This window comes from Mediterraneibacter sp. HA8405 (genome assembly GCF_056148955.1).
The window spans coordinates 461,372-518,057 of record NZ_CM148758.1 but is presented as its reverse complement, the minus strand read 5'-3'; the positions used below and the strand labels follow the sequence as shown (position 1 = coordinate 518,057).

The 56,686-nt window shown below is 44.3% G+C and carries 60 protein-coding genes and 2 tRNA genes (2 of these 62 cut by a window edge); 42 read left to right on the top strand and 20 right to left on the bottom strand.

From position 1 onward, the window contains the following. The 15 genes from recF to AC0QUU_RS02365 form a co-directional block, all read left to right on the top strand. Positions 1–982, top strand: the 3' portion of a protein-coding gene (gene recF / locus AC0QUU_RS02435; RefSeq protein ID WP_474544438.1) for a DNA replication/repair protein RecF. It extends 107 nt beyond the left edge of the window; only the last 982 of its 1,089 coding nucleotides appear in the window; its start codon lies off the left edge, out of view; it ends in the stop codon at positions 980–982. A gap of 11 nt (positions 983–993) precedes the next feature. Further along, complete coding sequence (gyrB, locus tag AC0QUU_RS02430; protein WP_474544437.1) at positions 994–2,931, top strand: DNA topoisomerase (ATP-hydrolyzing) subunit B; 1,938 nt, start codon at positions 994–996, stop codon at positions 2,929–2,931. Positions 2,932–2,975: 44 nt separating this feature from the next. Beyond that, positions 2,976–5,459, top strand: coding sequence for a DNA gyrase subunit A (gene gyrA, locus AC0QUU_RS02425; protein ID WP_474544436.1), 2,484 nt, complete (start codon positions 2,976–2,978; stop codon positions 5,457–5,459). A 155-nt stretch (positions 5,460–5,614) separates the two neighbouring features. Continuing rightward, positions 5,615–5,824, top strand: coding sequence for a pro-sigmaK processing inhibitor BofA family protein (locus tag AC0QUU_RS02420; RefSeq protein ID WP_474544435.1), 210 nt, complete (start codon positions 5,615–5,617; stop codon positions 5,822–5,824). A gap of 293 nt (positions 5,825–6,117) precedes the next feature. Beyond that, the gene (locus tag AC0QUU_RS02415; protein WP_474544434.1) at positions 6,118–7,056 is read left to right on the top strand and encodes a P-loop NTPase family protein; all 939 of its coding nucleotides are present in this window, start codon (positions 6,118–6,120) and stop codon (positions 7,054–7,056) included. Beyond that, the gene (locus tag AC0QUU_RS02410; RefSeq protein WP_474544433.1) at positions 7,031–8,245 is read left to right on the top strand and encodes a CpaF family protein; all 1,215 of its coding nucleotides are present in this window, start codon (positions 7,031–7,033) and stop codon (positions 8,243–8,245) included. The genes AC0QUU_RS02415 and AC0QUU_RS02410 overlap by 26 nt, the downstream gene beginning before the upstream one ends. Positions 8,246–8,285: 40 nt before the next feature. After that, the gene (locus tag AC0QUU_RS02405; protein WP_474544432.1) at positions 8,286–8,948 is read left to right on the top strand and encodes a type II secretion system F family protein; all 663 of its coding nucleotides are present in this window, start codon (positions 8,286–8,288) and stop codon (positions 8,946–8,948) included. Positions 8,949–9,048: 100 nt separating this feature from the next. Continuing rightward, positions 9,049–10,299, top strand: a complete 1,251-nt coding sequence (locus tag AC0QUU_RS02400) for a type II secretion system F family protein (RefSeq protein WP_474544431.1) — start codon at positions 9,049–9,051, stop codon at positions 10,297–10,299. 17 nt (positions 10,300–10,316) lie between these two features. After that, on the top strand, positions 10,317–10,538 hold the full coding sequence (locus AC0QUU_RS02395) for a Flp1 family type IVb pilin (protein WP_474544430.1): 222 nt from the start codon (positions 10,317–10,319) through the stop codon (positions 10,536–10,538). 1 nt (position 10,539) lies between these two features. Continuing rightward, positions 10,540–11,940, top strand: a complete 1,401-nt coding sequence (locus AC0QUU_RS02390) for a DUF5702 domain-containing protein (RefSeq protein WP_474544429.1) — start codon at positions 10,540–10,542, stop codon at positions 11,938–11,940. A gap of 104 nt (positions 11,941–12,044) precedes the next feature. After that, the gene (locus AC0QUU_RS02385) at positions 12,045–12,860 is read left to right on the top strand and encodes a pilus assembly protein (protein WP_474544428.1); all 816 of its coding nucleotides are present in this window, start codon (positions 12,045–12,047) and stop codon (positions 12,858–12,860) included. Then, a complete protein-coding gene (locus AC0QUU_RS02380; RefSeq protein WP_474544427.1) occupies positions 12,848–13,321 on the top strand; it encodes a prepilin peptidase in 474 nt (157 codons plus the stop codon). Before AC0QUU_RS02385 ends, AC0QUU_RS02380 begins: the two co-directional genes overlap by 13 nt. Then, on the top strand, positions 13,308–13,745 hold the full coding sequence (locus AC0QUU_RS02375; protein ID WP_474544426.1) for a TadE family protein: 438 nt from the start codon (positions 13,308–13,310) through the stop codon (positions 13,743–13,745). The genes AC0QUU_RS02380 and AC0QUU_RS02375 overlap by 14 nt, the downstream gene beginning before the upstream one ends. Beyond that, positions 13,733–14,590, top strand: a complete 858-nt coding sequence (locus AC0QUU_RS02370) for a DUF6382 domain-containing protein (RefSeq protein ID WP_474544425.1) — start codon at positions 13,733–13,735, stop codon at positions 14,588–14,590. The genes AC0QUU_RS02375 and AC0QUU_RS02370 overlap by 13 nt, the downstream gene beginning before the upstream one ends. A gap of 74 nt (positions 14,591–14,664) precedes the next feature. Next, the gene (locus tag AC0QUU_RS02365; RefSeq protein ID WP_474544424.1) at positions 14,665–15,303 is read left to right on the top strand and encodes a rhomboid family intramembrane serine protease; all 639 of its coding nucleotides are present in this window, start codon (positions 14,665–14,667) and stop codon (positions 15,301–15,303) included. Here AC0QUU_RS02365 and AC0QUU_RS02360 read toward each other — a convergent pair. After that, positions 15,253–15,984, bottom strand: a complete 732-nt coding sequence (locus AC0QUU_RS02360) for a sensor histidine kinase (RefSeq protein WP_474544423.1) — start codon at positions 15,982–15,984, stop codon at positions 15,253–15,255. The two genes, AC0QUU_RS02365 and AC0QUU_RS02360, sit on opposite strands and share 51 nt — an antisense overlap. A gap of 237 nt (positions 15,985–16,221) precedes the next feature. Between AC0QUU_RS02360 and AC0QUU_RS02355 the strand changes: the two genes are divergently transcribed. Together AC0QUU_RS02355 and AC0QUU_RS02350 are read left to right on the top strand one after the other, a co-directional pair. Further along, entirely contained in the window at positions 16,222–16,629 is a 408-nt protein-coding gene (locus AC0QUU_RS02355) for an HIT family protein (RefSeq protein ID WP_474544422.1), read from the top strand. Positions 16,630–16,640: 11 nt separating this feature from the next. After that, positions 16,641–17,192, top strand: a complete 552-nt coding sequence (locus AC0QUU_RS02350) for an RNA polymerase sigma factor (RefSeq protein WP_474544421.1) — start codon at positions 16,641–16,643, stop codon at positions 17,190–17,192. Between the two features lie 43 nt (positions 17,193–17,235). Here AC0QUU_RS02350 and AC0QUU_RS02345 read toward each other — a convergent pair whose 3' ends face one another. After that, on the bottom strand, positions 17,236–18,306 hold the full coding sequence (locus AC0QUU_RS02345; protein WP_474544420.1) for an undecaprenyldiphospho-muramoylpentapeptide beta-N-acetylglucosaminyltransferase: 1,071 nt from the start codon (positions 18,304–18,306) through the stop codon (positions 17,236–17,238). Positions 18,307–18,494: 188 nt separating this feature from the next. On the opposite strand from AC0QUU_RS02345, the gene AC0QUU_RS02340 reads away from it, so the two are divergent. After that, positions 18,495–19,262: a DUF4367 domain-containing protein gene (locus AC0QUU_RS02340; protein WP_474544419.1), complete on the top strand. Its 768-nt coding sequence runs from the start codon at positions 18,495–18,497 to the stop codon at positions 19,260–19,262. 75 nt (positions 19,263–19,337) lie between these two features. After that, entirely contained in the window at positions 19,338–19,871 is a 534-nt protein-coding gene (locus tag AC0QUU_RS02335) for a DUF6147 family protein (protein WP_474544418.1), read from the top strand. A 246-nt stretch (positions 19,872–20,117) separates the two neighbouring features. On the opposite strand, the gene AC0QUU_RS02330 is transcribed toward AC0QUU_RS02335, so the two are convergent. The 4 genes from AC0QUU_RS02330 to AC0QUU_RS02315 form a co-directional block, all read right to left on the bottom strand. Next, the gene (locus AC0QUU_RS02330; protein ID WP_474544417.1) at positions 20,118–20,360 is read right to left on the bottom strand and encodes a TIGR03905 family TSCPD domain-containing protein; all 243 of its coding nucleotides are present in this window, start codon (positions 20,358–20,360) and stop codon (positions 20,118–20,120) included. Between the two features lie 299 nt (positions 20,361–20,659). After that, a complete protein-coding gene (locus AC0QUU_RS02325) occupies positions 20,660–21,301 on the bottom strand; it encodes a hypothetical protein (protein ID WP_474544416.1) in 642 nt (213 codons plus the stop codon). A gap of 240 nt (positions 21,302–21,541) precedes the next feature. Then, positions 21,542–22,435 carry an ATP-binding protein gene (locus AC0QUU_RS02320; protein ID WP_474544415.1) on the bottom strand — a complete coding sequence of 298 codons (894 nt, stop codon included), beginning with the start codon at positions 22,433–22,435 and terminating at the stop codon, positions 21,542–21,544. Between the two features lies 1 nt (position 22,436). Beyond that, positions 22,437–23,144, bottom strand: a complete 708-nt coding sequence (locus tag AC0QUU_RS02315; RefSeq protein WP_474544414.1) for a LytR/AlgR family response regulator transcription factor — start codon at positions 23,142–23,144, stop codon at positions 22,437–22,439. Between the two features lie 448 nt (positions 23,145–23,592). Between AC0QUU_RS02315 and AC0QUU_RS02310 the strand changes: the two genes are divergently transcribed. The 10 genes from AC0QUU_RS02310 to AC0QUU_RS02265 all read left to right on the top strand — a co-directional run bounded on the left by AC0QUU_RS02310 (position 23,593) and on the right by AC0QUU_RS02265 (position 34,074). Continuing rightward, a complete protein-coding gene (locus AC0QUU_RS02310) occupies positions 23,593–24,570 on the top strand; it encodes a hypothetical protein (protein ID WP_474544413.1) in 978 nt (325 codons plus the stop codon). A 261-nt stretch (positions 24,571–24,831) separates the two neighbouring features. After that, positions 24,832–26,178 carry a glucose-6-phosphate isomerase gene (locus tag AC0QUU_RS02305; protein WP_474544412.1) on the top strand — a complete coding sequence of 449 codons (1,347 nt, stop codon included), beginning with the start codon at positions 24,832–24,834 and terminating at the stop codon, positions 26,176–26,178. A gap of 186 nt (positions 26,179–26,364) precedes the next feature. Continuing rightward, positions 26,365–27,441 (top strand): 6-phosphofructokinase, encoded by a 1,077-nt coding sequence (locus AC0QUU_RS02300; RefSeq protein ID WP_474544411.1) that lies wholly within the window; start codon positions 26,365–26,367, stop codon positions 27,439–27,441. Between the two features lie 22 nt (positions 27,442–27,463). Further along, positions 27,464–29,071, top strand: a complete 1,608-nt coding sequence (gene dnaX / locus AC0QUU_RS02295) for a DNA polymerase III subunit gamma/tau (protein WP_474544410.1) — start codon at positions 27,464–27,466, stop codon at positions 29,069–29,071. Between the two features lie 2 nt (positions 29,072–29,073). Further along, on the top strand, positions 29,074–29,415 hold the full coding sequence (locus tag AC0QUU_RS02290; protein WP_474544409.1) for a YbaB/EbfC family nucleoid-associated protein: 342 nt from the start codon (positions 29,074–29,076) through the stop codon (positions 29,413–29,415). 158 nt (positions 29,416–29,573) lie between these two features. Continuing rightward, positions 29,574–30,170, top strand: a complete 597-nt coding sequence (recR, locus tag AC0QUU_RS02285) for a recombination mediator RecR (RefSeq protein ID WP_474544408.1) — start codon at positions 29,574–29,576, stop codon at positions 30,168–30,170. 59 nt (positions 30,171–30,229) lie between these two features. Beyond that, positions 30,230–31,345, top strand: a complete 1,116-nt coding sequence (locus tag AC0QUU_RS02280; protein WP_474544407.1) for a LacI family DNA-binding transcriptional regulator — start codon at positions 30,230–30,232, stop codon at positions 31,343–31,345. Between the two features lie 224 nt (positions 31,346–31,569). Further along, the gene (gene fsa, locus AC0QUU_RS02275; protein ID WP_474544406.1) at positions 31,570–32,223 is read left to right on the top strand and encodes a fructose-6-phosphate aldolase; all 654 of its coding nucleotides are present in this window, start codon (positions 31,570–31,572) and stop codon (positions 32,221–32,223) included. 88 nt (positions 32,224–32,311) lie between these two features. Continuing rightward, positions 32,312–33,148 (top strand): transketolase, encoded by an 837-nt coding sequence (locus tag AC0QUU_RS02270; RefSeq protein ID WP_474544405.1) that lies wholly within the window; start codon positions 32,312–32,314, stop codon positions 33,146–33,148. Continuing rightward, a complete protein-coding gene (locus AC0QUU_RS02265; RefSeq protein WP_474544404.1) occupies positions 33,136–34,074 on the top strand; it encodes a transketolase family protein in 939 nt (312 codons plus the stop codon). The genes AC0QUU_RS02270 and AC0QUU_RS02265 overlap by 13 nt, the downstream gene beginning before the upstream one ends. A gap of 138 nt (positions 34,075–34,212) precedes the next feature. Here AC0QUU_RS02265 and AC0QUU_RS02260 read toward each other — a convergent pair whose 3' ends face one another. Then, complete coding sequence (locus AC0QUU_RS02260) at positions 34,213–34,713, bottom strand: HD domain-containing protein (RefSeq protein WP_474544403.1); 501 nt, start codon at positions 34,711–34,713, stop codon at positions 34,213–34,215. Positions 34,714–34,991: 278 nt separating this feature from the next. Between AC0QUU_RS02260 and AC0QUU_RS02255 the strand changes: the two genes are divergently transcribed. The 10 genes from AC0QUU_RS02255 (at position 34,992) to AC0QUU_RS02210 (ending at position 41,701) form a co-directional block, all read left to right on the top strand. Continuing rightward, positions 34,992–35,762 (top strand): transposase, encoded by a 771-nt coding sequence (locus AC0QUU_RS02255; protein ID WP_474544402.1) that lies wholly within the window; start codon positions 34,992–34,994, stop codon positions 35,760–35,762. A 113-nt stretch (positions 35,763–35,875) separates the two neighbouring features. After that, complete coding sequence (locus tag AC0QUU_RS02250; protein ID WP_474544401.1) at positions 35,876–37,045, top strand: LysM peptidoglycan-binding domain-containing protein; 1,170 nt, start codon at positions 35,876–35,878, stop codon at positions 37,043–37,045. 51 nt (positions 37,046–37,096) lie between these two features. Further along, positions 37,097–38,293 (top strand): DUF5711 family protein, encoded by a 1,197-nt coding sequence (locus AC0QUU_RS02245; protein WP_474544400.1) that lies wholly within the window; start codon positions 37,097–37,099, stop codon positions 38,291–38,293. Between the two features lie 8 nt (positions 38,294–38,301). Next, a complete protein-coding gene (locus AC0QUU_RS02240; RefSeq protein ID WP_474544399.1) occupies positions 38,302–39,120 on the top strand; it encodes a CvpA family protein in 819 nt (272 codons plus the stop codon). A 186-nt stretch (positions 39,121–39,306) separates the two neighbouring features. Then, positions 39,307–39,379 (top strand) — tRNA-Ala (locus tag AC0QUU_RS02235). Between the two features lie 32 nt (positions 39,380–39,411). After that, a tRNA-Asn gene (locus tag AC0QUU_RS02230) sits at positions 39,412–39,484 on the top strand. A 72-nt stretch (positions 39,485–39,556) separates the two neighbouring features. After that, positions 39,557–39,817 (top strand): hypothetical protein, encoded by a 261-nt coding sequence (locus tag AC0QUU_RS02225; protein ID WP_474544398.1) that lies wholly within the window; start codon positions 39,557–39,559, stop codon positions 39,815–39,817. 204 nt (positions 39,818–40,021) lie between these two features. Further along, the gene (locus tag AC0QUU_RS02220; protein ID WP_474544397.1) at positions 40,022–40,588 is read left to right on the top strand and encodes a family 43 glycosylhydrolase; all 567 of its coding nucleotides are present in this window, start codon (positions 40,022–40,024) and stop codon (positions 40,586–40,588) included. Further along, positions 40,558–41,181 (top strand): bacterial Ig-like domain-containing protein, encoded by a 624-nt coding sequence (locus AC0QUU_RS02215; protein WP_474545505.1) that lies wholly within the window; start codon positions 40,558–40,560, stop codon positions 41,179–41,181. The genes AC0QUU_RS02220 and AC0QUU_RS02215 overlap by 31 nt, the downstream gene beginning before the upstream one ends. Before the next feature lie 289 nt (positions 41,182–41,470). After that, positions 41,471–41,701: a hypothetical protein gene (locus tag AC0QUU_RS02210; protein ID WP_474544396.1), complete on the top strand. Its 231-nt coding sequence runs from the start codon at positions 41,471–41,473 to the stop codon at positions 41,699–41,701. Between the two features lie 2 nt (positions 41,702–41,703). On the opposite strand, the gene AC0QUU_RS02205 is transcribed toward AC0QUU_RS02210, so the two are convergent. The 6 genes from AC0QUU_RS02205 to AC0QUU_RS02180 all read right to left on the bottom strand — a co-directional run bounded on the left by AC0QUU_RS02205 (position 41,704) and on the right by AC0QUU_RS02180 (position 46,406). Further along, entirely contained in the window at positions 41,704–43,377 is a 1,674-nt protein-coding gene (locus AC0QUU_RS02205) for a recombinase family protein (RefSeq protein ID WP_058118380.1), read from the bottom strand. Between the two features lie 77 nt (positions 43,378–43,454). Continuing rightward, positions 43,455–43,628 carry a transposon-encoded TnpW family protein gene (locus AC0QUU_RS02200; protein WP_002604472.1) on the bottom strand — a complete coding sequence of 58 codons (174 nt, stop codon included), beginning with the start codon at positions 43,626–43,628 and terminating at the stop codon, positions 43,455–43,457. A 455-nt stretch (positions 43,629–44,083) separates the two neighbouring features. Then, entirely contained in the window at positions 44,084–44,326 is a 243-nt protein-coding gene (locus AC0QUU_RS02195; RefSeq protein ID WP_002604473.1) for a helix-turn-helix domain-containing protein, read from the bottom strand. Continuing rightward, on the bottom strand, positions 44,310–44,747 hold the full coding sequence (locus AC0QUU_RS02190; protein WP_003502131.1) for a sigma-70 family RNA polymerase sigma factor: 438 nt from the start codon (positions 44,745–44,747) through the stop codon (positions 44,310–44,312). Before AC0QUU_RS02190 ends, AC0QUU_RS02195 begins: the two co-directional genes overlap by 17 nt. Before the next feature lie 473 nt (positions 44,748–45,220). Then, positions 45,221–46,204, bottom strand: a complete 984-nt coding sequence (gene rlmN / locus AC0QUU_RS02185; protein ID WP_002584956.1) for a 23S rRNA (adenine(2503)-C(2))-methyltransferase RlmN — start codon at positions 46,202–46,204, stop codon at positions 45,221–45,223. A 16-nt stretch (positions 46,205–46,220) separates the two neighbouring features. Further along, complete coding sequence (locus tag AC0QUU_RS02180; RefSeq protein WP_003431289.1) at positions 46,221–46,406, bottom strand: cysteine-rich KTR domain-containing protein; 186 nt, start codon at positions 46,404–46,406, stop codon at positions 46,221–46,223. Positions 46,407–46,804: 398 nt separating this feature from the next. Between AC0QUU_RS02180 and AC0QUU_RS02175 the strand changes: the two genes are divergently transcribed. From AC0QUU_RS02175 to AC0QUU_RS02165, 3 genes are all read left to right on the top strand, one after another. After that, the gene (locus tag AC0QUU_RS02175; RefSeq protein ID WP_044942672.1) at positions 46,805–47,161 is read left to right on the top strand and encodes a helix-turn-helix transcriptional regulator; all 357 of its coding nucleotides are present in this window, start codon (positions 46,805–46,807) and stop codon (positions 47,159–47,161) included. Positions 47,162–47,360: 199 nt separating this feature from the next. Next, complete coding sequence (locus tag AC0QUU_RS02170) at positions 47,361–47,690, top strand: plasmid mobilization protein (protein ID WP_002584958.1); 330 nt, start codon at positions 47,361–47,363, stop codon at positions 47,688–47,690. Then, on the top strand, positions 47,651–48,985 hold the full coding sequence (locus AC0QUU_RS02165) for a relaxase/mobilization nuclease domain-containing protein (RefSeq protein ID WP_044942473.1): 1,335 nt from the start codon (positions 47,651–47,653) through the stop codon (positions 48,983–48,985). The genes AC0QUU_RS02170 and AC0QUU_RS02165 overlap by 40 nt, the downstream gene beginning before the upstream one ends. Positions 48,986–49,186: 201 nt before the next feature. Here the strand turns inward: AC0QUU_RS02165 and AC0QUU_RS02160 are convergent, their stop codons facing one another. From AC0QUU_RS02160 to AC0QUU_RS02130, 7 genes are all read right to left on the bottom strand, one after another. After that, positions 49,187–49,396 carry a transposon-transfer assisting family protein gene (locus AC0QUU_RS02160; RefSeq protein WP_002584960.1) on the bottom strand — a complete coding sequence of 70 codons (210 nt, stop codon included), beginning with the start codon at positions 49,394–49,396 and terminating at the stop codon, positions 49,187–49,189. 4 nt (positions 49,397–49,400) lie between these two features. After that, complete coding sequence (locus AC0QUU_RS02155) at positions 49,401–52,748, bottom strand: YodL domain-containing protein (protein WP_058118381.1); 3,348 nt, start codon at positions 52,746–52,748, stop codon at positions 49,401–49,403. Positions 52,749–52,873: 125 nt separating this feature from the next. After that, the gene (locus AC0QUU_RS02150) at positions 52,874–53,242 is read right to left on the bottom strand and encodes a cysteine-rich VLP domain-containing protein (RefSeq protein ID WP_002584962.1); all 369 of its coding nucleotides are present in this window, start codon (positions 53,240–53,242) and stop codon (positions 52,874–52,876) included. Next, the gene (locus tag AC0QUU_RS02145) at positions 53,239–55,314 is read right to left on the bottom strand and encodes a type IA DNA topoisomerase (RefSeq protein WP_044942468.1); all 2,076 of its coding nucleotides are present in this window, start codon (positions 55,312–55,314) and stop codon (positions 53,239–53,241) included. The genes AC0QUU_RS02150 and AC0QUU_RS02145 overlap by 4 nt, the downstream gene beginning before the upstream one ends. Then, complete coding sequence (locus AC0QUU_RS02140) at positions 55,311–56,036, bottom strand: DUF4366 domain-containing protein (protein WP_044942466.1); 726 nt, start codon at positions 56,034–56,036, stop codon at positions 55,311–55,313. Before AC0QUU_RS02140 ends, AC0QUU_RS02145 begins: the two co-directional genes overlap by 4 nt. Next, complete coding sequence (locus AC0QUU_RS02135) at positions 56,026–56,292, bottom strand: DUF4315 family protein (protein ID WP_003508256.1); 267 nt, start codon at positions 56,290–56,292, stop codon at positions 56,026–56,028. The genes AC0QUU_RS02140 and AC0QUU_RS02135 overlap by 11 nt, the downstream gene beginning before the upstream one ends. Before the next feature lie 21 nt (positions 56,293–56,313). After that, a protein-coding gene (locus tag AC0QUU_RS02130; protein ID WP_044942463.1) for a C40 family peptidase crosses the window boundary here: on the bottom strand, positions 56,314–56,686 show its 3' end. It continues 1,595 nt past the right edge of the window; 373 of the gene's 1,968 nt are visible here — the last part of the coding sequence; its start codon lies beyond the right edge, outside the window; its stop codon occupies positions 56,314–56,316.

Here is a 56,686-nt window from a genome sequence, read left to right as displayed (position 1 = left end):
GACAAATATTCTTGAGGCACTTTATCTGTCCGGAACAACCAAATCTCACAGAGGAACAAAGGACAGAGATATCATCCGTTTCGGATGCGATGAATCACATCTGGAAACTGTCGTCGAAAAAAAAGGCAGCTGTTTTCAGATCGATATGCACCTGAAAAAAAACAGTCCGAAAGGAATAGCCATTGATAAAATACCGATACGCAAGGCGAGTGAGCTTTTCGGCATTGTCCATTTTGTGTTTTTTTCTCCCGAAGATCTCAATATCATAAAAGAAGGACCGGCGGGACGGCGAAGGTTTATTGATCTGGAGCTGTCCCAGCTTGACAGGATATATCTGAATAATCTTTCAAACTATAACCGGGTCATAAATCAGAGAAATTCCCTGTTAAAAGAAATATACGACAAGGACAATCTTATAGATACTCTGGAAATATGGGATATGCAGCTTGTGGAATATGGTACAAGAGTTCTGGAGAGAAGAAAACAATTTATAGAGCAAGTTAATGAAATAATTTCTGATATGCATTATAAGTTAACCGGAGGAAAAGAAAAAATCTCTCTTATCTATGAGGACAGCACAGGAAATATGTCTCTGGAAAATGTGCTGAAGAAAAACCGGGAAAGAGATATAAGGATGAAAAGTACTTCGGCAGGTCCTCACAGAGATGATGTGTGTTTTGTGACGGATAAAGGGCTGGATATCAGAAAATTCGGTTCTCAGGGACAGCAGAGGACAGCCGCTCTGTCACTGAAACTTTCAGAAATAGAGCTTGTAAAACAGGTGATTCACGATACGCCAATTCTGTTACTTGATGATGTTTTGTCTGAACTGGACAAACACAGGCAAAACTATTTATTGGACAGTATCCATAATATACAGACTATCATCACGTGTACCGGGCTGGATGAATTTGTAAATCACAGATTTTCAATTAATAAAATATTTCATATCAGAAATGGACAGGCAGTAAAAGCAAATTAGGAGGTTAATAAATGGGTGCATCAGGTACAGAATTTGACGCTGAATATGGAGCGGATCAGATCCAGATCCTGGAAGGTCTGGAAGCGGTAAGAAAAAGGCCGGGTATGTATATCGGCAGCACTTCTGTGAGAGGACTTCATCATCTGGTATATGAGATTGTTGATAATTCCGTTGATGAGGCTCTGGCAGGATATTGTGATGAGATACAGGTGGATATCAATAAAGATAATTCCGTTACTGTAAATGATAACGGACGTGGAATTCCTGTCGGAATTAACCATAAGGCAGGACTGCCGGCAGTGGAGGTTGTATTTACTGTTCTTCATGCAGGAGGAAAATTCGGAGGAGGAGGATACAAGGTATCCGGAGGACTCCATGGAGTAGGAGCCTCTGTTGTAAACGCTCTTTCTGAATGGCTTGAAGTGGAGATATACCATGAGGGAAAAATATACAAACAGAGATATGAGAGAGGAAATGTCTGCTATAGACTGAAAGTTGTGGGAGAATGTGAACCGGACAGAACGGGAACGAAAGTCACATTTCTTCCGGATAAAGAGATCTTTGAAGAGACTGTATTTGACTATGACACATTAAAACAGCGTTTCCGTGAGATGGCATTTCTGACGAAAGGTCTCAGAATCGCGTTAAGGGACTGGAGAGGAGAAGAACTCCACGAACATATTTTCCACTATGAGGGAGGAATCAAGGAATTTGTCACATATCTGAACAAGAGCAAGACTCCCCTCTACGATCAGATTATTTACTGTGAAGGATCAAAGGACGGCGTTCAGGTTGAAGTCGCCATGCAGCACAATGATTCCTACAGTGACAATACCTATGGATTTGTAAATAATATTACGACTCCTGAAGGAGGAACCCATATTGTGGGATTCCGGAATGCCCTGACAAAGACATTCAATGATTATGCAAGAAAAAACAAGCTGTTAAAAGACAGTGAGCCGAACCTTTCCGGCGAGGATATCAGGGAAGGGCTGACTGCGATTATCAGTGTAAAAATAGAGGATCCTCAGTTTGAGGGACAGACAAAACAGAAGCTTGGAAACAGTGAAGCAAGAGGAGCTGTGGACAATATAGTAAGTAATCAGCTTGAAATATTCCTGGAGCAGAACCCGAATGTAGCCAGGATTACAGTTGAAAAATCTGTGATGGCTCAGCGGGCAAGGGAAGCGGCGAGAAAGGCAAGAGATCTGACGAGAAGAAAATCAGCTCTTGAGGGATCTTCTCTTCCCGGAAAACTTGCGGACTGTTCTGATAAAGATCCCGCAAACTGCGAGATTTACATCGTAGAGGGAGATTCTGCCGGAGGTTCCGCAAAGACGGCCAGAGACAGGGCAACACAGGCTATCCTTCCTCTGAGAGGAAAGATTCTGAATGTGGAGAAAGCACGTCTTGACAAGATTTACGCAAATGCGGAAATAAAGGCAATGATCACCGCCTTCGGCACAGGTATCCACGATGATTTTGATATATCAAAACTCAGATATCACAAAATCATTATTATGACAGATGCCGATGTGGACGGTGCTCATATCAGTACTTTATTATTAACATTCCTTTATCGTTTTATGCCGGATCTGATAAAGGAAGGATATGTTTATCTGGCTCAGCCTCCGCTGTATAAGCTGGAAAAAAACAAAAAGGTATGGTACGCATACAGTGATGAAGAGCTCAACCAGATTCTTCTTGAGGTCGGACGCGACAGCAGTAATAAGATCCAGAGATATAAAGGTCTGGGAGAAATGGACGCGGAACAGCTCTGGGAGACAACCATGGATCCGGAACACAGAATTCTTCTCCGCGTGACAATGGACGAAGAAACATCTTCCGAACTCGATCTGACTTTCACTACTCTTATGGGAGACAAAGTTGAACCGAGACGAGAATTTATCGAAGAAAACGCAAAATACGTTAAAAACCTGGATATATAGTGATTTAACAGTGACAGAAAAGCAAAATTTAAAGGAGATAAACAATGGAAGATAATATTTTTGATAAAGTCCATGAAGTCGATCTTAAGAAGACAATGGAAACTTCTTATATAGACTATGCCATGAGCGTTATTGCTTCCCGTGCCCTTCCGGATGTGCGGGACGGGTTAAAGCCGGTGCAGAGAAGAATTCTCTATTCCATGATCGAACTGAACAATGGTCCCGATAAACCGCATCGTAAATGTGCGCGTATTGTCGGTGATACAATGGGTAAATATCATCCTCACGGAGACAGTTCCATTTATGGAGCACTCGTAAATCTGGCCCAGGAATGGTCTACCAGGTATCCTCTGGTGGACGGACACGGAAACTTCGGTTCTGTAGACGGAGACGGGGCTGCGGCAATGCGTTATACAGAGGCGCGCCTCAGCAAAATCTCTATGGAGATGACCGCTGATATTAATAAAAATACCGTAGACTTTACTCCGAACTTTGACGAGACAGAAAAAGAGCCTGTTGTTCTGCCGTCCAGATTTCCGAATCTTCTGGTAAATGGAACATCAGGAATCGCGGTAGGAATGGCTACCAATATTCCTCCTCACAACTTAAAAGAAGTAATCAGTGCTGTTGTTAAAATTATTGACGATCAGATTGATGAAAACGGCGAGACAACAATGGAGGATATACTCCAGATTGTAAAAGGTCCTGATTTCCCCACAGGAGCCGAGATTCTTGGAACAAGAGGAATTGAGGAAGCATACCGCACGGGACGGGGCAAGATCCGTGTCAGAGCTATTACAAATATTGAACCCATGCAGAACGGAAAAAACAGGATTATTGTTACAGAGCTTCCGTTCATGGTGAATAAGGCAAGACTGATTGAAAAAATTGCCGAACTTGTCCGTGATAAAAAGATTGACGGTATTACAGATCTCAGTGATCAGTCCAGCAGAGAAGGTATGCGTATCTGTATTGAACTGCGCCGGGACGCAAATCCGAATGTAATTTTAAATCAGCTTTACAAGCACACACAGCTTCAGGATACATTCGGCGTTATCATGCTTGCGCTTGTAAACAATGAACCAAAGGTAATGAATCTTCTTGAAATGCTTCAGTATTATCTCCAGCATCAGGAAGATGTTGTTACCAGAAGAACAAAATATGATCTCAATAAAGCAGAAGAGAGGGCCCATATACTGGAAGGTCTGCTTATTGCGCTGGATAATATTGACGAAGTAATTAAAATTATCCGCGGTTCCAGAAGCGTACAGATCGCGAAAGATGAGTTAATGAAACGATTTGATCTTTCCGACGCCCAGTCTCAGGCTATCGTAGATATGCGTCTGCGTGCTCTGACAGGTCTGGAAAGAGAAAAGATTGAGGCAGAGTATGCCGAGCTGGAGAAGAAGATCGAAGAGTATAAAGCGATTCTTGCTGACCGGAAACTTCTCCTTGGAGTGATCCGCAAGGAAATACTTCTCATTTCGGAAAAGTACGGCGATGAGAGAAGAACACGAATCGGCTATGATGAGTTTGATATATCGATGGAAGATCTGATCCCGCGGGAAAATGTGGTAATTACCGTCACAAATATGGGATATATCAAGCGGATGAGCATGGATACATTCAAAAGCCAGAACCGCGGCGGAAAAGGAATCAAGGGCATGCAGACCCTTGAAGATGACTTTATCCGTGAACTGTTTATTACAACGAGCCACCATTACATTATGTTCTTTACAAATAAAGGAAGGGTGTACCGGCTGAAAGCCTATGAGATTCCGGAAGCGGGAAGAACAGCCCGCGGAACAGCTGTTATCAATCTTCTTCAGCTGATGCCTGATGAAAAGATTACTGCTACGATCCCGATTTATGAATATGAGGACGGCAAGTATCTGTTTATGGCAACACAGAAAGGCCTTGTGAAAAAGACTCCGATTAAAGAATATATGAATGTGAGAAAGACAGGTCTTGCAGCCATTGTTCTCAGAGAAGATGATCTTCTGATTGAAGTGAAAGTAACAGATAATAATCAGGATATTCTGCTTGTAACAAAATACGGACAGTGTATCAGATTCAGCGAGCAGGATGTACGTTCAACCGGAAGAGTATCCATGGGAGTGCGGGGCATGAATCTTGGAGACAATGATGTGATTGTCGGAATGCAGATAAGCAGCCAGGGAAAGGATATGCTTATTGTATCGGAAAAAGGAATGGGCAAACGTACCGCCATGGATGAGTTTACAAGACAGAACCGCGGCGGAAAAGGTGTAAAATGTTATAAGATAACAGAAAAGACAGGAAATGTTGTTGGTATGAAGGCTGTGGATGAGGACAGCGAGATTATGATTATCAACACAGAAGGAATTGTTATCCGAATGAAGTGTTCTGATATATCTCTGTATGGAAGAATTACTTCCGGGGTAAAACTGATTAATTTACCTGAGAATGAAACAGTTGCCAGCGTTGCGAAAGTAAGAAAAGCTTCTGCTGAAATAGACGGTGAAAAAGTAGAAATATCAGAAGAGTAAAAGAAATAAAAAAATATTTTTTAAAACAAAAAAGAGTTCTGGAATTTTAGTCTGGAACTCTTTTTTGTTTGTGTGGTTTCCAGATAAAGTGAATGTGAATAATTCGATTTAACTGTGAATAAAATATATCAGACTTCAGGAAAAGAGGGATCGTTTTGCAGAATAAAGCAGTCTCAGCGGTGATTAATTTTTTTATCCGGGCAGTTGTAGGCATGGCGCTGATATTTTTTATAAATCAATATGTTCTTCCGGACGATTCTTCAATTAATGTAGGTCTGAACGCAGTCTCTTTTTTGACATCCGGAAGCCTTGGAATTCCTGGGGTGGGACTTCTTTACGGAATTATGTGGTATCAGATTTTGTGACTATTTTACAAAAAACGGCGGATTTTATTTTTGATCTGGACAAAATAAAATCCGCCATTTATAATGCATCTTACACAGCAGACATCAGATGCTGTATCACCTGTTTCATATCGGGATTACAGGTGTGTCAAAGACCGGAGAGGAAAGTCCGGTATCTTTTATTCGTACTGCAGAAGTCGCAGTAAAATCAGAAAATGATAACAGAAGAAAAAGAAAGAATATCTGGTATACATGGAAATTTTGTTATCTGTGACTGCCAGAGAGAATATTCGGAAAGTCTGTTCGGAATTTTTGTGAGAAAGTATTCCGGAAAATATCAGTTTCATATATTTCATGATCTGGAGAAGCTGAAAGTATTTTCACAAACATCGGAAATTCATATTCTTCTGATAGCGGAAGAATATGGTGAAGAACAGATAGAAGAAATAAAAGCCGGGAAAGTATATGTATTGTCGGAAAAAGAAAAAGCCTGTGTCAGAGACGGCATATCTGTTTTCAGATATCAGCCGGCAGGGAAAATTATGGAAACTGTTTTATTCTGTCAGGTTAATCCGGCAAAAAAGGAAAGGCCGAGAATCAGGGATGAGCCGGTACTTAATGGAATTCTTGGAGTATATTCTCCGGTCCACCGTATCGGAAAAACAAAATTCGCTCTTCGTCTCGGAAGTCAGATTGCAGAAAAAAGGCATGCTCTGTATCTTAATCTGGAAGGGTATTCCGGAGAAACCTGTTATTTTCCGGATCATAACGGATACGATATGGGGGATCTTCTGTACTGCGTAAGGCAGGACAGCATGAATCAGGGAATAAAAATCAGTACAATGACAGGGCAGATAAAGGGACTGGATTATATTCTGCCTATGAAAAATGATGTGGATTTCCGTTCAGTAACAGAGGAAGAATGGATCAGTCTGCTGGATGTTATAACTCAAAAGTGTATTTATGACTGTATTATTCTTGATCTGGGCGACAGCATACAGGGATTATATGAGATTCTGAGACAGTGCAGCCGTATTTATACCCCATATATAGAAGAGGAGGCAGCTCTCGCAAAAATGGAACAGTATGAAAAAACTCTGAGAGAGGCCGGCTATACGGATATTTTGAGCCGTACTGTGAAAAGAAAAGTAAGAAAAGTATCAATAAAGCCAGAGAATGACGGATTATCCGGCATACAGGATTTCCACGGCAGAAACGGAGGGTTCTATGAAGCGGACAGAACAGCTTTATGAACAGGTTATGCTGTGTATGGATATGACCAGAGAGACAGGAGAAGAAGAACTTCAGGATATTATCAGAAATGTATTGGACAGAGCTTCATCAGAAGAATATATACCGCTGCAGGAAAAGATCAGAATCAGCAGAGAGCTGTTTAATGCTTTCCGGAGACTGGATATTCTTCAGGATATGATAGAAGACGAAGAAATTACCGAAATAATGGTAAACGGTACAGAAAATATATTTTATGAAAAATCCGGAAGACTGTACCGGTCAGACCGGCGTTTTCTGTCTGAAGAAAGGCTGTTTGACGTGATACAGCAGATTGTAGGAGAGACAAACCGATATGTAAATGAAGCTTCGCCTATTGTAGACGCCAGACTGCAGGACGGATCCAGAGTAAATGCAGTACTGAAGCCAGTGGCTGTAAACGGACCGATTATGACAATAAGAAAGTTCCCGTCAGAAGCCATAACCATGAAAGATCTGGTTTATAAGGAAAGTATTACGGAGGAAGCGTCAGAGTTTATAAAGAAACTTGTAAGTGCTAAATATAATATTTTTGTAAGCGGAGGCACAGGAGCGGGGAAAACCACATTTTTAAACGCTATGTCAGATTATATTCCAAAAGATGAAAGAATTATAACCATTGAAGATAATGCGGAACTTCAGATACAGGGAGTGGATAATCTGGTGAGACTGGAGGCAAGAAATGCAAATCTGGAGGGAGAAGGAGCAGTTACAATACGTGACCTGATCAGAGCCGCGCTGAGAATGCGCCCGGACAGAATTATTGTCGGAGAAGTCAGGGGAGATGAGACGGTCGATATGATTGCTTCCGCCATGCTAAACGGCCACAGCGGTTCTATGTCGACCGGACATGCGAATAATCCCTCAGATATGCTGAATCGTCTTGAAACAATGATGATGATGGGGATTGATCTTCCCCTGCAGGCGATTCAGAGACAGATTGCATCTGCGCTTGACATTATTATTCATCTTGGAAGGCTCAGAGATAAAACAAGAAAAGTTTTAAGTATCGAAGAAGTATTGTCATATTCGGAAGGAAGAATAGAAACAAGTAAATTATATGAGTTTCAGGAGGAGAAAATGGAAAATGAAAAAATTAAAGGATGCCTTGTGAAGGTTAATGAAATCAAAAATAAGGAAAAACTTCTGGCTGCAGGATATAAAGAAATATGAGTATGCTGCCGGAATTATAAGAACTTCATTTATTTTCGGAATGATACTTTTTCTGTTTTATGAGTCTTTTCTTCCGGCTTTCTTCCTTTTTCCGGTATGGATTATATACATGAAGGACTGGGCTGAAGATAAGGCAATGCAGAAAGAACAGCAGTTCAGAAGTCAGTTCCGTGACAGTATCCAGGCAATGGCGGCAGCTCTGAAAGCAGGATATTCTGTGGAAAATGCCATTCGTGAAACGAAAAGGGATATTCTTCCTATGTATGGAAAAGATACCCGGATTATAAAAGAGTATGACAGAATGGTTGTCAGACTGAATATGAACTGTACGGCAGCACAGGTACTGGAAGAATTTTCAGAGAGAGTAAGGCAGGAAGATGTCGGAGATTTCGTCAATGTTTTTGCCGCGGCAAAGATAAGCGGAGGAGACAGCGTAGCAATTATAAGAAATGCAGTTCGTACGATCAGTGAGAAAATCGATACGGAGAAAGAGATTAATACAATTTTAGCGTCCAAAAAACTGGAGTTTAATATAATGTGTGCTGTTCCGTTTATTATTATTTTCTACATGAAAATTACTTTCAGTCAGTTTCTGGAAGTACTTTACGGAACTGCGGCGGGAACGGTTACTATGAGCATATGTCTTGCAGTATACATTTCGGCCTGGCGACTCGGAAGAAAAATGATTCATATTGAAGTATAAAATTTTATCTGAAGCAGCGAAGCGGCTATCCGGTTATGAGCAAACAGCGAAACGGACCGCGAGTATCAGCATGACTTCAGGTAATTCAGGGTAAAAGAAAATGAAAAGAATATTAAAACAGATCAGAAAAAATCCGGTTTACAGAAAGGCAGTAATTGTGGTTTTGTTTTCGTTTTTTCTATTCATTTGTGTGTATATCCGGGATAACAGCAGAAAACTTATGACGGATGAAAACGGGCGTGAGATTATAAAAAGAAGTTCAGAAGCCGGAAAGGAAGAGAGCATAGAACTGAAAGTGAAGGCAGGAGAAGTAGAAGAATCAGTAAGTATTACGGTATCCGGACAGGCATTTGGAGGTGAAGAGCTGAAAAAGAAATTTGAAGAAACTTCAGAAAATCTGGAAAAGCTTATACTCGGAGAAAATGAGGATCTGGATAATGTGCGGGAAGATCTGAACCTTATAACGGAAATACCCGATACAGGAATTTCCGTTACGTGGGAGCTGGATAATTATGAAGTTATGGATATAAGAGGCGGGCTGAGACAGGAAAATCTTATAGAAGAAGGGACTCTTGTAAAACTTACAGCTCTTCTCAGATATGAGGAAGAAAAAGCGGCCTGTGAATTTTATGCCAGAGTATTTCCGCCACGGATGAATTCATCAGAAAAAATGATTCAGAAAATTGAAGAACAGATCAGAAAGAATGATGAGGAAACAAGAACAGAAGAATACCTTCCGCTTCCGGATACAGTGAATGGCATGGATATACAGTGGGAGTATACAGAAAATATAAGATCCTTTGCAATTCTGATTCTGGGAGCAGGAGGAGCCTGTATGCTCTGCATCTCTGACAGGCAGCGCAGGAAAGAAAATGAAAAGCGTAAGATGATTCAGATGAAAACGGATTATCCGCAGATAATCAATAAATTTAATCTTTATATCGGGGCCGGAATGACAGTAAGAAAAGCCTGGTTCTGTATTGCCGGGGATTACGAAAGAGAAAAAAGCAGAACAGGAAAAAAGCAGGCATATGAAGAAATGATATATACCATGCATCAGATACAGGGAGGAACAGCGGAAGGAGAAGCTTACGAAAAGTATGGCGTAAGATGCGGCATTCCCGTTTACCGGAAGTTCGGAACCATGATTTCCCAGAATCTCAGGAAAGGTTCAAAAGGGCTTTCCGATCTGCTGAAAAGAGAAGCTCAGGAAGCCTTTGAAGAAAGAAAAAACCAGGCGAAAAAACAGGGCGAAGAAGCCGGAACGAAACTTATGATCCCGATGTTTATGATGCTGGCCATTGTATTTGTGATAGTTATAGTACCTGCATTTTTCTCAATTCAGATTTAAAAGTGAGGAGGAGATAAATGAAAAAAAATGCGGCAGAGATTAAGGTGAAAATAATCTCAATCAGTGAAAAAATAAAAAGTTTTTTTGTCCGTCACAGAGAGGTGTCGGGAATTACAGTAATTGAGCTTGTTCTAATCCTGGTTATTATTATAGCTCTTCTTCTGATATTTAAAAATCAGCTTATTACACTGATTAATTCTATTTTTGACAAAATTACGTCAGAGAGCTCGGGAATTTGATATGAAAAAGGGCGAAATCACTGTTTATCTGAGTCTGCTTTTTGTACTTCTTATATCGTTTGTTATGGGGGTTCTTGAAGCAGCAATAGTGCAGACAGAAAAAAATATGTGCCGGCTTAAGGCAGACAGAGCTGTATTTTCTGTTTTTGGAGAATACCAGAGGGAACTGCTGAGAGAATATCATGTTTTTGCACTGGAAGGCAGTTATGGGACAGGAGATTTCTCAGAAGAAAATATTTTAAGGCGTATGCATTACTACGGGACGGAAGGCATGGAACATAATACGGCCGGAATACAGTATCTGACGGATAATAAGGGGCAGGCATTCAGAGAACAGGTGACGGCATATATGGAACAGAGATACGGACTCAGTCTTGCGAAAAATTTTGCAGGAATGACGGAAGAATGGAAGGAGCAGAGTTTAGAAGGCGAAAAGATGAGAGAAAAGGAAGAAACTATACTGGAAGATTATAAAAATCTGACAGGGGCAGAAGATCAGAGCTCTCCGGAAGAGCAGACCCCGTTCTCATGCATGGAAACAATTGAAAATTCCGGTATCCTGTCAGTTGCTCTTCCAAAAGATATGAAGATATCAGGAAGAGAGATCAGTCCGGAAAATCAGGTATCCTACAGAAACCTAAGAACAGGATATGGTTCTTTTCCGGCACGGCAGGGGATAGACGGACCGGAAGAAAAGATTCTGTTCAATGAATATATTCTTCAGAAATTCAGTTATGCATCAGAATCTTCGGAGAAAACAGATGAAACCGATAAAACGGAGAAAAAAACAGAGCCTTCTCTTAAATATGAGGTGGAATATATTCTTGCCGGGAAATCTTCAGATAAAGAAAATCTGGAATCAGTCCTTTTTAAGATTTTTCTGATCCGGATGTCTCTTAATTACATATGTCTTCTTGGTGAAAGCTCTCTTAAAGCCCAGGCAGAAGTGATGGCAGCCGTAATATCCATAGTTCTGCTGATGCCGGAGATTGCAGAGCCGTTAAAATATCTGATTCTGCTGGCGTGGGCGGCAGGAGAAAGTATCGTGGATCTGAGAAGCCTGCTTTCAGGAAACAGGGTTCCTCTGACAAAAAATTCAGAAAACTGGCAGCTTCCACTTGGCTCACTTCTTTTGCTTGGATCCGGTTCCGATACAGTTGAAGGAAACGATACGCAGGGAGGCGTGTCTTATAAGGATTATTTGAGAGCGTTCTTATTTCTTGAAAATACAGACAGTGTGTCAATGCGTACACTGGATCGAATCGAAGAAAATCTGAAATCTGTCCATGGTCTGGGTTCCTTTCAGGCTGATCAATGCATATCCAGAATGGAGATAACAACAACAGCGCCTGTCGCGGGAGGCATTTTCTACAGTTTTCCCGTTTATTTCGGATACGAATAAGAAATGTTCTGTTCCCGGTGCAGATGCCCTTTCGTCTTAACCGCATTCCCTCATGCGGAAATAACTCATTCACACCCATTTTTAAGAAAGGAAAATCAGCTGCGATGCAATTTATACAGACGAATAAAAAACAATCCCGATTCAAGAAAGAAAGGGCATCTGCACCGGGAACAGAACCGGAGAAAAAGGGGAGTATTACAATTGAAGCTTCATTTGGAATTCCGATGTTTCTCTTTGCCGTATTATGTCTGATTTATATGATAGAAATTCAGAATATCAGAATCAGTATCCTGAATGCAGCACAAAGTGCGGCAAAGCAGGCAGCGGAAGAAACAGCAGTCATTCCTGTGCTTAATACGTCACGATTTAAGGCGGATATTATTAACAGAATCGGAATTGAACGTGTAGAACAGAGTATTCTGGATGGAGGAACACAGGGGATAGACTGCGGAGGATCGTTTTTTTATCCAGGTACCGGAGAGATGAATATAAAGATAAGATATAAAGTGAGAATTCCTCTTCCTGTTATGGAAAATCCATCTGCAGAATTTTCTGAGGAGTTCAGAATTAATGGCTGGACAGGATATGAAAGCGGAGTGATGGGGGATGAAAATGCGCAGATCGTATACATAACAGAAAGCGGACTGGTTTACCATGAAGATCCTCAGTGTACGTATCTTCAGCTTTCTGTAAGTTTTGTACCTTATACAGGTCTTGCAGATCTGCGGAATGAGGCAGGAGGAATATACAGAAAATGTGAAAAATGTGTTTATGGTCCTCCAATGGCCGGTGTATATATTACAGATACCGGTGGAAAATATCATAATTCAATTAGGTGCAGCGGATTAAAAAGAACAATATACGCGGTAAAAAAATCAGAAGTGACAGGAAGAGGAGGGTGCGCAAGATGTTCTCAATAAAAAACGCGGCAGAATTTGCTGTGGCAAACAGATGGTTTTTGTGTCGTATAGTATTCGCGTTATATTTAGTCATACTGACTGTTATGGATCTGAAAAGGAGAAAACTGAAACTTTCAGTTCTGCTGGCAGGGGGAATATTTATTCCGGCGGGAGTTTTTTGCAGCAGTGGTGTTTCGCCGGTATATCTGGCTGCAGGAGGAGCTGTTGGCGCTGTATTTCTGGGAATCAGCAAAATTACAGAAGAGTCTTTTGGATATGGAGATAGTATTCTGATTCTGATTATGGGATGTTTTATCGGTTTCTGGGATATACTTACTCTCCTTATGGCAGCATTTATGATGGCCGCTGTGTTTTCTCTGGTTCTTCTCATCCGCGGCCGTTTCCGAAGAAAGGATTCGTTTCCCTTTGTTCCGTTTCTTACAGCTGCTTATATCGGAGGGATGGCATTTGGAATTTATTAATTCAGAACATATAGTGTATTGGAAATATTTCAGGGGAAGAATAAAAGGAAAATATGTAAAAGCATCTGCCGTAATAGAAATGTCCTATATCATGCCACTTTTTTTGTCTCTGTTTCTTCTTATTATGTATACTGTATTCTATTATCATGATAAAACAGTGATAAACGGAGCGGCGGCAGAGACAGCTGTTCTGGGAGCACAGCTGGAGAGAAGAAAAGGAACAGCAGATTATGATCTGGAAGAAATATTCAGAGAAAGAACAGAGGGAAAACTGATCTATATGACAGACGTAGATATTACGGTTACAAAAGATGAAAAAGAAATCAGTGTATCTGCAGAAGCACAAAAATCAATAATGAGGCTGAATATCTGTCAGAAAGCTGCAATTGTAAAGCCAGAGGAAAAAATCAGATGGATGAATTAAAAATATCATATGAAAAAGGATGGGACAGTATTTGTATTCATGTGGATATTCCTGTTCCGTATGAAGAAAATTATCAGATGAGGATGATCAGAAATAATACGATTCCTCATCTGTCAGATACAGCGGGAAGCGGAAGAGACGGGACAAGCAGATATACCTTTCGGTCGGAAGGCGGAGAATTAATGGAAGAAAAATACAGATCCGGGGAAATCCATGTGGAAGATGTACTTTCTTTTACAGAACAACTGCTTGAAACGGCTGATATTCTGACAGAGCATATGCTGAATCCTGACAGAATACTTCTTTCCCCTCAGCTGATATTTATAGAAGAAAAAAATGTCAGATTCTGTTATCTGCCTGTGGAAAACAACAGCATTATGGAAGGGCTGGGAGAAGCTTTTCACAGAATGACGGAGTATTTTGTAAGCCGGCTGGACTATAGAGAGACAGAAGGAATTCTTCTTGTATACAGACTTCACAAAGAGACGATGCAGGAAAACTATGATCTGAAAAAGATTCTGGATGAATACAAAAAAGATTTGCATGAACGCAGAGAAGAACAAAAGAAAATAGAGGACGAAACTGATGAAATAAAACAGCAGATCAGTCATAAAATAGAGGAAGAAAGCCGGGGAATTTCTGAAGAATTTATTTTTTTCGCTGATGAAGAAGGGGAAAATTTAAATAATGCAGAAAACAAATACAGTGAAGGCAAGAAAGATTACTGTATCAGAGAAAAAACGTTATCATACGGACCTGTCCGGAAAGTAATTAACAGAATAAAGACAGGGCGGTGGGGAGAGTGGGAAGATCTGATTACTGAAATGGATGGACAGGACAGATAAGGTCATTTATAATGATGCATAAAGTAAATATGAATATATTTATAAAAGCAGAGATTAAGAAAAGAGGATGCATCGTGAGAAAAAAACCGGAAGCAATCTGTACTGTTATTCTTATTGTTGTTAATGTGGCCGTATTTTTATTTTTGTCTGCCCTGGGTCCTACAGAAGATGCTGTTTTTATGCTGAATCACGGAGCTGCGTATGAACCGCTGATTGTACAGGAACATGAATACTACAGGCTTTTTACAAGTATGTTTCTCCATTTTGGAATGTCACATCTGATGAATAATATGGTCCTTTTAGGAGCATTGGGATGGAATCTGGAGCTTGAAACAGGCAGGATAAAATTTCTTATTATTTATCTTGTCAGCGGACTGGGCGGCAATCTTCTTTCCTTATATCATGACTGCAGGCTGCCTCTTAATGAACAGGCTGTTTCAGCAGGAGCATCAGGTGCAATATTCGGACTGATGGGCGCGCTGCTTTATGTAGTGATAGCAAACAGAGGAAGACTTGGCCGCCTGTCAGGCAGAGGGGTACTGGTAATGATCGCGCTCAGCCTTTATTTTGGTCTGACCAGCACAGGTGTTGACAACTGGGCACACATTGGCGGCCTTATATGTGGTTTTATTACTTCTGTTATACTATATCGGCCAGGAAGATCATATGGGAAGAGTTACCGTGAAAACAGTTCCGGTTTTGCGGGAAGATGACGCGGTGATTTTTCCGCCATGTGCTTCTACGATTCTTTTGGAAAGGGAAAGGCCAAGACCTGTTCCGGTTTCTTTCAGAGAGTAAAAGGGTTCAAAGATTCTGTCAAGTTCGTCATCAGGGATACCGCATCCATTATCTGTACAGCGGATTACAACCTGCGAGTTTTCTTTGTCGGCGGATAGAAAGATTGTGCCGTCTTCTTGTACTGCTTCTTTTGCATTTTTGAGAAGGTTTAAGAAGACCTGTTCCAGTTTGATTTTATCACCTGTAAAGTCACCGATTCCAGAAGCAATACGGGAAGAAAAGCGGATCTGCGAATCTTCTGAATCCAGGGAAATAGCAAAGGAGACAGCAATATTTTTCAGTAGTTTTTCAATAGGAAATACGGAATAATGCAGGGAAGTGCTGTTATTATAGGTCGAAAGTTCATTCAGCAGACTGCACATAAACCGGAGATCTTCCATGGTCTGTTTCCAGTTATAGAAATCTTTTACTTCCGGATGCTGAGACTCTATAACCTGAAGAGAAGAAGAAACAAGGGTAAGAGGATTTCTGATCTCATGGGCAATCATAGATACAGTAGTATGATGATTTTCAAGAAGCTGTGTTATGATAGTTTTTGCGTCTTTATTTTCTTCCATTAACCGGTTCATTTTGTTGATATCTATATTTGTAAGCATGGAACTGTCCTCTCTTTCTGTTATAAGTTTTCTTTAGTCCAGTCTAGCATGGAGCAGGACTTGCTTCAATAAAATATGAGCGACAGATTTCGACGGAAAATTTCGACATATTTCAGGCATGGAACAAGATCCGGACAATTAATAGGAAAACTTATTCAGCATGATTAAAGAACTTCTCTTTTTCCAGAAAATGGTCTATACTACTAACAAAAGAATTTATGGAAAAGAGGAAAAAATATGAAAGACAAGGATTGTTTATTCTGTAAAATCGCATCCGGAGAGCTTCCTTCGGCTACGCTTTATGAGGACGAAGATTTCCGGGTTATTCTTGATCTGGGACCGGCATCAAAAGGCCATGCTCTGATTCTTCCGAAAGAGCATTACAGAAACCTGTATGACATTGATGAAAACCTTGCAGCTAAGGCAATAGTCCTGGCAAAGAAAATGGTAACAAAGATGACGGACGTACTTGGATGTGACGGATACAATATTGTACAGAATAATGAAGAACCGGCAGGGCAGACGGTATTTCATTTTCATATTCACCTGATTCCCCGTTATAAAGGGGACAATGTAGGGCTTGGCTGGAATATGGGCAAACTTACAGATGAAGTCAGAGATGAAATATTAGATAAAATGAAATAACCGGAGAAATTATGTTTACAGGTAATCGTGAATTTAACGAGATTTATGAGAAATACAAGAATCTCGTCCTGAAAGCAGCGTATATGTATTCAGGAGATAATAGCGATGCGGCAGAAGACATAACTCAGGATACTTTTCTAAAACTTTATGTAAATTTTGAAGAACTGAAAAGAGGAAACGTACCATCCTGGCTATTCACAACAGCGAAAAATGCGGCGCTCAACTTCAAGAAGAAATCTGCCAGAGAAATTCTGACGGGAGAACAGGAAGATTTTGAATTAAAAGGATCATCCCGTGAAAGTGCAGAAACAGAATACATGGAGAGTGAACTTGAAGATGAGAGAAGCCGTCTGCATGAAAAGATCTTTTCTGGTCTGATGGAGAAAAACCCAAGATGGCATGACGCTATTGTACTTGTGTATTATATGAATATTCCACAGGAAAAAGCAGCTGAAATACTCGGAATGCGTACGCAGGCACTTTACACTATGATTCACAGAGCAAAGAAATGGATCAGGAAAAAGTACGGCGCTGAATATGAGGAAATGAATCGAAAAGGATAGCAGGTGTCCGAAGACACCTGCCGGAAATACGAAGCAGGAACATTTAACTGTTGTTTGCAGCTTCTTCTATCAGTCCGATAATCGTATTGATGGAATCCTGCTGTCCGGAATTGCGCATAGCGTCCATAAAAGTACTTCGGTTATCATAAAGATTCTGTACTGCCTGAAGCAGAGAGTCTTTTGAAAGATCCTCTTCTTCGATTACCATGCTGAAGCCCTGACGTTCGAAGGATCTTGCATTTAAGATCTGATCGCCGCGGCTTGCTTTTGCCGAAAGAGGAATCAGAAGATTCGGTTTCCTGAGAGCAAGAAGTTCGCAGATCGCATTAGCTCCTGCCCGGGATATAACTATGTCTGCAAGGGCGAAAATATCGCGGAGTTCATTCTTAATATATTCGAACTGGCAGTAGCCTTTTGTTCCATTCAGAGATTCTTCTGTTTTACCTTTGCCGCACAGATGAATAACCTGAAATTTATTAAGAAGTTCAGGGAGAGCTTCCCTGACTGCATTGTTGACAATGACGGAACCCAGGCTTCCTCCGATGACCAGGATAACCGGTTTGTCAGCAGTGAATCCGCACATATCCATAGCGGCGATTTTATTTCCGGACAGAAGTTCCTGACGGATAGGAGATCCTGTCAGAACAGCTTTTCCTTCGGGAAGACATTTCAGTGTTTCGGGAAAATTGCAGCATACTTTAGAAGCTGACGGAATCGCGATCTTATTTGCAAGACCGGGCGTCATGTCAGATTCGTGGATAATCACGGGAACTTTGCTTTTCTTTCCTGCAAGTACGACCGGAACAGAGACAAAGCCTCCCTTGGAAAAAATAACATCAGGCTGTAACTCTTTGATCAGTTTGCGGGCTTCTCCGAATCCCTTAACCACGCGGAAAGGATCAGTAAAATTCTGCAGGCTGAAATAACGCCGCAGTTTTCCGGAAGAAATTCCGTGATAGGGAATGCCGAAAGGTTCAATGAGCTCCTTTTCAATTCCCGTATAGGAGCCCACATACTGGATATCGTAACCAAGCTCTCTGAGCCTGGGAATAAGAGCAATATTTGGAGTAACATGTCCGGCAGTTCCGCCGCCGGTCAGAATAATACGCTTCATAATCATAACCTCCTGAATCTTTGTGATTTCAAGAATGCCCTGTTCTCTTACAAAGGGCAAACCAGACAGCAGCATGCGGAATTGTGCTGCTTCTGATACAAACTTGCTGCCGCCAATTTAAGCTAATATCATCTTACCGTTATTTGGGGAAATGTCAAGGAAATCTGAGACAGAAAAAAGGTGTGAAAATGAAAGAGCTGAAAAAATTATCACTGAAAGAAGAAATAGATAAACAGGCTGAAAAAATAGAAAAAGAAGTCTGTGAGAATAAAGAGATAGAGGATATGAAAGTATCCGAAGATATGGAAACATCTCTGTTCAGCCGCATTCAGGAATACGAATACGACAAGAGGATAAAAAAAGTGCACCGCCGCAAAAAAAAGCGCATGATTATAGTGGCGCTTGCAGCTGTGCTCGTCCTTGCTATGGGAAGCATGATAACAGGAGTCGGCAGCAAACCGTATTGGAGGGTGCTGTGGGATAAAGTTGCAGGAGATGAAAATCAGTCCTATATTGATGTAGAGAATATGGATTCACAGGAAACAGAGGATATTGATGAAATAAATATTTATAAAGAAATAAAACAGGCATTTAATATTTCGGCTGTAAGAATATTGATAAAACCAGCTACGATGTATCTGGATAGTTATGTAATTGATGAAGAACAGAGACAAGCCATTCTTTTTTTTGAATATAATAATGAAATAATTAGATATGCTATCTATTTGAATGATTCAGATTCTTCTTTTGCACAGAGAGAACTAGATAAAAAAACAGATGAATATCGAATTGAAACTAAAAATACAGTAATACAGGTTGAAGAATACACAGTTGATAAATATGAAGAAAAAAGATATATTGCAAACTTTAAATACAGAGATGTTAATTATCAGTTGATGGGGATTATGGAAAAAGAAGAATTTGACGAAATTTTGAAAAATTTGGTCTTTTTATAAAAAAGACGTAAGTTTTTGAGAAGTTAGTTGTTTACTTATTAGAGAAACATATTTAATAACATTTTTTGATAAGGAATGGGAATATTGAAGAAAAGAATTTTATCTTTTATAGCTGTTTTTTCGTTTTTAACTTGCATGCTGATAGTTCCGGAAATCAATACATTTGCATCGGAAGAATACGAAATGGTTGACGGATCTTATTTGACAAATGAGTTGTCCTCTTCAGGAACATCATATAATAATAAAATGACAAGAGGAACACATTTGATGACAGGAGAGTGTTCTATTACTAATGCAGGAATAGAAAGAATTTATGCATATGCAGCTACAACGGCAAACCATGAAGTTGACCGTTTAGTGGTTATAATTTATGTTGAACGATATATGGAAGATGTTGATGCCTGGGGATTTGTAGATGGCTGGGTTGAAGAGGCAACAAACGATTATTATGTTGCTACATCTAAATCACTTGAAGTAGAACCTGGTTATTACTACCGAGTACATGCAGAACATATTGTATTTGTAGGTGATGAGTCGGAAGAGACAGCCTCTGCAACTAACGGAATCTTCATTGCTCCGGCCTCTTCATCCACGACACCGTCAACCTAAAATAAAAAAATTCCTCTCCTTGAGTTTCGGGAGCAGCCGCTGATCTGGTGCAACAGGAAACTATTAAAATTATGATTCAAATAATTGAGATACCTGTCCGAGAAAACACCACAATATATTTGCTCCACTCAGCGGCTGCTCCCGGAACTCAAGAAGAGGGGTTTTTCATTTGGGCGAAATCTCTTTTATAGTATGCCCGATAATTCTCCCTGAGTACACGGAAAGTCGAAAATTTTCGATATTATTTTATTTTCCAGAGGCTGCTTTTAATGCCTGAGCAAGCTGGTCAGGACATGAAGTCGCCTTGAAACCACAGCGGATGCCTTCGATGCGGGAAATCGCTTCATCCACATCCATACCGTCGATCAGGCGGGATATGCCCTGCAGGTTTCCGTTGCATCCCCCTACAAATGAAACATTTCTTACCTTATTATCAATAATATCAAAATGAATCTGCTGAGAACAGACTCCCTTCGGTTTATAGTCCATTATTATACGCCTCCTTTTTCTAATGCATTATAGCAAAAAGGACAAAAAAATACAAATTTCAACATCCGTTTCCGATTGTGTTTTTGAGTGTGGGAATTTCGGCTTTACAACTGTCCGGTCAGATGTTTGGTATTATTCTTCTGAGAGAGTATGAGTATATCAAGAATATTTCGGCTGATAAAAGGTAAAAAGATATTGCCGCATCTGTGATTAAATCACTGATACGGCAGCTTTGTTGGATAAAAATCCAAAAAAGTATCGGCAGCAGTATTTCTGCCGCCGATACCCCTCGAATATGTTTATAGCTTTTCAATACTTTTTTTCATTTCATTCAGGTATATCTCTGCTTTTTCCGGATTTTCTTCAATCAGGCGTTCTGCCATCGCCAGGTGTTTTTCCGCATCATGGCGTATTCTTCGGATCTGTGCCGCCTTTTCTTCTATATGGCGGTAATACTGCATGTTTTCGGCCATTTCCTCATTTTTCATCTGAAGCTGTATATTCATCTGTTTTCTTTTCATATAAGAAAACAGAACAAAATAGATCAGAAGAGTAACCAGGATAAAAAGAATGATTCCGATTCGGTACTGCCAGACGGTATCTTTCTGAATACTTAATCCTCGGATCCCGTTTTTAGTCGTCATGTGATTCATGTAAACTGCCTGAAGAGCCGTAATTTCCAGGACAAATTGTCCGAGGACGAAAATATAGAATTTCCACAGGATAAAATCTTCCCATTCTTTTCTCAGTTTGCGGAACATGAGGACCCAGGGGATTTGAAATGCCGCCAGAGTAATTCCCGCTATTTGTTTGCCGAAAATATTTTCGGCCGCTGTCGGGGAAAGAGGTATAAATCCGGGCTGAAAACATACAAAAGCCAGTGCTTCCAGCGGAACCGACACGGCATGGACGATGCAGAACAGAAAAAGTTTTTCTCTCATCGGATCTCTGTACAGGATACAGATAAGAAGAAACTGGAGAACATACATCAGGACCGGTTTCAATGAATGATAGGGAATAAACGAACTGATCCAGTTGGTTGCATTTATAAAAAGCAGAGCAATAATAAATGTTAATTTTTTGCCTGTTTTGTTTTGCCTGAATGTCAAAACAAAACAGAGTGTATATGAGACGGCCTGCAAAGTCGCGGACAGGAGAACAAGAAAAATATCTGTCATATTTTATACTCCCCCCTTTTTCTGATATTCCATATAGGCAATGGCACGGAATACCCCGTCTTTTTCCTCTGTCGTCAGTCTGCCGCCATATTTTTCAGTTATTTGTTTTACGATATGCAGACCAATTCCATGAATCTCCCCGGCCTTCTTTTTCAGAACCTTTCGTTCATATTTTTGCTCATCGGACTTCAGACAGGTGTTTTCGACTTTTAAGACGAGAAATCCTGCAATAACGGTTCCTTTAACGGAGATCCATTTTTCCCTGTTTTCAATCTGTTCCGCGGCCTCCAGGGCATTATCCAGGAGGTTGGCAAAAACGCTGCACAGATCAGGAGAACTTATGGAAAGATTTTCCGGCACATCCAGAGCGGCTTTGAAAACAATGCCGTATTTATGTGCGATCTGTTCCTTATCCTCCAGAAGAATGTTGATAACTGTATTTTTACACCAGATATGCTTCTTTGTCCGGGCAAACATATTTTTAATATTTCCGGCAAATGTATGAAAGGATTCTTCAGAGGATTTATCAGATATTTCATGATGCAGGCAGGATTCCATTCTGCTGATTGTATCGAGCATATTTTCTTTTATAATCTGATTTTCCGCTTCCTGCCTGAATACAGACTGTTTCCTTATATCTGCATATTGTTCCTGATATTCTAAAAGGCGAAGATATTCCACCTGATATGCTGTGTCAATTTCTCCGGTTATTTTACTGAAAAGAAATGCAGTTACAACACAGGCGGTCAGGATTCCTGCAAAGGCAGCCGCGGCCGCGTTTCCCTGTCCTCGGTTCAGTGAATCAATCATAAGCAGAAACAGAAGAGCAATTTGAATAAATGCAGAAAAAAACAGAAGATATTTCCCGCAAGGGGGACATGGATTTTTCTTTTTCATATTACAGCCCCATCCCTATGTATTGAAAATATTTTTGTTTGGATTCTTTTAACTTTGTCCTGCTGACGGAAGCTACTGTTCCATCGGAAAGCTGGATTCCGTTTGGAAGAAATCCGGTAATCTTGTCCATGTTAACGAGGAAGCTTTTATGACATCTCAGAAAAGAGTCCGGAAGCTGCTGCTCAAGATTATCCAGCTTTTCATAACACTGCTCTTCTCCGTTTGTCATGTGGATGTTCACAATTCTCTTATTGCTTTCAAAATAAATGATTTCATCAAAAAGGAGTTTCCTGATTTTTCCTCTGTACAGCTTAAGTACGATGCCGTGTTCAGAGGGATTATCCTGTGACAGCATTTCAAGCATACGGATAAAGAGTCCGTCGTTTACCGGTTTTTTCAGGACCCCATAGGGCCTGATTTTCAGAAACATACCTTCTATATATTCATCAATATACCCGCTGACAAAAATAAATTTCCATCCCGGGTGCCTCTGATGAAGATCTGCCGCCAGCGTTATTCCATTTTTATCTCCAAGACAAATATCCATTAAAACCACATCAAAATCCTGATCTTTTTCTTCGAGTACATGAATTTCATTTTCAGAAGAGCAGATCCGGACCAGCGCGGTTTTTTCGAATTTTTCATGTATCAGATTTTTAAAATGGTCCGACCAGTCTTTTTCATCTTCACATATAAGTATTTTTAACATTTTCCCCTCTCCCTGTAATTCAGAGATATACTGTCCGTATTTCAGATTGTTCCAGCAATGCTCTTATTATACCAGTGATACTGTTTTTTTACTATCTCGAAATTATTACAGACTGCTTCCAGCGGGTTTTTATCCGGATTATTTGAAAAAATATCCTTTTTTTTTGCGGAAAATATACATAAAATGACATTTTAGCAAGGGGGATATTCAGATTTCTTTTGAAGTTACAGTGTTTTATAAATGAAGATTTCCCGCCTTCATGTGAAAATCTTCAGAATTTGAGGAAAAGAAAAATTTCTGTATCCCGCAAGGCCGGCGTGTAGAAATATGTAGAACGGTTTTTGCGGACAGGCGTCCGAAGATGGTCTATAATGTGCACAAACACGATTTACACCGTCATATGGCAGGAGAAGAGTGTGGGAGAGAAATTCAGACAGGAGGGTTTGTTATGTTAGCTGCATTGCAAGAATTAGCGGCAGATACCAATGTTATTGTCTATTTAATGACAGCTGTTGGTATACTGGGTGTGCTGGCAAAAATTATCAACCAGATCACACTTCACAGACTGGTAAAAGCGGCGGGCAATATGCCGAAGAGTACACACAGATTGATAAAACTCGTCAGAGCGAAGTACGAGCATGCATGTATGATACACGATTCGGTGGAAAATATCAGTGCATTTGTGGAAAAATACATATATGAATATAGAGGCTTTTTGTTCCGGATACATACCTGGAGGCAGATTGAGCTGCTTTCCGTGTGGTTTTCCGGTATTCTCGGGGCGCTGGGAGCGTCGCTTATTTACCTTTCTTCCGGATTTACAGAATCCGTTTATCAATATATTGCAGGCGGACTGGCCGAAGTGGTATTTCTGTCTGTTGTTATCAGACTTTCAGATGAACCGTATAAAATCAATGCGGTAAAGATGTATATGGAAGATTACCTGGATAATATCTGTGCTTTCCGGCTGAGAAAGCAGCGGACGGCAGAGAGGGAATCCATCGATGTAATCGCCGCGGAAAGTTCTGTCAGACCTGCTTTTCAGACAGACGCGCAGGAAAGAGAAAGGGAGGATGCGCAGCCTGCGCTGAAAACTGTCTCCGCCAGGGAAAAAAAGCGGGGATCACTCAGAAGCGGCGAAAAGGCAGACCGTCAGGAATCCGCAAAAGTATCAGGAAGATATACTTCCGAAGAAATGGAGGCCAGTATAGCAGAGGCTGTCAATCTGAATGACGCGCAGTCTGAGGTATCGGAAAAGGAGCCCGGCCTGTCTATTAATATTGAAGGGGAGCCGAGAACCGCGGAGAAAGGAGAAGCCGCGCGGCAGGCGGTCCGTCGAACTGTAAATGAAAAGAACAGCGAGGAGGACAGACCGGTACTCAGGGAAGAAACGATACGTCAGATTCTGGAAGAATTTCTGGCGTAACCGCGCGGCGGAAAAGCAGAATAAAAGTTCAGGTTCCTTACCGTTCCGGGACGGAAGGGTTTTGATAAAGAGGCCTGTTTTATCTTGAATAAGAAACGTAGATTTGGTAAAATGTGCATAGAGTATCGGGTGCGGAAACCGGGTTTTAAATGTGCAATAATCCAGTTCTTCCACATTATGGACCTGTAGAACCGGCTGTGAGGTGGGAGATGCGCCGACACTGCGAAAGAAAAGATCTAGAATCAGGGAGGAAGGATAACGATGAGCAACGTAACATTTGATTATTCAAAAGCATGCAGTTTTGTGCAGGATCATGAGATGGAATATATGAGCGAACTGGCTGCGCAGGCAAAGGACAAGCTGCTTGCAAAGACAGGCGCAGGCAATGATTTTCTGGGATGGATTGACCTTCCGGTAGATTATGACAAAGAGGAATTTGACCGTATTCTGAAAGCGGCGGAGAAGATTAAAAGTGATTCAGAGGTACTTGTTGTCATCGGAATCGGCGGTTCTTATCTGGGAGCAAGAGCGGCAATTGAATTTCTGGGACATTCCTTTGCAAATGAGGTGTCCAGAGATATCAGAAAAGCGCCGGAGATCTATTTTGCAGGAAACAGCATCAGCAGCACATACCTGAAAGATCTGATTGATGTGATCGGAGACAGAGATTTCTCTGTGAATGTAATTTCAAAATCGGGAACAACGACAGAACCGGCTATCGCCTTCCGTGTATTTAAAGAACTTCTGGAAAAGAAGTACGGAAAAGAAGGAGCAGCAGGAAGAATTTATGCAACGACAGACAAGGCAAGAGGAGCGCTGAAAAATCTGGCTACAGAAGAAGGTTATGAGACTTTTGTTGTGCCGGATGATATTGGCGGACGTTTCTCTGTTCTCACTGCAGTAGGCCTGCTTCCTATCGCGGCAAGCGGCGCGGATATTACAAAGCTGATGGAAGGCGCTGCAGCCGCAAGAAAAGATGCCATTGAGAAAGATTTTGCAGAAAATGACGCGATGAAATATGCGGCAATCAGAAATATTCTCCTTCGTAAAGGAAAAGTAGTTGAAGTGCTGGCGAACTATGAGCCGGGGCTGCATTACGTATCAGAGTGGTGGAAACAGCTTTACGGAGAAAGTGAGGGAAAAGATCAGAAAGGTATTTTCCCGGCGTCAGTAGATCTTACAACAGACCTGCATTCCATGGGACAGTTTATCCAGGACGGAAACAGAATTATGTTTGAAACTGTGATGAATGTGGAGAATTCCAGAGAAGAGATCATCATTAATGAAGAGCCGGCTGATCTGGACGGACTGAACTATCTTGCAGGAAAGAATATGGATTTTGTAAATAAGAGTGCTATGAATGGTACGATTCTTGCGCACACGGACGGAAATGTGCCGAACCTCAGAGTGAACATTCCGGCGCAGGATGAATATTCTCTTGGACAGCTTTTCTATTTCTTTGAGTTTGCATGCGGCGTGAGCGGATATTTACTCGGCGTTAATCCGTTCAATCAGCCGGGCGTTGAGAGCTACAAGAAAAACATGTTTGCTCTGCTCGGAAAACCGGGCTATGAGGCAGAGAGAGAAGAGCTGCTGAAGAGACTGTAGACAGAATAGTACAATAAGTTTGAAGTGCCCGTAAAAATGGGGTATAATAAAAGGCAGTCGGAGAAAACCGGCTGCCTTTTTGTAATAGTTCCTGAGGATCCGGAGAATGAGGACGGCAACATGCGGTACAGATGTGATACACAGGAGAAATTTACAGGAGCCGGTAATGTAAAGGAGGAAGTTATTATGTTACGAATCGGAATGCTGACAAGCGGCGGAGACTGTCAGGCACTGAATGCGGCTATGCGCGGCGTTGTAAAAGGAATCTGTTCAAAGAGGAACGATGTTGAGATCTATGGATTTAAAGACGGATATAAAGGTCTGATTTACGCAGATTTCAGTATGCTTACGTCAAAAGATTTCTCCGGAATTCTCACAAGAGGAGGAACTATTCTGGGTACATCCAGACAGCCATTCAAACTGATGCGTGTTCCGGATAAAGACGGATTGGATAAGGTGGAGGCGATGAAGCATACATATCACAAGCTGAATCTGAACTGCCTTGTGATACTTGGAGGAAACGGAACACACAAAACAGCCAATATGCTTCGTGAAGAAGGCCTGAATGTTATTACCCTTCCGAAAACAATTGACAACGATCTGTGGGGAACAGAGATGACCTTCGGATTCCAGAGCGCAGTGGATATTGCTACAGATACGATTGACAGAATACACACAACAGCGACTTCCCACAGCCGTGTATTTATTATAGAAGTAATGGGACATAAAGTAGGACATGTTACCCTGCATGCAGGAATTGCGGGAGGCGCTGACATCATCCTTCTTCCGGAGATTCCGTATGATATCAAGGCGATTAAGAAAGTAATCGAAGGACGTTCCAAAGCCGGCAAACCGTTTACAATTCTTGCGGTGGCAGAGGGCGCGATTTCCAAGAAAGATGCCAAACTGTCCAAGAAAGAGTACAAGGAGAAACTGGCGAAGAGAAAATATCCGTCTATTGCCTATGAACTGGCGGAACAGATCGAACAGGAGACGGACAAAGAAGTCCGTATTACCGTTCCCGGGCATACCCAGCGCGGCGGATCTCCGTGCGCGTATGACAGAGTATTTGCCACACGCGTGGGCGCAAAGGCAGCAGAGCTGATTCTGAAGGAAGAATACGGATACATGGTTGCCATGAAGAACGGAGAAACCACAAAGGTTCCGCTGGGAGATGTGGCAGGAAAGCTGAAAACAGTGGATCCGAAGTGCAGCATCATCAAAGAGGCAAGAATGATCGGCATCAGCTTCGGAGATGAATAAAACAGGAACAGGAGAGTAATTCATGTCATATACGGCACTTTACAGAAAATTCCGGCCCGCAGTATTTGAGGATGTCAAGGGGCAGGATCATATCATTACTACATTACAGAACCAGATTAAGGCAAACCGTATCGGACATGCGTATTTGTTCTGCGGAACAAGAGGAACCGGAAAAACGACAGTGGCGAAAATATTTGCAAAAGCCGTAAACTGTGAACACCCGGTGGACGGAAGTCCCTGCGGCGAGTGTGCCATGTGCAGATCTATTGCGGCCGGGACTTCCATGAATGTAATTGAGATTGACGCCGCTTCAAACAACGGCGTGGACAGTATCAGGGAAATCCGGGAAGAAGTGACTTACCGTCCTACGGAAGGACGGTATAAGGTCTACATTATTGATGAGGTGCATATGCTCTCCATAGGAGCTTTTAATGCGCTGCTGAAAACACTGGAAGAGCCGCCGGAATATGTTATTTTTATTCTGGCTACAACGGAGATTCACAAGATTCCGGTTACCATCCTGTCCCGTTGTCAGCACTATGATTTTAAAAGAATCAGTATTGAGACGATAACAGACCGGATGAAAGAGCTGATGCACACGGAAAAAGTAGATGTAGAAGACCGGGCGCTGACTTACATTGCCAAGGCGGCGGACGGTTCCATGCGTGATGCATTGAGCCTTCTGGATCAGTGCATTGCCTTTTATCTGGGGCAGAAACTGACCTATGACAATGTCCTGGAAGTTCTGGGCGCTGTGGACACGGATGTATTCAGCAGGCTCCTCAGGAAGATTCTGGACAGAGATGTAGCCGGTGTACTGGATATTGTGGACGATCTGGTTATGATGGGCAGAGAACTGACCCAGCTTGCTTCAGATTTTACATGGTATCTGCGGAACTTGCTTCTGCTGAAAACATCTGATAATATAGAGGATGTGCTGGATGTATCCACGGAAAACATGGAGCAGCTCAAAGAAGAAGCCCAGATGATTGATACGGATATGCTGTTCCGGTATATCCGGATTTTTTCCGAACTTTCCGGACAGTTAAAATACAGCACCCAGAAACGGGTTATGCTGGAAGTGGCGCTGATCAAAATGTGTATTCCTGCCATGGAAACGTCTCAGGACTCCGTGCTAGACCGGATTCGCGCAGTGGAAAAAAAGCAGGAAGAACTGGAACAGGAGCTGGAAAGCGGAACTGGTCAGAAAGTTGTATATGTCAGCGGGGATCAGATTCCGGGAGGCGGTCCGGACGGCACCGGCAGTCCGGGAAGAACTGCAGCTGTGAAAAGAGAACTGCCGGCAGCAATACCGGACGATATCCGGGAGGTGGTTAAAAACTTCCGGTCCATTGCAGATGAAGCCTCCGGCATGATAAGAGGGTATCTGAAAAAAGCCAGGCTGAGCCTGGGAGGCGACAACCGGCTGCTTATCGTTCTGCCGGATACACTGGGGGCCAGTGTGGTAGGAAGAGAAGATCATGTGCAGGAGCTGACAGAGCTGATCGAACAGAAAATCGGAAAAAAGGTAGAGATCGATGTGCGCTGTGTTGAGGAAGGCAGGCACTTTGAAGATACCTTCGTGGATATTGAGCAGAAAATAAATATGGAAATCACTGTGGAGGATTAGATATGGCAAAAAGAGGAGGCTTCCCTGGCGGCGGAATGCCGGGAAATATGGCAAATCTTATGAAGCAGGCGCAGAGAATGCAGCGTCAGATGGAAGAGCAGCAGAAAGAACTGGAGTCAAAAGAGTTCACTGCCACGGCAGGCGGCGGCGCGGTTGAGGTAACTGTGTCCGGAAAAAGAGAAGTACTGAAGGTAAAACTGGCTGAAGAAGTGGTAGATCCTGATGATATCGAAATGCTGGAAGATCTGATTGTAGCAGCGGCAAATGAAGCACTCAGAAAAGTAGAAGAAGAGTCCGGTGCGGCAATGTCAAAACTGACAGGCGGAATGCCGGGAATGTTCTAGTCTTCGGAATATTCTGAAAATACGCGCCAAAGGGGACGGAGCCTTTTGGAAAGGGGTCTGTCCCCTTTGAGCAGAATATTCAGAATCTTTGCGTATAAAAGGGGCCGGCGCTTTCTATGGGAGCCGCTCCTTTTCAATTTATGACAGAGGTATAGGAAATGGACTATTACAGTAATCAGATCAGCCGTCTGATAGAAGCGTTTTCCCGTCTTCCCGGGATCGGGAACAAATCAGCTCAGCGGCTGGCCTTTCATGTGATTAATATGCCGCTGGATCAGGTGGAAGCCCTGGCCGGCGCGATTGTAGATGCAAGAAAAAATGTGAAATACTGCAAGGTATGCTGTACGCTGACAGACCAGGAGGTCTGCCCGATCTGCAGCAACAGTGAGCGGGATCATAAGACAATTATGGTGGTTGAAACGCCCCGGGATCTGGCAGCCTATGAAAAGACAGGAAAATACAATGGTGTTTATCATGTACTGCACGGAGCCATATCGCCCATGCTTGGGATCGGACCGGGGGATATCCGTCTGAAAGAGCTGATGGAACGGCTTCAGGGAGACGTGGACGAAGTGATTATCGCTACAAACTCCAGTCTGGAAGGCGAGACAACGGCTATGTATATCAGCAAGCTGATTAAACCTGCAGGCATCAGGGTGAGCCGGATTGCAAGCGGAGTTCCGGTCGGGGGCGACCTGGAATATATTGATGAAGTTACGCTGCTCCGTGCGCTGGAGGGCAGAACAGAACTTTGACGGATCCGCCTCAGATCCAGGGCGTCAGTTTTTACTTTTCTGAAGTGTGAGGGAATTTTATGAGCAGAAAAAAAGTGACATCATCCGATGTGGCAAAGAGGGCCGGCGTGTCTCAGGCCACGGTGTCAATGGTTCTGAATAAAAAATATAATGTGTCTTTTTCAAAGGAAGTAATACAGAATGTGGAACAGGCGGCCGAGGAGCTTGGATATGTTCTGCCGAAGAGAAAGGTTCAGAGGGAGGAACGCAGAGAAAAACTTCTGGTCGTGATCAGTCCGAACCTGACGAATCCGTATTATGTCATGCTTCTCCAGGGAATTGAGTCAAGAGCCACAGAGCAGGGATACGGAATCTTTGTCTGTAATACTCAGAGGGATCTGAAGCTGGAAGAGCGGTATCTGAAGATGATGTCAGATATCAATCCCCAGGGAATTATTTATATCTGCAATCCGAGTAAATGTTTTATGGGAAAAGTGGAAGAACTGTCCAAAAAGATCCCGGTGGTTGTTATTAATAACCAGGATGAGAAGCTGAATGTGGATGCGGTTGAGCTGGATAATTCAAAACTCGGACGGCTGATGGCCAGACATCTAATTGAACTGGGACACCGGCATGTGGCATATATTGCTCCTCCGCTGACGGTGCGGCAGAAGCAGAGATCCCGGCGGGTGGAAGGATTTCTGGCGGAATTTCAGAGTGTAGGGCTTGGAGACAATGTGATCATTAAGGCAGCCGATGAAAGAACGGATGCGGATATACCGGGGATTGATTCGGAGTACCGGATCGGATATGATCTGACGAAAGAGCTGCTGAAAGAGCATAAAGAGCTGACAGCGATTGCAGGACTGAATGATATGATTGCCTTCGGAATTCTGGATGCTCTTCATGATGAAAAATACAAAGTGCCTGGGGATATGTCCGTAATGGGCTGTGATAATACGCTGTTTGCGAAAGTGAAAAAAGTTTCTCTTACTACCATAGAACATTTTGTAATTTACAAAGGAATGGACGCATTTGACATCATAACGAAAAAGATAAATTCCCGCAGGAAAAAATACACGGAAATTGAGCCTGTAAGTATATATCATGTGGAATATGAACCCCGGATTGCCGTCAGAGGAACAACGTCTTATCCGCCGAGTGAAAAAAGAAAAATTAATAAAAAACAGAAGTAATATTAGTAATTGCATTTTATTCTAAGCAGTTAAAACCGCTAAAAATAAAGGATTATGAAATATTGCTTCTTTTTTTATTAGTTAATATAAATAAAATATAATTAATAAGATGAATTATCAATTTAAAATCTGCGTTAATATTTTTTAATCCTGTTGACCAGTGTTTTTTAAACCTTTATAATCAGATTATAAAGGTAAACGAACCAAAAAAGGAGGAACAAAAAATGAGGTTTTTTATTGACACAGCCAATGTTGACGACATCAGAAAAGCCAACGACATGGGCGTTATCTGCGGCGTAACAACAAATCCGTCTCTGATCGCTAAAGAAGGACGTGTTTTTGAAGAGGTTATCGCGGAGATCGCGTCTATCGTAGACGGACCGATCAGCGGTGAGGTAAAGGCAACTACAACTGATGCAGAGGGTATGATAAAAGAAGGCCGTGAGATTGCAAAAATTCATCCGAACATGGTTGTAAAAATTCCCATGACAGTGGAAGGACTTAAAGCATGTAAGGTGCTTTCTTCTGAAGGAATTAAAACAAATGTTACTCTTATCTTCACATCCAACCAGGCTCTTCTGGCAGCAAGAGCAGGCGCTACATATGTATCTCCGTTCCTGGGCCGTCTGGACGACATTTCTGTAAGAGGTGTGGATCTTGTGGCTGAAATTGCTGAAATCTTCAGAGTGGCAGGCATTGAGACACAGATCATCGCTGCAAGCGTGCGCAATACAATGCACATCACGGACTGCGCGCTTGCCGGAGCTGACATTGCTACCGTACCGTACAAAGTAATCGAGCAGATGACACATCATCCGCTGACCGATGCCGGAATCAAAAAATTCCAGGATGATTACAGAGCAGTATTTGGTGAGTAATTAAAGAAGAAGTCAGATAATTTGAGCAAAAGGGGACGTACCCCTTTAAGCGAAATAGTCAGACAATTCAGAAAAAGAGGAGAATTTCATGGACAAGTTAAAATTAATGAAAACTGCCAATGAAGTCCGCAAAAGTATTGTAACGGCTGTCCACAGTGCGAAAGCAGGACATCCGGGCGGATCATTGTCAGCAGCAGATATATTTACCTATCTTTATTTTGAAGAAATGAACATCGATCCGGCAGATCCGAAGAAAGCAGACCGCGACAGATTCGTGCTTTCCAAAGGACACACAGCTCCGGGTCTGTACTCTGTACTGGCAGAGAGAGGATATTTTCCGAAGGAAGATCTTAAAACACTTCGTCACACAGGTTCCTACCTTCAGGGACATCCGGATATGAAGCATATTCCGGGTGTTGATATGTCCTCCGGTTCTCTTGGTCAGGGAATCTCTGCTGCAGTAGGAATGGCTCTGGCAGCAAAGCTGACAGACGCAGATTACAGAGTGTACACACTGCTTGGCGATGGAGAGATTCAGGAAGGTCAGGTATGGGAGGCTTCCATGCTGGCAGCACACCGCAAACTGGACAATCTTGTTGTAATCGTTGACAACAATAACCTTCAGATTGACGGAGCAATTACAGAAGTCAACTCACCGTATCCCATCGACAAGAAGTTTGAAGCGTTTAATTTCCATGTAATTAATATCGATGGAAATGATTTTGATCAGATTGACGCGGCATTTAAAGAAGCAAGAACAGTAAAGGGACAGCCGACTGCCATTATCGCAAAGACAGTAAAAGGCAAAGGCGTTTCCTATATGGAAAATCAGGCCGGATGGCACGGCAAAGCTCCAAACGATGAAGAGTACAAAATCGCTATGGAAGATCTTGAGAAAGTAGGTGAAGCATTATGTCAGATGTAAAGAAAATCGCAACAAGAGACAGTTATGGCAATGCATTAGCCGAACTCGGCGCAGAGCACAAAGATCTGGTTGTTCTGGATGCAGACCTGGCAGCGGCTACAAAGACAGGCGTATTTAAGAAGGCATTTCCGGAGCGCCACATTGACTGCGGTATTGCAGAGTGTAACATGATGGGCGTAGCGGCAGGTCTTGCTACGACAGGACTGGTTCCGTTTGCAAGCTCTTTTGCAATGTTCGCGGCAGGAAGAGCATTTGAGCAGGTTAGAAACTCTATTGGATATCCTCATCTGAATGTGAAGATCGGAGCAACACATGCCGGAATTTCCGTAGGCGAGGACGGGGCTTCCCACCAGTGTAATGAGGATATCGCGCTGATGCGCAGCATCCCGGGAATGGTTGTTATCAATCCTTCCGATGATGTGGAAGCAAAAGCTGCAGTCCGTGCTGCATATGAGCATGATGGTCCGGTTTACTTAAGATTCGGACGTCTTGCAGTTCCGGTAATCAATGACAGACCGGATTATAAATTTGAGCTTGGAAAAGGTGTTGTTTTAAGAGAAGGTAAAGATGTTACTATTGTAGCAACCGGACTTCCGGTAAGCGAGTGCCTTGAGGCTGCTGAAAAGCTGGCTGCTGACGGAATTGACGCGAAGGTGATCAATATCCACACAATCAAACCTCTTGATGAAGATCTGATTGTTGCGGCTGCTAAAGAGACAGGAAAGGTCGTTACAGTTGAGGAACATTCCGTAATCGGCGGACTGGGAAGCGCTGTATGCGATGTTCTGGCTGAGAAAGCACCGACAAAAGTGCTTAAAATCGGTGTGAACGATACATTCGGCGAGTCCGGACCGGCAGTGGAACTGCTTAAGAAATACGGACTTGATACAGAAGGTATCTATGAGAAAATCAAGGCATTTGTATAAGAGAAGAGACTGATCTCTTTCATATAAAGGGCGTTCTGAAAGCCGTAAGCGGCCGGAGGGACGCCCTTTTTCAATTTATGGGAGATTGAGGAAGTAGAGGCTTATGGTCTGTTTTCAGAGTATATTTCCGCATTCAGTTTAAATAAATCTCAATGTTTCCAGCAAGCCGCAGTATTTATCAGCTATCACAATAATCCATCCCTCACGCGTTCTGGGAATATGCAGAAGTGTCACAGGCCACATGTGGTTCAGAATAATATCTCTTTCCGTATGATTTAGTTTAAAATACTTCCGGGCATTTTCAAAAGCGGCGGCCGGGTGCGTAAGTCCGTGGAGCTTTTCTCCGGTTTCTTTCCCATGAGTATGCCAGTCGTAGAGAAAAAGATCGTGAAGCATTCCTGCTCTGGCCGCGGATCTGCAGTCCAGATTCAGCGCCCGGCACCATTTATAGTTGAAATAGGCCACATGACGGCAGTGGTCGTAGCAGTTTGTTCTGCCGTGATGGGGATAATCCTTCATCTGCTGTACAGTCGGATGATACAAAATATCTTTTATACTGCAGTGGAACTGGCGGAGCCATGTCAGATGACGTTCCCTTCTTTTTAATATTATTTTTCTAAATATTTTCCGTGTATTCATAAATGTTTCCTTTAATAATTATTCAGATTTATATGAAATTAAGAACAGTGTCGATCCTGTTTGCCGGCAGGGATGCTGCGCTGCCGCAAATATATTGTATCCCGGCTGATGGAGTTATGCAAAGAAAAGGGATAAAACTATAGAAATATTTTTCTTAAAATGATACAATATACGCAAATCACATTCATTATGTTTTGAATCAAATCGTCAGATTCTTTATCTGAAGTTCCGGATCGGGACAAAATTCAGCAGAAATATATTTATATAGGAGGAGATTAATGCCGAGGACCAGGCGGAAACAAAGTGGAACAGATGTATATCATATAGTTTCCAGAGGAAATAATCAGGAAAATATATTCCCCGAGTCAAAAGATAAAAATTACTTCTTTGGGATTATGAAAACCCAGGCAGAAAAATTCGAAGTGAAAATATATGCATATTGTATTATGTCAAATCATGTGCATATACTTGCAAAGGTAGAGTTTAAGGCCCTTTCCCTTTTTATACAGGAAACAAACTCAAACTATGCCGTTTACTATAACTGTAAATACCAGAAAAGCGGCCATGTATTTCAGGGAAGATTCTTCAGCAGCTGTGTGGAAACGGAGGGATATCTGTTAAGCTGTGTGCGTTATATTCATAACAATCCTGTAAAAGCCGGGCTGACTTCAGATGTAAGAGCATATTTATTCAGCAGTGCGGTGTATTATTTTGGTTCTGATAAAGAAAGAACACAGGGAATCGTATCAGAAGAAATATTCCACATACTCGAAAAAAGATTCAAAAATTTCGATGAATTTCTCGAATTTCACAATAATTTTGACAATCAGGAATTCCTGGACATTAAAGAAGAAAAAGAAGAACATGATTTCCAGAGAGCAAAACACTGGATAAAAAAATACGCCCGGAGCCGAGGCATTGAAAAACTAAAAACATTAGAAAACGTGCCCTTTTTCAGGAAAGACTGTCTACGGAAATGCAGGCAGGAGCTGGGAATGTCGGAAAATAAGATTGAGAATATTCTGAAAATATTGGCCAAAGGGGACTGACCCCTTTCCAAAAGGGTCCGTCCCCTTTTGTCGAACTTGTCTGACATCAACTGATAAATTCAGCTAATTCTTTATGCTATGCTTAGAAAAAATTTAAGCAGAGGTGAATATAGATGGAAAGACAGTTACCAAAAAATGTTCGTCAGATCGGGAATGTAAGCGATAGTCCCAAGATATATGTTGAAGATTATGTTGATACTTTTCTTGCTCAGTTGTGCGAGAAATGTGAGAAAGGAGGAAATACTCCCATAGGGGCATTTCTGATCGGCGATATAGTAACAGGAAGTGATGAAGAGTATGTATATATATACGGCGCGGTTCAGATGCATGAGCTGAAACTGTCGGGGAATGAATATGTGATTGATGAAAATACCTGGCGCTGCGCTTATGAGGACTGCAAACAGTTTTTTGAAGACGGAGAGATGCTCGGATGGTTTGTGGCTCATCCGGGAGTGCCTCTGACGCCGGAACCGTCTACAGTAAAGCTTCACAAGAAATCATTTCCAAAGAAAAACACAGTATTTATTATGAAGGATCCTGTGGAGAAAGATGAAACATACTATGTACATAAAATGAATGATCTGATGGAAATCAGCGGTCATTACACGTATTATGAAAAAAATCCGTGTATGCAGAACTACATGATTTCCAGTCGAAAAAAAAATGGGGTGTCTGCCACGGAAACTGTTGAAGACAGAGCTGCGAAGGACTTTCGTAATATGGTTAGAACACGCGGGGAGCGTCAGAGACAGAAAAAGACAGGAAATCTGATGTATGCGGCAAGCGCGGCTCTTGTGCTTATTGTGATCGTTATGGGAGTTACTATGATAAGCAGTTTTGACCGGATGAAATCCGTCCAGAGTACGCTGAACAGTCTTACCGGAAAGACAGATACTGTCGAGACACAGGAGACAAGCGGTCAGGTAACGGCGGTTACTTCCGATAATGAGGCAGAACCAGACGAAACAGATGCAGCCGGGATACAGGCGGATGATGCGGATTCACAGAAGACAGAAGATTCACAGAACGACAGTTCAGATGCAGATGCACAGAATGAGGACGAGTCCGGTCAGAATGCCGCGGATACGCAGACATCTGACGGAGGGACAAGTTCTTCGGAAAACGGAAGCGATGGCGTTTACATTGTTGAAAAAGGCGATACCCTGGCGATTATAAGCAGAAAAATGTACGGGGATGTAACTCATGTGGATGCGATCTGCAGAATGAACGGCATTACAGATGGAAATCTGATTTATGTAGGTCAGAAATTGCTATTACCATAAAATCGTGCTATACTCAACAGGAAAACGAAAACCAGCAGCAAGGGGAGTATTATGACGCAAAAGAAAAATCCTCATTTGAAAATTGTGAAGCCCCCGGAAGATCTGGAAGAGATAAAAAAGCAGACAGGACGGCTGCGCCGGGAAAAAGTCAGAAGAATTCTTGTAATGGCAGTAATTATTATCCTGGCTGTGTGCGGTACATATCTGCTTTTGAAAAACCAGAGTTACGGTCAGGCCCGTCTGGCGACAGAATATAAAAATGATATTTCAGATTCGAACAATTATGCCAGTTTTGCCGGTGGTTTTATCCGTTATAGCAGGGATGGGGTTGTATTTTTAAATAAAAAGAACGAAGAGCAGTGGATTCAGCCGGTTCAGCTGCAGAATCCGATTATTGAAGTCAGGGACGAGGCTTTCGCGGTAGCAGACAATGGCGGAAACAGTATTTTCGTATTTACAGAAGACGGCCTGAAAGGCGAGATTGAGACAACGCTTCCCATAGAGAAGATCACAGTCTCAAACCAGGGAATCGTAAGTGCGATTCTGAAGAATGAAAATTCTCCCAGAATTATGTCTTATGACGCTACGGGTAATATTCTGGTAGAGCAGCAGATTACAATGAATACACTGGGATATCCGACGGCTCTTGAATTGTCGGATGACGGAACAATACTTGCTGTTTCTTATCTGTATACACAGGGAACATCACTGAAGTCAAGAGTAATATATTACAATTTTGGTGAGACGGGACAGGAAGAAACAGACAATAAAGTAACCACCGATATATATGACAATACCGTTATGGCAGACATCTTCTTTATGGGAAATAACAGATCCGTTGTTATAGGCGACAACTGTTTTGCGATTTACAGAGGAAGTGATATACCTGAAAAGGAAAGTGAAGTACAGATTGGCCAGGAAATCAGAAGTGTATTTCATTCGGACAGATATATCGGATTTATTCTGCTGAACCGGGATAAATCCGGATATGAACTCCGGCTGTACAATCGCAGCGGAAATCAGATTCTGAACCGGGAGATTGACGGCGACTACAGCAATGTGAAAATTGACGGTGACGAAATCATAATGTATGATGGAAGCAACTGCTGTATTGTTACAATAACAGGCATTCTGAAATATGAGGGAGATCTGGATGTCGAAATTCTGGAGATGTCCCGTGCGGCAGGATTAAACAGATACTATGTGATGAGCGTCGATGAACTGCGTGTGATTTATCTGACGAAATAGGTGATACTATGGGAAACTGGCTGTTAATTATAGTTGCGGTAATTTTTATAATTTGTATTATTATAGGTTATATTCAGGGATTTCTGAAATTCGGACTGTCTCTTCTGTCAACAGTTCTGACTCTTATACTTGTGCTTTTTCTGTCCCCGTTTGTGGCAGACGCGCTGGAAAAATATACACCTATAGATGAGCTGATTGAACAAAAATGTGTGGAGACATTTATGCCGGAGATATCGGAGGATGAGCTTGCCAATCTTGATCTGAGCGGAACTCCGCTGGAAAATCTGAGCCCGGAAGAGCTGGAAAATCTGAATGATCTCGACTGGAAGGCACTTGGCATTACACCGGAGGATATCCTCAGTGTGCTCGGCGAGATTCCGAAAGATGTACAGATCAGCGAAATAGAAAATGCATCTGTACCCGCGTTTATTAAGGATATGCTTCTGGAAAATAACAACAGTACAGTGTACGGAGAACTGGGCGTGAACAGCTTTCCGGCCTATGTGGCAGCCTCTATATCACGGCTCGTTCTCAACGTACTGTCCTTCCTGGTGACATTTCTGCTGGCGATTATCATTGTAAAAGCACTTATGTTTGCGGTAAATATTATCGGCGAACTTCCGGTTCTGGGACTGATCAATCACATAGCCGGAGGCGCACTGGGGCTTGTTCTGGGACTTGTTGTAATATGGCTTGGATTTCTGATTATAACATTATTGTATTCGACTGCAGTGGGAAGCGCCTGTTTTGACATGGTGGAAAAAAGCAGTATTCTGACATTCCTGTACAACTGCAATCCGTTCCTTCTCCGGCTGACGGGACTCTGAGAAAGAATATAATTCATAGTGGTTGAAGCAGGAAAATCTGCGGAAACAGAGCGGCCGGCGCCGTATTGAGTAAAGACGGAAGGGCATCGCAAAAAAGGCAGTAAAAGACGGAAAATATATTGACAGTATATTTAAAATATGGTATTGTATAAAAGTTCTTATAAGAAGTTTTTTATAAGAACTCCTGGGGGATTAGCTCAGTTGGGAGAGCGCCTGCCTTGCAAGCAGGAGGTCACGAGTTCGACTCTCGTATTCTCCACTTGGCAGTAAAAGCTGCTGAAAATTAAATATTCCTCCTTAGCTCAGTCGGTAGAGCATTCGGCTGTTAACCGAAGTGTCGTTGGTTCAAGTCCAACAGGGGGAGCTCACAAAACCCGTAAATTCAACGTTTACGGGTTTTTTTGTGCCCGAAATTAAATCTGGAAAGGAGAAAAGGGTGAAAAGTAGAAAATCTATTCGGGAAAAAGTAATTGCATCGTTCCTTGCAGCTTCCATGGTGTGTACTATGATGCAGTTCACTTTTGACGATACTGCAACCGGTTTCCGGGGCGGCCAGGCTCAGGCGGCGCTTGTGGGCTCACCGGCGGTTCAGGAAACAGACGGCAGGAATGCTTTGTATCTGGACGGCTCATCTGATAACTTCCTTACTGTGACAGACGCGGAGGCAACAGCCTGCTGTCAGGCGCTACCGAGCTGACAATTTCTTATGAAGCAAAACCGGACCAGTCTTCTACGACCAACTGGGTATTCTATGCAGCCCCGAACGGAAATCAGCAGGTTTATAACAGAGAGACCTATATCGGTATTCTGGAGGCAGGCGGCTCTACGAAAGTAGAACGACAATAACAACGGAAGCCGCCCGGCAAATCCTTCTGCTGCAACAGGAACAGATTGGGTACATGTGGATGTTGTTCTCAGCAGATTTGAGACCAGCATTTATGTAAACGGTGTGAAGCAGGCAGAGCAGAACAGCGGCTACAGAATCGAAACTATTCTTGGAAGCAACAGCATTGTCCAGATCGGAAAAGCAAACTGGACAGGCAGCAGCGCCGGAGTCAGCATGGGACAGGCAATTGACCCGTCTATCTTTACAGATGATGACGGAACATCCTATATCCTGTTTGGAAACGGATCAGCGGCAATCGCAGAGCTGAATGACGACATGATGAGCATCAAAGAGGGAAGCATCCGCCAGATCAATGGTCTGACAGACTTCCGTGAATCCGTTGTAGTGATCAAGGTTGACGGCAAATATCACTGGACCTGGTCCTGCGATGACGCAAACAGCCCGAACTACCACGTAAACTACGGCGTGACAGATACTTTATGGCATACCACAGATTCTATACACCGGTCGGCATATTTACATCTTCAGACGGACTGGGCGTACACAGAGAGACTTGTATTGATGAAATTACGTTTGATGAAAACGGATATATGCAGATCACACCGACGCTGGAAGGCGTAGGACCGGTATCTGTAAAAGGGGACGAGCCTCAGCCGGAGCCGACTCTTGAGAGCATTGAACTCAGCGGAGATATGAAGACCGAATATGAACTGGGAGAAGTCCTTGATCTGAGCGGCCTGACTGTAACAGCAGTATATAGTGACGGAAGCCGGACCGAGATCCAGGCCGGCGAAGGCGGCTATACGGTAAGCGGCTATGATCCGGATATTATGGGATCACAGACAGTGACTATAACCTATGGAGGTGAGACGGTGACATTTACGGTAACGGTAGCTGAAAAAGAAGAGCCGGGTGACCCGTCCGAACCTTCTGATCCGAGTGAGCCGTCAGAGCCGACGGAACCCTCAGAACCTTCTGAGCCGTCAGATCCGGGGCAGTCTTCAGATACATACGCAGAAGCCGTCTGGTTCATCACAGGCTGCAGATCAGACAGGAGACAGCACAAATCTGTTTCTGCCGGCAGGCGGAATGCTGATGGCAGCAGTATTGCTGCTCCTCTGTTTTTAGCTGTTGTCGGAAGAATTATTGAAAATCTTCTTTGCTGTTTGATTTTTTGCAACGATGCCTGCGATGATAACAATAGACCAATATAAAACATGGGTGTGGAAACTTTTGTACAGCCAGCCTGCTAAACTGAAGAAAACAAAGAAAGAAACAGGAGGGTCTGGCTATGAAAGGATATTTTGTAGGAGAAGGTTATATGGGATATGTAGACGGAGAATATCTTCTGTTTGCAGACGAATCAGATTACAGAGACTATATGGAAGAAGAATAAGTTTTTATGAGCCGGAGGCGCATCAGAGAAATTGAAAAACTTAATGAAATATTTTCATGCGGATCCGATGGAATATGCTATAATCACCCCATAAAAGAAACGGTTTATTGGAAAAAGAACTGATCGTTCAGGCGGTGATGAATGAAATGGCAGTTTCAGCTGTAAAACTAAGACTTCTTTATATTTTGAAAATCCTCATGGAAAAGACTGATGAGACCCACACTCTTTCAGCAGCGGATCTTGACAGGCTGCTGCACAGTTACGGAATGTCCGCGGACCGGAAAACGGTTTACAGTGATATTGAGACACTGAGGGAGGCAGGGATTGATATTTGCTGAGGTTAGATAGCGATACTTTTTACATCAACCATGTTACGGCGGTCATGGTTGACAACTTGCGTCGGCTCCTGCTCGGTATCAACCTGTCCGACAAAGCTGTAATGGATTTCGATTTTCCGGGTGTTGGTTTCCCGATCCAATTCGTGTATCAAGATACGGTCGATAAACTCATGGACGTTTTCATAGGTCAATTCCTGTATGTCGCTGTATTTCCCGACAATCTGAATAAACCTTGATATATCCCTTTTTCGCTCGGTAACGGTTGCGATCTGCTGTTGTAACTCGTCTATCCTTGCGGCAAGGGATTTCTTTTCGTCCTCATAGCCGGAAGTTAGAAACACAAACCGTTCATCTGTCAGTCTGCCTAATGCGTTGTCCTCATACAGCTTGCGGAAAAGCGTGTCAAGTTCGGTCATACGCGCCTGTGCTTTGGAAAGTTCCTTTTGCTGCTGCGCTAATGCCTTTCTCGCTTCCATGTCGCCGTACTCGGTAGCTTTACAGATAAAGTCCTGTTCGTGTTCCTTAACATACCGCAAAATCCGCCGCATATCTTCCAGCACTAAATCAAGAAGTACGTTTTTGCGGATATAATGAGAGGTACACTCGCTGCCTGTCCTTGCCCTGTTGCGCCATGCGCCGCAAGAATAGGAAAACTTGCGCGGCTCGATATTTACGCCCTGTTGGTAATACATCTTATGTCCGCAACCAGCGCAAAACAGCAAGCCGGAAAAAATATCAATCTCCGCTGCTTTTGTCGGGCGGTGGCGGGTAGCAATCCGCTTTTGCGCAAGTTCAAAGGTTTCCTCGTCAACAAGCGGCTCATGGGTGTTTGGGAAGAAATAGCGTTGTTCTTCTTCGTTCTTCCGGGTCTTTTTCGACTTGTAGGATACCTTGTGAGTTTTCGCGGTTATGGTATGCCCTAAATATTCCTGCCTTGCTAATATGTCATAGAGCGTTTTGTCCGGCCAAGTATAGGGGGCGATCATTGCCCGCTGATACCGCGCCTGTCCTGTGCGCTGATAGCGCAACGCTCCAATCGTCAAGACTTTGTTTTCCGCAAGCCATTTTTGGATTTCGCACATACGCACGCCGCTAACAAACATAGCGAAAACCTGTTTGACAATCGGCGCGGTTTCCGGGTCGGGTATAAGGTGGTGGCGGTTGTTCGGGTCTGGGATATAGCCGTATGGATATTCCCCGTTGACACGCTCGCCTTTTTGCGCCTGTGCCTGTTTAACTGCACGGATTTTCTTGCTTGTATCGCGGGCGTAAAACTCGTTAAACCAGTTCCGCAAGGGGGTAAACTCGTTATCCTCCCGCGCTGTGTCAACTCCGTCGTTAATCGCGATATAGCGCACTCCGTTTTCGGGAAATACAATCTCTATGAGTTCGCCCGTTTTCAGATAGTTTCTGCCAAGACGGGAGAGGTCTTTGGTAATAACCGTCGCCACTCGTCCGGCTTCCACTTCCTGCAACATCGCTTGCAGCCCCTCGCGCTCAAAACTCACGCCGGAAAATCCGTCGTCCACAAAAAACTTTGTGTTCAAAAAATGGTGTTCGTCCGCATAGCGTTGAAGTATCATTTTTTGGTGCTGTATGCTTCCGCTTTCTCCGGCCTGCATATCCTCTTGACTTAAACGGCAGTAAAGGGCGGTGATTTTATTCGACTGTAACATTAGTCCTCCTTTCCGACAGCCGAATAAACAGGTATAATGTGTTGCTATCATTATACCATATCCCGCCGCCTAATGCACTACTCGGACGCTAAAAAGCCCGGATTTCCGGGCTTTTTCTGCAAATCCTTTACAATGAGTTTTTCAATCTTTTTATGGATTGTATCGGTTGCCTTTTCACTCGGCAACGCTTGAACAAGATAGGTGATTTTCCCTATTTTGCGTTCGGTTGTAATTGTCTGTTTTTTATCCATTAGAAAAACCTCCTTTTCCTGTATGGATAAACTATATTCGTCAAAAGGCAAAACGGGCGGTTGTTAGCTGCAACCTCACGGGAGTTTCACCCCGGCCCATGCTTATGGGTGCGCCGCGCAATACTTTGAGGGTGTTCAACGCGGGAGTATCATTGTGCCGCCTTGTATGTCGTCGCCCACAAGCTGCTAAACTTGTTTTACGGCGCGGTAGTTCTCGCTCGACTTTTCCCCAACGGGGAAAAGCGGTCATGGCGTACCCGCCGCCCGGCTCGGTACAGACGGAATGTACCCGTTGCCTGTTATGCTGCGCACCAAAGGCCGCTTTCTTTGTCAAGGAACAATAGGCTTTGTCGGCCTGTAACAGTACACCGTTTCCGATGTGCTGTTACGGAACGACAAATAGCCCATAACGGGAAGCGTGGAAAGGGGACACGCTCCCCGCATGGGCTAAAAGATTATCCTACATGAAAAGCAAGGGTGCGGGTAATAAGGCGCACTTGCAGCCTGTTACGCATTTCCTCGTCCACATAGGAATAGGTATTGCCCGCGTCGTCTTTCAGCGTGCGGGTACAAAGTTTCGCTATGTAACCCTCGTAATGCTTCAAGATCGCGCACATGGCGGTTGTGTCGCCGTTTGCCGCTGCGGAAATGACAGGGAACGGCAACAGATTTTCAGATTTCCTAACGGTATTCATCATCTGCTTTTCCCTCCAAATACTGTTTGATTTTCGCAAGCGCGGATTTCCTGTGCCGGAAAACCGTCGTGCGTACAACATTCAGCAGTTCAGCAATTTCCGCGTCGCTCATGTCCAAGAAGTAGGACAAAAGGATAATGTCGCGTTTCCTTTCGGGCAAAGCGTTAAGGGCTTCGGCAAGCAGTTCATTTTTGACGAGTACATCAAAGCCGGACACTTGAAAACGGAAATAATCGCTTTTGTATTCGTCCGTTGTGAAAAGCTGCGCGAGTTCGCTTTCGCTCAAATCCGAAAAAGGTACTTCGCGTGCTGCGCGTTTCGCAAGAGTGCGGCGGTGGCTTTTCGCTTCGCCAACCAAAGTTTTCTTTGCTAATGCGTCGTACTGATGTTGTATTCTTTCCTTGTCGGAAGAAGATAGCTCCATAGAGTTCACCTCCTTCCCGCGTGGAGTAGAGGACGGGAGTTAAGGGCTTGTCCTCTCTGCCCCTTTCGCTCCGTACCCGTTCGGGAGATGGCTCTTGAGTGCGTTTTTCAGAAAAAAGTTGAAAAAAGCAAAATGCGCCCGTCCGCAAGACGCGGACGAGCGCAAAGGAAATGTAAGAAGTATTTAGATGTATTGACAGTTCATACTCATAGCCGGAATATCCCGCTTGCGGAGCATAGCTTTTTTTGACCGCAAAGCATTAGGCGGGTTACAGTAAATAAAAATGGACACGGCGATACCTCCCCGATACCGCCGTATCCTTAAAAAAGGGCGACTTTAATACACTACCCGCAATCCATTCTATAATAGGGAACAGCGGCTTTTGCGCAATATTAAATAAAAAAGCCGATAACACATAGGTTTTTTGACCTAATGCGTTATCGGCTCTGCGTCTATGCGTCTGGCACTTTTAATCATTTTTTTTTGAATTTATTATATGTGTTAGCTAACTGTCCACAAGCCGCGTTAATCTCTCTGCCATGAGAAACTCTCATAGTAACTTCAAGTCCTGCTTGCTCTAATTGATGTTTGAATGCAACTATTTCCCGTTTCTGTGGTGCTTTAATTCTTGAATTGCTTGTTGGGTTGTATTGTAACACGTTAATCATAACTTTTTTGCCCCGAAACCATTTTGCAAGTTGTCTTACATCTGAGGGCCGGTCATTTATACCCGGTAAAAGCAAATACGCAAAGACAATTTTGCGATTATGCCTTTCAGAATAGGATAAGGCTTGCTTAACAACATCTTCAATAGCATATATGCGCATGTGAGGAATAATACGATTTCTTGCAGATTGTGTTGCTGCGTGTAAAGATATTGTCAACTGAATTTTAAGATGTTCCTCGCGCAATTTTTTTAATTGATCGACCGGACCAACTGTTGATATGGTAATGCCGTCGGTTGGAAAGTTGAGCCCATATCTATCTCGGAGAATATGGATTGCTTTTATCAAGTTGTCATAATTGAATAAAGGCTCTCCCATACCCATAAAAACGATACGGTTTACTTTTCGACGCAACAATATAATCTGTTGTACGATTTCTGACGATGTTAGATTACGAACAAAGCCATTTCGCCCGGACTCACAAAAAATACAACCAACAGGACAACCGACTTGTGTGCTCACGCAAACAGTTCCACCATCTCGCCGCTTGATAAAAACCGTTTCAATGTATTTGTTGTCTTTCAGTTCGTAAACATACTTTTCAGTATCACTGCTTTTGCAAATATTTTTTACCAACATTGATAGATTTTTTTTGCGTGGTAATTGCTTATATAATTCTTCATATAAGGCTTTTGCTTCATTCTCGCCAATAACTTCCGACATTTCTTTGTAAGTAAATCCGTATGGATCATTCCGTACTTCCGCAGGCGTATATTTAGGTAAACGTTTCATTTTTATATCCTTTCTTCTAAATAATAAAAGTTTGTTTTTCTGTATTTTTGATTACAATCTCTAATTTTTCTACATCAATGATATGCGTCAATTTGCATTTAGGGCAGAAAAGAGGAAAATCTTTTAATACAGTATTATGAAATACTTGAACTCTCGTCTTTCCGTTACAAATCGGACATTTTATCCAATATTTTTTAAGCATTATATTTCACTCGTCCTTTTTACACAAAAAAATGCAGGTCAATCCTCAACATGAGCATTGACCTGCATTTATAATGCACAGAGCAGTACAACAAAACTAAGGCATAGCTTGCACTATGTCTATACTATATCTATACGTCGTTAGTTTTTTGTATAGCATCCGCAAAATAAGCATGACAAAAAAGCCCATGTTGAAAATGGGAAAATCCTTTTTTTCAATGCTTATCTAATACGCATGCTATGCAACATAAACGCCGCCTCCTTTTACATAAATTTTATTTTATCAGAAAATCAGTCTACTGTCAATACACAACAGGAAGTATTTAACCTAATGATATGAATTGTGTGGACATATCCAAAAAGAAAGGTGAACTGTAAAATGTAACAGGGTGAATGAAAATGGCAAAAAGACCCGTACCATTGTACGACTTTAAGGCTTTCGGGGCAGCTATAAAAGCCGCGAGAAATGAATACGGCGAGAGCCGCAAAAAGGTAAGCGACGAGTTATATATTTCCCCGCGCTACCTTGCGAATATCGAGAACAAGGGACAACAGCCGAGTTTACAGGTATTCTATGACCTTGTAACCCGGTATCATATTTCGGTAGATCAATTTTTCTTCCCGAACAGCAATGCGGAGAAATCCACCGGGCGGCGGCAGCTTGACGCGCTGCTGGACGGTATGAGCGATAAAGGCATACGGATTGTAACCGCAACGGCAAGGGAGATAACAGAAGTCGAACAAGCAGAGGACTAACCTCACAATATGGGAAGCAGGAGATTGCAGCGCATAGGGGCTGCAATCTTTTTTTGCGCCAAATTAGAAAGAGAGTGCAACAAACGCTGCCTTTGAAACGGGATAAGGAGTAGATAGCAAGCACAGCAAACGAGTACCCGTTTGCGAAAAGTGCTTGTTGGGATAATCCCAAACCCTTATACCGAAAGGCGGTGCGGAAATGGAAAACCGAAAGAGAAATATACAGATGAAGTTTTACGTTACGGAAGAAGAAAAGCGGCTGATCGACGAGAAGATGAAGCAGCTTCCCATAAAGCAGTATGGGGCATACTTCCGTAAAATGGCGATAGACGGGTATATTCTTGTCGTTGACCGAAGCGACACAAAAGCATATATCCGGGAACTGCAAGCGGTGAGCCGGAACATCAACCAGATTGCAAAACGCGCCAATGCGACGGGGACGGTTTACAGGCAGGATATAGAGGACATTAAAAAGGCGGTGGACGAGATATGGCGGTTACAAAGACGCACCCTATTAAATCAACCTTAAAGGCTGCGATAGACTATATCTTAAATCCCGAAAAGACAGACGGGAAGCTGCTTGCGTCCTCTTTCGGCTGCGGGCTGGAAACCGCCGATATTGAGTTTGCATGGACGCGGGAAGCTGCCGGAGATCGCGGCACACATTTAGGGCGGCACTTGATACAATCCTTTGCGGTGGGAGAAACCACACCGGAAGAAGCGCACAAAATCGGCATGGAACTTGCCGGGGCGGTATTAGGCGGCAAGTATGAGTTTGTTTTGACAACTCACGTCGATAAAGACCATCTGCATAATCACTTGATTTTCAACGCGGTTAGCTTCGTTGACTACAAAAAGTACCATTCCAACAAGCAAAGCTATCACTTTATCCGGCGCACCAGCGACAGGATATGTAAAGAGCATGGGCTATCCGTCGTCGTACCGGGACAGGACAAGGGAAAAAGCTATGCAGAATACACCGCCGAAAAGCAAGGGACAAGCTACAAAGCAAAGCTGAAAACGGCGATAGATACTCTCATTCCCCAAGTGAAAGATTTTGACGAACTGCTGCGCCGCTTGCAGGAAATGGGGTATGAAATCAAACAGGGCAAATACATTTCCTTTCGCGCTGCCGGACAGGAACGGTTTACCCGCACAAAGACGCTCGGCGCGGCCTATACGGAAGAAGCGATAAAGGAGCGTATCAAGGGCGTGTATGTTGCCAAAACAAAAACGCTGCGGGAAGATAAGAAAATCCGGCTTGTCGTCGATCTTGAAAACAGTATCAAAGCCCAACAGTCGGCGGGCTATGAACGGTGGGCAAAAATCCATAATCTGAAACAGGCTGCTAAAAGCATGAACTTCCTAACCGAAAACAAGATTGAGTATTATAGCGAACTTGAAAGCAAGATAGCCGATATTATGACCGCCCATGACGCGGCGGCAAGGGCGGTTAAGGACGTAGAGCAGCGTATGTCTGATTTGTCGCTGCTTATCAAGCACACGACCACATACCGACAATTAAAACCGATTTACGAGGAATACAAGAAGTCGCGGGACAAGGAAAAGTATCTGCGGGGGCATGAAAGCGAAATTATCCTGTTTGAAGCTGCGGCAAGGGCATTAAAGGAAATGCAGATAAAGAAGCTGCCCGATCTCGCCGCGCTGCGCAAGGAGTATAGCAGCTTAAACGACAGAAAAAGCAAATTGTATGAGGATTACCGCCAAGCGAAAAAGCAAATGCAAGAATACGGCATTGTCAAAAAGAACGTCGATAGTATTCTTTACCCGTCCCAAAGCAGGGCGCGGGAGCAGGAGCGATAAGGCGCAAAACATGGGGTGGCAAGTGGAACGTTAAGGGCTGAAAACGCCTGTGTTTCTGCGGCTTCCAGCGCGGGGAAACAGCATAGACGATAAAGTATATTCAAACCCGCAAAAACGGCTTTCTAATTGTCCACGCAAGGACAAAAAAAGAACAGGGGCGCGGTGCCGGAAATCGGCAACCGCGCCCCTGTTTTCTATGGGCTATTCCTCGTCGGTCAAGATAAACTCCCTTTCGGAAAACTCGCTGTCCGTCATGGCTTGCAGCTTGTTCACCGCTGCGGCGGCAAGCTGGCGCATATCCTCGTCCATGTAGGGCATGGCGGCAAGGATATTTTCAAGCGTTGTTTCCCGGCTGTCCTCGGCGTAGATCGCAACAATGTTTTCTTCCTCAATGGTAAAGCGGGTATTCATGCTATCAAACCTCCAAATCCTTTTTATGCTCTTTCTGTTTATCTTTCGGCTGCTGCGCCGCCTGTTTCTTGTATTCGTCCAGCTTCTTCAAAATGGACGGTTTTTTCTGCGGCTGTTCCCGTTTCTCGGCTTTTACCGCTTTTGCAAGGTCGGTAACGGAAATCGCTTCCCCCGCCTTTGCCCGCTGCTCAAAATCTGCAACGGTGGGCGTTTGCGGCGTATTGTTGATAAGCCCGTCAAAATTGTTGTCGTTCTGCTCTATGGTGTCCTCGACGTGCTTTAAGGGATTATCCCGCTGCGGCTGCTCGGCGGCTATGGCATAAGCCTGTGTGCCATTCCCCATAATGAGATACTTCCCGTCCTCCGACGCATGGTGAAAACCAAATCCCGCCGCTTCGATCTGTTCACGGCTCATATCGGTAATATGAAAATTGCCCCTCGGCGTTCTGACGGTTTCACCCGTCAAAAGGCTGTCGGGGGTCGCTTCCGGCTGCTGCTTTTCAAGCTGCCCGTCCTTGTAGGAATATCCTTGCGCCGCGATTGCTTCAAGGGTCTTGCCCGTAACGTCGCCATAAATCCGCTTGTCTGCGTCAACCAGCATTTGCAAAGTGTCTTGTACGGTGTCGGACAAGGCTTGCTGCTGTTCGGGCGGCAGCTTGTCAAATACGGGGGTCTGCTGCTCCTGCAAAAACTCCGGCACTTGCTGAAAACCGATACTGTCTACATAGTGGGCGGTGTCCTCGTCGTTCTGATGAAGCACAACAATGTCGGAAACGGAAAGGCTATGCCCCTTGAAATCGGCGGGGTGGTCGATATTAAACCTTTCCCAAATGTCGCCCAGCGTCATATCCTTTGTAAGCGGTGCAGTATAGACGAGTTCATAATTTACCCGGTCAATGGTAAGTCCAGCCGCTTGCAGACGGTCATAAGGCTCAAAGCGCAAGTCCCTTGTTTCGTCCCCGCGCTTTAACTGATAAATGGAAAAGGTATCGCCCTGCTCCTGCTCGGCTTGCCGCTGCTGCTGCAACTCGGTAAAATGCCCCTCAATCTCGGTAATGAGTTCCTTTGCGGTGGTCTGTATTGTTTCAAGGGACGCTTTTAACTCGGTCATTTCCTTGCCGCTGCTCCAACCAGCCACATAGCCGAAAGAGTAATCGGAAGTATCAAGGCCGAAATGCTGGCAAACCGTATAAGCGACGCTTTCCGCTTCTACCTCGCAGGTATGGCGGTCAACGCGGTTTTGCTGCTCCGGCGGGGCGTTTAAGTCTACGTCGTGCAGCTTCGCATGGGCGATTTCGTGAATGGCGGTCTTTACCGCCTGTAATTCACTCACGCCCTCTTTGATTGCAATACGCTTGTCGGTCAAACTGAAATACCCATTTGCGCCGTTTGTGATCTGCTCAAATGCAATCGGGACGGGGGACGCTTTTTCAAGGGCGGCGAAAAAATCCTCGTACTGCTCCACATCGGCAAGCAGCGGTTTAACGGAAAGGTCGGGAAACTCCTTGCCCTCGGTCTGCGAAATATCAAAGACGGTTATAACCTTAAAGGCGGGGACGGTGATTTCCTTTTCTTCCTTTACCACTTTTCCCTCGCGGTCAAGCATGGGCTTTCTCGTTTCGGGGTCGATTTTATCAACCAGCTTTTTCACCTTGTAGGGCGCGGGGGCAAAGATTTTAATGCCTTTCTCGCCTTTCTTTACATGGCGGTCAAACTCTTTCTGCCATTGTGAATAGCCCTTTACCAAATTGCCGCCCTGCATGGCAATTAGGATAGTGTTATTCAAGCTGTAATCGTGAAACTTCGACATGGCAGTAAGAAACTCTTTGTAGCGGTCGCTGTCAAAAATCGCCTGTACGCCCTGTTCCAAACGCGCGGTGATCTCCTTTACCTTTTCGGCGGGCTTTTCGGAAGTAAGGATAATGGGGACGACGGGGCGGGGCTGCTGCGGCTCTGCGGCCTGTGCGTCTGCTTGCTGCGTTTCGGCTGCGTCCATATAGGCTTTGTCCTGTTCGCCGCGCTCCGGCTGCGGGTAACTCATAATGCGGTATTCTTCCGGCACTTCGCGCCCCTCAAACTGCCGTTCCCACTCGTCGCCGCTTTCCACGATATAGCCGTACTCGGTAAACGCGCCTTTTTCCTGCGCGGCAGCGTTCCTGCCAAAAGTAGAAAGGTCAATGCCGCCTTTCCATTCTTCGGGCATTTGTACCATGCCGGATTGATTTAAGTAATAGTCGCCCAAATCGTGGTAGTTATGTACTTCGGGGATATGGACGTAGAAATCCACGTTGTAGGTGAAGTCAATTACCTGTCCAATATTTGCAAGCCCGTTTTTCTGCTGCAAGGCTGCGTTCAGCTTGCCAACCTCGGCGGGGTCAAGCTGTTCGAGCCGCGCCGCAAGAAAATTGAGTTCGTCCACGTCGGCGGCGCATACCATTTCATAAGGCAAGGCAATATGTTTCTCCGGGTCGTCGGAATAGCCGCGAATGGAAAAATCCTGCGGGTTGTCGGCGGTAATGCCGACGTTCCGCATAGCTTCGTGCAACTGCTCCTTTGTGGCGGGCATATCCAGCCAATAGCCGCCGGGGTCGCCCGCGTCAAAGCGGCTGCGGTTGCCTATCATAATAGAAAACTGTTCGCTCATGTGTTCACGCTCCTTTTCCTGCCCGGTATTTTCGGGGATAGCTGCCGCCTGTTGCTGCTGCGGGGGTTCTTCGCCCTCTATGGTGTAGTCCGGCATGAGCATACCGTTTACTTTGAAATAGTCGGCGTACTCCTGCGGGATAGGCGGGGAGATTTCCGTAAACAGACGGTCATACGCTTTGATACGCCCATTCAGATACTTTTCCATAGCTGCCTTGTCGGTGAAAACCTTTCTATCTTGTCCGGCAATCTTCGCTTGGGTTCTGCTTGGGCTGTTGGTGCGCACGCTCCATGTAAGCGTCCATGAATACGGGATAGATTTCTGCGCTTCTTTGTCGTAGCGGGTATTCTCGTAAATGTAGTAATTCATCTGATATACCCGGTTGCTGCGAATATGGCGGTTATGCTCGGTGGTCTGCCACTCGTTAGCGGTGTGCTGGACGTGCGGCGTTCTCACATATTCAAGTGTTTTATCCAGCAAAAGCGTTCTTCCCGCCTGTTCTTCCCATGCGGCGGCGCGTTCTTTAAGGTCGTCAAAAATCGCCTGTTCTGCCGCCGCGCTTTCGCTGCGCATGGAAAGTAGCTGCGCAATCGGCAAGGAAGCATAAGGGGCAATCTCCCTGTCCTTTGCTTCAAAATATATCCGGCGTTCTATCCGCATGGTTTCGGCGGTTTCCAATTTGTCATGGTCGTATGAGGAATACGGCATATTCTTTCATCACGTCCTTTCTCGGTCATATAAGGGTTTGGGACTATCCCAACAAGCAAAATGCCCGCGCTCTCTATGGGAAGCGCGGGCATTTCTCGCAAACGGGTACTCGTTTGCTGTGCTTGCTATGTAGTTGTTTTTATCCGTAAACGCCTGTTTCTCTCGCTTTGGGCTTTCTGTCTGCGGCGTATCTTTGCCGCGCAATCGGGGCAGTATTTCGCCCGGTTGCTGCCCGCCGCAAACGTGCTGCCGCATACCGCGCAACGCTTCAAATCGGTTTCCCCGCTGCGGGTGATCTGTTCGCAAAGCTGCCTGTCGGCGGGTAATACCGCTTCGCGGAAATAGCGGCATAGCAGCGAATAGCTGATACTCTGCACACAAACGCAAGTTTCCCCGTCGTCCAGCAGCAGACAATTCCCGCAATCGTTGTTTGCACAAGCGGCGCGGGTCATTTTCTTTACGGCGCGGTATTGCTTTTCATCAAGCCTTATCATTTTCGGTTCTGCTCGACGCGGAAGTTTACATACTTGCCGCCTGTGTCGGCAAGCAGCACAACTCCGTCAAAGGTCTTTCCCGTCTTGGTCGAGTACATACCTTTGATTTTTACCTTTCCGTCTTTCAAAAGGGCGGCGGCAATCGCCTTTGTGAAAGCCTTTTTGCGCTGCTCAAAAAAGCGGTCATTCTTCCACATCACAAAGCTGCAAGCCCTGTCGGAGCAGTAAAAGTTTTTCTTGCCCTCGTAAACCGCCGCGCCGCAACGGGGGCAAGTGCCGATTGCTTCCCGCTGCGGGGTAAACAGCTTCGCTTTATCCTCGGAAATCGCGGAATAGGTCTTGACAAGCCCCGCTGTCATTTCCTCAATGCTGCGCATGAAATCGTCCGGGCTGTCGCTGCCTTTGGCAATCCCGGTAAGGCGGGTTTCCCATTCTGCCGTAAGCTGCGGGGACGTAAGGACTTCGGGCAGGATAGCGGCAAGGTTATACCCGTCCTTTGTGGGGATTAGCTTTTTGCCCTTGCGCTCGGCAAAGCCCGCGCTAATGAGTTTTTCAATGATACCCGCCCGCGTTGCGGTAGTGCCTAACCCTTTGCGCTCTGCGTCCTCCGGCGTTTCTTCCTTGCCCGCGTTCTCCATAGCGGACAGAAGCGTATCTTCGGTAAATGCCTTTGGGGGCTGCGTGTAACGCTCGGAGATCTCCGCTGCCGGATTGTCAAAGGTCTGCCCCTCGGCAAGCGGCGGCAAAACGGTTTCCGGCTCTGCGTCCTCGTCCTGTTCCTCGGACGCGGCGCGGGACAGCTTTTCAATCTCACGCCACCCCTCGCAAAGCGTCGTCTTTCCCTTTGCGGTAAAGGTATAACCGCCGCAAGAGATAACCGCCGTAACCGCTTCATATTCATAGGGCGCGGCTGCGGCGCAAAGCAGCTTCGCGCATACAAGGGTCATAAGTTTTGTTTCGCTGTCGGTAAGGGAAGAAAAGCCCGTTTTCAAAAACTCGGCTGTCGGCAAAATAGCGTGGTGGTCGGTTACTTTGCTGTTGTCGCAAACCCTTGTAAGGTCTGCTTGCAGCTTCACGTCCCGCATAAAGGGAAGCAGCGAACAAAGCCCGGTAATGAGTTCCTTTGTGCTGCGCTGCATATCGGAAGTGATATATTTGCTGTCGGTGCGGGGATAGGTCAAAAGCCGCTTTTCGTAGAGGGCTTGCGCATAATCAAGGGTCTGTTTCGCCGTAAACCCGTACAGGCGGTTGGCTTCGCGCTGCAACGCGGTAAGGTCAAACAGCTTCGGCGGTGCAACGGTCTTTTTCTCTTTTTTGAGGGAAGTACAAACGGCTTGCGATTTCTCGCAAGCCGCTTTCATCTGCTGCGCCGCCGCTTCTTCGTTCAGCCTTTCGGACAAAGCCGAAACACCGCCCGCGTCCAGACGGACAACATGATATTTTTCTTTCTTAAAGCTGCTGATCGCATAGTCGCGGTTTACCAGCATGGTAAGGGTGGGCGTCTGCACTCTGCCGACATTCAGCGTTTTGTGATAGAGGATAGAGAAAAGGCGGGTCGCGTTAATCCCGACAAGCCAATCTGCCTTTGCTCTGCAAAGCGCGGATTGATAGAGGTTGTCATAGCTGCGCCCGTCTTTGAGGTTTGAAAAGCCCTCGCGGATTGCGCTTTCTTCCATGCTGCTAATCCAAAGGCGGGAAAAGGGCTTTTGGCAATTTACCTGTTCGTAGACAAATCGAAAAATGAGTTCTCCCTCGCGCCCGCTGTCGCACGCATTGACAATCTCGGAAACGTCGCTGCGCTGCATAAGGTCTTTGAGTACGGAAAACTGCTGCTCCTTGCCGCTGGCAACGGTAAACTGCCAATCCTGCGGGACAATGGGGAGATCGTCATACTTCCATTTTCGGTACTGCTCGTTGTAGGTTGCCGCGTCTGCAAGGCTAATCAAATGCCCGATACACCACGACACAAGGTAGCCGCTGCCCTCAAAATATCCGCTGCGCTTTTCATTCGCGCCAATAACGGCGGCAATCGCCGCCCCGACGCTCGGTTTCTCTGCAATTACAAGTTTCATACTTCCTCGTCCTCCTGCTCGGTTTCTAATTCTTCCTCGTCGTCCTCGTCAAAATCGAGATCGTCAAGGTTGCTGCTGCCTTTTGCCGCGTCCTTTTTGGGCTTCATAATCTTAAAGTAATAGAACGCGCCGCCGCTTACTGCGGCAAGAAGCAGCACGACAAGCAGAATAGCACCGCCCATGCCGCCGCCTTTATCTTCCTCCGGCTCCGGCTGCTCGGTTTCTTCCGGCTCCGGCTCGGCTTCCTTGCCCGCGCACTCGCTCATATTGACGCTGCAAACGGGGCAATCGGTGTTGACGCTTCCGGCAACGCATTTTTCAGTACAGCTACAAGCGGGGGCTTCGGTCTGTTCGTCCTCCATAAGCTGCAAAAGGTCTTTTTCATCAACTTGATTGAGGAAATGGACGGTGTTTTCTCCGTCCTCGGCGCGGTCAATGATGATGTAAAAATAGTTTCCGTTTTTCGTAACGACGGTAATAAACTGCTTATCGCCGGACGCTTCGCCCGTTATGTCGTCCACAAGGCTCATGTTGCCCTCCGGCGTTAAAGGCTGCGGCTCATAGCCGCCCGTCGTTTCTTCCGGCTCGGTTTCGGTTACGGGGGTAGGCGGCTCGTCGCTCACGTCACCGCCGCCCGCAAAAGCGGTAACAGAAAAGCCGCCCATGAGTACAAGGGCGGCAAGCAAAGCGGTAACGCTGCGGAACAGTTTTTTATGCTTCATCTTCGGTTTCCTCCTGTTCGTCGGTATAGTCTGCGTCCGGCTGCGGCAAAGCAATTTCGCCGCTGGCGTAAGCGGAGAGGAACGCGGCAAGCTGCGCCCCGTCAAGGTGTACCGCTTTCACCATTTGAACGATCTGCGCATTTTCTTCCTCGATTTTCTGCGCTTCAAGGTCTTTCAGTCTTTTTTGGTATTCAAGGATTTTCGCCCTCGTTTTCTCAATATCCCGTTCGATACGGTCAAGTTTCGTGTTTGCCATAGAAATAAACTCCTTTCAAAGTCAGTTGTAATGTAGCCGCCCATAGGCGTAAAAATGGGATTGCCAATAGCTTGTATCAAGTTTTGCGTATTGTATCGGGTCGCCACAATGCAGCATGACGGGGCTTCCGTCCCCGTCCTCGCCAACGTAGATACCCACATGAGATACGCCCGGTGTGTCGTATGTACCCGTAAAGAAAACCAAATCCCCCGGCTGCGGGTTGGAAACGCGGGTTGAAATGTTGTAAAGCCCCTGTGCCCCAAGTCTGCCCGTATTGTATAGGCCGCTGTTCGTCAGCACATAGCTAACAAAACCGCTGCAATCAAAAGAGGTTTCCGGGCTGCTGCCGCCCCACACATAAGGAAAACCGACATACTTTTCCGCTTCCTCAATG

Coding starts and splice junctions, on each gene's coding strand:
- AC0QUU_RS02340 (WP_474544419.1), top strand. CDS start 18,495: ATGAAAGAGCTGAAAAAATTATCACTGAAAGAAGAAATAGATAAACAG.
- AC0QUU_RS02290 (WP_474544409.1), top strand. CDS start 29,074: ATGGCAAAAAGAGGAGGCTTCCCTGGCGGCGGAATGCCGGGAAATATG.
- AC0QUU_RS02390 (WP_474544429.1), top strand. CDS start 10,540: ATGAAAAAGGGCGAAATCACTGTTTATCTGAGTCTGCTTTTTGTACTT.
- AC0QUU_RS02380 (WP_474544427.1), top strand. CDS start 12,848: ATGTTCTCAATAAAAAACGCGGCAGAATTTGCTGTGGCAAACAGATGG.
- AC0QUU_RS02335 (WP_474544418.1), top strand. CDS start 19,338: ATGGGAATATTGAAGAAAAGAATTTTATCTTTTATAGCTGTTTTTTCG.
- rlmN (WP_002584956.1), bottom strand. CDS start 46,204: ATGAAACGTTTACCTAAATATACGCCTGCGGAAGTACGGAATGATCCA.
- AC0QUU_RS02400 (WP_474544431.1), top strand. CDS start 9,049: ATGAAAAGAATATTAAAACAGATCAGAAAAAATCCGGTTTACAGAAAG.
- AC0QUU_RS02270 (WP_474544405.1), top strand. CDS start 32,312: ATGGACAAGTTAAAATTAATGAAAACTGCCAATGAAGTCCGCAAAAGT.
- AC0QUU_RS02245 (WP_474544400.1), top strand. CDS start 37,097: ATGACGCAAAAGAAAAATCCTCATTTGAAAATTGTGAAGCCCCCGGAA.
- AC0QUU_RS02315 (WP_474544414.1), bottom strand. CDS start 23,144: ATGTTAAAAATACTTATATGTGAAGATGAAAAAGACTGGTCGGACCAT.
- AC0QUU_RS02200 (WP_002604472.1), bottom strand. CDS start 43,628: ATGGATAAAAAACAGACAATTACAACCGAACGCAAAATAGGGAAAATC.
- AC0QUU_RS02350 (WP_474544421.1), top strand. CDS start 16,641: ATGTTTACAGGTAATCGTGAATTTAACGAGATTTATGAGAAATACAAG.
- AC0QUU_RS02145 (WP_044942468.1), bottom strand. CDS start 55,314: ATGAAACTTGTAATTGCAGAGAAACCGAGCGTCGGGGCGGCGATTGCC.
- AC0QUU_RS02385 (WP_474544428.1), top strand. CDS start 12,045: ATGCAATTTATACAGACGAATAAAAAACAATCCCGATTCAAGAAAGAA.
- AC0QUU_RS02150 (WP_002584962.1), bottom strand. CDS start 53,242: ATGATAAGGCTTGATGAAAAGCAATACCGCGCCGTAAAGAAAATGACC.
- AC0QUU_RS02160 (WP_002584960.1), bottom strand. CDS start 49,396: ATGAATACCCGCTTTACCATTGAGGAAGAAAACATTGTTGCGATCTAC.
- AC0QUU_RS02195 (WP_002604473.1), bottom strand. CDS start 44,326: ATGATGAATACCGTTAGGAAATCTGAAAATCTGTTGCCGTTCCCTGTC.
- AC0QUU_RS02140 (WP_044942466.1), bottom strand. CDS start 56,036: ATGAAGCATAAAAAACTGTTCCGCAGCGTTACCGCTTTGCTTGCCGCC.
- AC0QUU_RS02170 (WP_002584958.1), top strand. CDS start 47,361: ATGGAAAACCGAAAGAGAAATATACAGATGAAGTTTTACGTTACGGAA.
- AC0QUU_RS02255 (WP_474544402.1), top strand. CDS start 34,992: ATGCCGAGGACCAGGCGGAAACAAAGTGGAACAGATGTATATCATATA.
- AC0QUU_RS02395 (WP_474544430.1), top strand. CDS start 10,317: ATGAAAAAAAATGCGGCAGAGATTAAGGTGAAAATAATCTCAATCAGT.
- fsa (WP_474544406.1), top strand. CDS start 31,570: ATGAGGTTTTTTATTGACACAGCCAATGTTGACGACATCAGAAAAGCC.
- recR (WP_474544408.1), top strand. CDS start 29,574: ATGGACTATTACAGTAATCAGATCAGCCGTCTGATAGAAGCGTTTTCC.
- dnaX (WP_474544410.1), top strand. CDS start 27,464: ATGTCATATACGGCACTTTACAGAAAATTCCGGCCCGCAGTATTTGAG.
- AC0QUU_RS02240 (WP_474544399.1), top strand. CDS start 38,302: ATGGGAAACTGGCTGTTAATTATAGTTGCGGTAATTTTTATAATTTGT.
- AC0QUU_RS02410 (WP_474544433.1), top strand. CDS start 7,031: ATGAAGCGGACAGAACAGCTTTATGAACAGGTTATGCTGTGTATGGAT.
- AC0QUU_RS02345 (WP_474544420.1), bottom strand. CDS start 18,306: ATGAAGCGTATTATTCTGACCGGCGGCGGAACTGCCGGACATGTTACT.
- AC0QUU_RS02135 (WP_003508256.1), bottom strand. CDS start 56,292: ATGGCAAACACGAAACTTGACCGTATCGAACGGGATATTGAGAAAACG.
- AC0QUU_RS02190 (WP_003502131.1), bottom strand. CDS start 44,747: ATGGAGCTATCTTCTTCCGACAAGGAAAGAATACAACATCAGTACGAC.
- gyrB (WP_474544437.1), top strand. CDS start 994: ATGGGTGCATCAGGTACAGAATTTGACGCTGAATATGGAGCGGATCAG.
- AC0QUU_RS02300 (WP_474544411.1), top strand. CDS start 26,365: ATGTTACGAATCGGAATGCTGACAAGCGGCGGAGACTGTCAGGCACTG.
- AC0QUU_RS02155 (WP_058118381.1), bottom strand. CDS start 52,748: ATGCCGTATTCCTCATACGACCATGACAAATTGGAAACCGCCGAAACC.
- AC0QUU_RS02175 (WP_044942672.1), top strand. CDS start 46,805: ATGGCAAAAAGACCCGTACCATTGTACGACTTTAAGGCTTTCGGGGCA.
- AC0QUU_RS02310 (WP_474544413.1), top strand. CDS start 23,593: ATGTTAGCTGCATTGCAAGAATTAGCGGCAGATACCAATGTTATTGTC.
- AC0QUU_RS02205 (WP_058118380.1), bottom strand. CDS start 43,377: ATGTTACAGTCGAATAAAATCACCGCCCTTTACTGCCGTTTAAGTCAA.
- AC0QUU_RS02330 (WP_474544417.1), bottom strand. CDS start 20,360: ATGGACTATAAACCGAAGGGAGTCTGTTCTCAGCAGATTCATTTTGAT.
- AC0QUU_RS02320 (WP_474544415.1), bottom strand. CDS start 22,435: ATGAAAAAGAAAAATCCATGTCCCCCTTGCGGGAAATATCTTCTGTTT.
- AC0QUU_RS02250 (WP_474544401.1), top strand. CDS start 35,876: ATGGAAAGACAGTTACCAAAAAATGTTCGTCAGATCGGGAATGTAAGC.
- AC0QUU_RS02370 (WP_474544425.1), top strand. CDS start 13,733: ATGGATGAATTAAAAATATCATATGAAAAAGGATGGGACAGTATTTGT.
- AC0QUU_RS02180 (WP_003431289.1), bottom strand. CDS start 46,406: ATGCTTAAAAAATATTGGATAAAATGTCCGATTTGTAACGGAAAGACG.
- AC0QUU_RS02355 (WP_474544422.1), top strand. CDS start 16,222: ATGAAAGACAAGGATTGTTTATTCTGTAAAATCGCATCCGGAGAGCTT.
- AC0QUU_RS02265 (WP_474544404.1), top strand. CDS start 33,136: ATGTCAGATGTAAAGAAAATCGCAACAAGAGACAGTTATGGCAATGCA.
- AC0QUU_RS02165 (WP_044942473.1), top strand. CDS start 47,651: ATGGCGGTTACAAAGACGCACCCTATTAAATCAACCTTAAAGGCTGCG.
- AC0QUU_RS02215 (WP_474545505.1), top strand. CDS start 40,558: ATGCAGATCACACCGACGCTGGAAGGCGTAGGACCGGTATCTGTAAAA.
- AC0QUU_RS02405 (WP_474544432.1), top strand. CDS start 8,286: ATGATACTTTTTCTGTTTTATGAGTCTTTTCTTCCGGCTTTCTTCCTT.
- AC0QUU_RS02260 (WP_474544403.1), bottom strand. CDS start 34,713: ATGAATACACGGAAAATATTTAGAAAAATAATATTAAAAAGAAGGGAA.
- AC0QUU_RS02325 (WP_474544416.1), bottom strand. CDS start 21,301: ATGAGAGAAAAACTTTTTCTGTTCTGCATCGTCCATGCCGTGTCGGTT.
- AC0QUU_RS02305 (WP_474544412.1), top strand. CDS start 24,832: ATGAGCAACGTAACATTTGATTATTCAAAAGCATGCAGTTTTGTGCAG.
- AC0QUU_RS02280 (WP_474544407.1), top strand. CDS start 30,230: ATGAGCAGAAAAAAAGTGACATCATCCGATGTGGCAAAGAGGGCCGGC.
- gyrA (WP_474544436.1), top strand. CDS start 2,976: ATGGAAGATAATATTTTTGATAAAGTCCATGAAGTCGATCTTAAGAAG.
- AC0QUU_RS02360 (WP_474544423.1), bottom strand. CDS start 15,984: ATGCTTACAAATATAGATATCAACAAAATGAACCGGTTAATGGAAGAA.